This is a genomic window from Ewingella sp. AOP8-B2-18 (assembly GCF_052376015.1).
Lineage (GTDB): Bacteria > Pseudomonadota > Gammaproteobacteria > Enterobacterales > Enterobacteriaceae > Ewingella > Ewingella allii.
On the sequence record NZ_JBQSVB010000006.1, the window covers coordinates 115,344 to 173,014 of the forward strand.

The following is a 57,671-nucleotide window of genomic DNA, read 5'->3' on the forward strand; positions in this document are numbered from 1 at the left end:
CTTGAAGTGCTTACGCAGCGGCAATAACGCGCCGCGCTCTGGCTGATCGTTTGGTGGCAGGTGTTCCCATTTCGGGCCACCCACTGAGCCGAACAAGATAGCGTCCGCTTGCTCACAACCGGCAACGGTGGCCGGTGGCAATGGGCTGCCGTGCTTGTCGATAGCTGCGCCGCCAACGTCGTATTCGCTGGTACTGATTTTCAGGCCAAAGCGCTGACGTACCGCGTCCAACACTTTATACGCCTGCTGCATTACTTCCGGGCCAATGCCGTCGCCGGGTAAGACGGCAATATGATGGGTCTTGCTCATGTTCACACCGTTTCCTGATTGTTTTGTTTTTCGGTTTGCAGGCGCTGTTTTTCAATTTCTACCTGCTTGCTGCGCCAAATGCTGTTCAATACGTGGACCATCGCTTTCGCGGAGGATTCAACGATGTCGGTCGCCAGACCTACACCGTGGAAACGGCGTCCATTAAAGGAAACCACTACGTCCACTTGGCCTAAAGCATCACGGCCATGGCCTTTGGCAGTCAGTTGATATTTGACCAGTTCGATCTGGTAGCCGGTAATACGGTTGATTGCCTGATAGACCGCGTCCACCGGGCCGTTACCTGTCGCGGCTTCGGTTTTAATTTCTTCGCCACAGGCCAGATTTACAGAGGCGGCGGCGGTGATGCTGGAACCTGACTGCACGCTGAAGTTGTCCAGACGGTAGAACTCAGGCTCTTCTTGCTGTTTATTGATGAACACCAGCGCTTCTAAGTCGTAGTCAAAAACCTGACCTTTTTTATCCGCCAGCTTCAAGAATGCGGAGTACAGATGATCCAAATTATAGTCGGCTTCTTGATAGCCCATCTCTTCCATACGGTGTTTGACCGCGGCGCGCCCGGAGCGTGAAGTCAGGTTCAACTGAATTTGGTTCAGACCGATAGACTCTGGGGTCATGATTTCGTAGTTTTCGCGGTTTTTCAGCACGCCGTCCTGATGAATACCGGAGGAGTGGGCGAAGGCGTTAGAGCCAACAATCGCTTTGTTGCCTGGGATTGGCATGTTGGTGATTTGGCTGACAATCTGGCTGGTGCGGTAAATTTCTTTGTGATTGATATTGGTATGGACATTCATGTACTCGGAGCGAGTGCGGATAGCCATAATCACTTCTTCCAGCGCGGTGTTACCTGCGCGCTCACCGATACCGTTTAATGTGCCTTCCACCTGACGCGCACCGGCCTGAATTGCCGCGATGGAGTTGCCGACGGCCATGCCCAAGTCATCGTGGCAGTGTACTGAAATAATGGCTTTATCAATGTTTGGCACGCGCTCATACAAATTAGTAATGATGCCGCCGAACTGGGTTGGCGTGGTGTAACCCACGGTGTCAGGAATGTTGATGGTGGTAGCACCGGCCTTGATGGCGGCTTCCACGACGCGGCACAGGTTATCCAGTGGCGTACGGCCCGCATCTTCACAAGAGAATTCAACGTCATCGGTATAGTTACGTGCACGTTTCACCGAGTGAACCGCCATGTCCAACACTTGGTCGAAGGAGCGCTTTAATTTTGATTCGATGTGCAGGGTAGAGGTAGCCAAGAAGACGTGGATACGGAAGGCTTCGGCGACGCGCAACGCTTCAGCGGCGGCATCGATATCCCCATCAACGCAGCGTGCCAGACCACAAACGCGGCTGTTTTTGATTTGGCGAGCAATGGTCTGCACAGATTCGAAGTCGCCCGGAGACGAAACTGGGAAGCCGACTTCCATTACGTCGACGCCCATTCTTTCCAGCGCAATCGCAATCTGCAACTTATCTTTGACGCTCAGGCTGGCTTGTAACGCCTGTTCACCGTCACGCAGCGTGGTATCGAAAATAATGACTTGTTCGCTCATGGTAGATTCCTTGTCTGTTTTACTTTCACGCCGTGGAGGTAAAAAAAAACCCGCGCATCGGCGCGGGTTTAGTGTCTGTGGAAGTTGAAATCAGTTCTGATTTTCGCCCACTGGCATACCGCGCAAGATTTCTGCGTTGAGTAGTAGGCCTAGTAGACGAGTAGTAGTGAACATGGGTTTCAGCTTCTCTTAAATTTCGTGTTGAATCGGAGGTTGTTTTAACCGTTGCCTAAATTGATACGTGAATGTGCGTGGCGTGTCAACCGTTGGAATAGCTTCACTATTTAATTAGCAATGGATGAGATTAACTCTCATTTGGTGAAAAGTTCTGCTAAATACTTATTGGCCGAAGTAATCGATTTTGACACGCTGATTTTCAACCAAATGGCCAATATCCGGCTTTCTTAACTGATTAAGCGCGCGTTTTTAGGCTATTTTAACTGAAAATCATAGGGTTGGGTCTTGTTGCGAATTACTTAATTAATAATTCTATTTTCGTATATTGTGAGGATATCTATTTTGTAGTTTTATATCATTCGATTTAAATAATGAATGATAGAAATTAATTCATTTTTAATATCACTTGAGTCTTCATAAGGTATTGGCATTTTTATAATCATTCCCCTTATAAAGACGCCTGTTTTATTGTCGTTATTCTGGTTAATAAGCAAAGCTTAAAAACAAGTAATTATTGATTTTTTATTTTAAAAGACTTCGGGGGAATTATGGCTGTTAATTTAATCGACGAGCAACAAGATACCACCAATGCCGCAGGAAGTTTGCGTAACGCAGACCTTAATTTACTCACCGTATTTGATGCTGTGATGCAGTTACAGAATATTACCCGCGCCTCTGAGTTGCTGGGGATGTCACAGCCTGCGGTAAGTAACGCGGTGTCGCGTTTAAAGATTATGTTCAATGACGATCTCTTTGTTCGGTACGGAAGAGGTATTCAGCCGACGACGCGAGCGAAACAACTTTTTGGCCCTATTCGCCAGGCATTGCAAATTGTCATGAATGAGCTGCCGGGCGCAGGTTTTGACGTCAGAACCAGTAACCGCCAATTTAACGTCGCGCTCTGTAGCCCTCTGGATATCAGACTTACCGCGAATATTCTCAACAGTCTTGAGGATGTCACCTCCTCCGTGGGGATCAAATTCCAGACGATAGTCCCAGATAATATTGAGCATCAGCTGCGTTATCAAAATATCGAATTTGTTATTAGCTATCGCCGCTTTGAGGGCAGCGATTTTTGTAATCAGGAATTATTCACTGATGAGCTGGTTTTAGTTTGCGCGCAGAACCACCCGCGAATTAGCCCGCACATGCCTGACGAAAGATATCTCCGTGAACAACATGCGGTGGTTATGTTAGATCGCCACTCATTCTATTTACCTTATTATGACTCTTCTGAAATACAGTCTTTAATTGCGTTTCAGGGAACTGACCTTAATAGCGTGATGAATGTTGTTGCCCGCACCCAAATGGTTGCCTTGGTACCAAGTTGGTTAGCTCATGCAAATGCGGGAATTTTAAATCTCAATATTATCCCTGTGCCATGGTTGAAGAATAAACTGCCTTGCTATTTGTCCTGGCACGAATCATCCAGTAAAGACAAAGGGAATATGTGGCTAAAAACTCTTCTAGAAGAGAGCGCCGCCCTATAGCCCCTAAGCCAGTGCGGGTTCAGGGAGGAAACCGACTCACCCTGTTTTATTTCAAAAAACGCGGGTTCCTCCCCCTTCAGCATAGATGCAATCACTGGTTTTGTTTCCCGACATAGTTTTTTACTCTGTGTGGAAAGTGGCGGTTGCTGGCGTCTTTTCACCTGCATAATTGGTAACATTTTCTTTCACCGCTTTTGGTCATTTCTCATTTCCCTGCCATTCTTGAATAATAATTTGTTTGTCTGCTGACCATCCCTCGGTAGACTGCGCGAATTGTTAATAACGGTAAGCAATTTTTATGCCCCACTGGTGGCCACTGCCGCTTACTGTCTCTTCATCTTTCAGGTTTGCGGGTTATGACGACAACTCTTACTGACTTCCATCTGGTTTCACGCTTTCAATACCAACTTTCATCGCAGCCTGACAACATTGCTTTTCGGGAATGGTCGCCGGAAAAAGAGCACTCCCTCACCTGGCGTGAAGCCGGTGAGAAGATAGACCGGCTTTCCGGCATCTTATTGCGTTTGGGCGTCGAGGTGCAGGAGAGGGTGGCGCTTTGCGGCAGTAACGCCATGGCGTGGACGCAGGCTGATTTGGCGCTGTTGCAAATTCGGGCGATCACCGTTCCTCTTTACGCAACCAACACCCCGGCGCAGTCGGCCTATGTGGTTAATGATGCCGGCATTCGCATTTTGTTTGTGCTCGAGCAAAGTCAGTTCGACGCCGCGCTGGCTTTACAGGCGCTTTGCCCGCAGCTGGAGCATATTCTGGTGCTGGATGAGTCAGTGAATCTGCGCGACGCGCCCATTGCTCGCCACGTTAGCTGGCTTGAAACGCCCGACCCGAGTTCGCGCGCAAGCCTTGAACAGCGCCTGGCGCAGCGCAGACTTGAAGATCTGTTTACCCTGATTTATACGTCGGGTACCACCGGCGAGCCAAAAGGGGTGATGCTCGACTACCTCAGCATCGCCACCCAGCTGCAGCAGCATGACCACCGCCTCAGCCTTACTCGGGACGATATCTCGCTCTGTTTCCTGCCGCTGGCCCACGTTTTCGAACGCGCGTGGAGCTTCTTTGTGATGCACAGCGGCGCGCAGAATGTTTATCTGCGCCAGACGGATTTAGTTCGCGAGGCGCTGTCTGCTGTCAAACCTACCGTGATGTGCGCCGTTCCGCGCTTCTACGAAAAGGTTTTTAGCGCCATTAATCAGAGCGTGTCGCACTCCGGGCTGGTGAAGAAAAAGCTGTTTCACTGGGCGATGGCCCAAGGGCGAGAGAAGTTTTTGGCTGCCAGAAAGCACGAATCGCAGTCATGGTGGCAAAAAAGCCAGTTCGCGCTGGCGGACAAACTGGTGCTGAGCAAGCTACGCGGCCTGCTCGGCGGCAATGTGCGTTTCCTGCCCGCCGCCGGAGCAAGCTTAGATGACAATGTGATCCTGTTTTTCGAGTCCATTGGTCTGAAGATCAAATATGGCTACGGCCTGACCGAGACCTGCGCCACGGTCAGTTGCTGGGAGGAGAACGATTTCCAGTTTGGCTCAGTAGGCACGGCGCTGCCCAAGGTGGAAATTCGCATTGGCGAAGAGAATGAGATTCAGGTTCGCGGGCCGACTCTGCTGCGCGGCTACTTTAATAAGCCGGGAGAGACGGCGGCGAGCTTTACAGCCGACGGCTGGTTTAAAACCGGCGACGCGGGGAAAATGGATGAGCAGGGCAACCTGTTTGTTACAGAACGCCTAAAAGATCTGATGAAAACCTCGGGCGGCAAATACATTGCTCCACAGCGCATTGAGGGAACTTTGGTGCAGGACCGTTATATTGAGCAGGCGGCGGTGATTGCCGATGCCAAGCATTTTGTCTCGGCGCTGATTGTTCCCGACTTCAACGCGCTGAGTGAATATGCTCAGGCGCACCACATTGATTACTTCAACCGCGAAGGGCTGTTGAAAAATGAGCAGATCCTGTCGCTCTTCACTTATCGCGTTCGACAGATCCAGCACGAGTTGGCAAGTTATGAGCAGGTGAAGAAGTTCGCGCTGCTGACCACGCCCTTCACCATGGAGGCGGGTGAGCTGACCCCTACGCTGAAAATTCGCCGCAAGATTATCGCCGAGCGCTATAAAAAAGAGATTGATGCCTTCTATTGTGACTAGGGTCACACTTCTGGCCCGCAGCGCACTTTGCTTCGCGCCGCTTAATTTTTGTATCTGTTCAAATCGACCGTTTTTAGGTCAATTCCCACCCAGTGGAACAAGAATATTGTCATAATTTAATGCTGTAATTTATTCCCCCTTCCTGATATTCCTGAGTAGTAGTCTGCTTTGTGTAGTGTTTTGTCTCGCTCTAGATAAGGCCAGCAGCGCGACACAAAATAGTGGCCCCGGCAGCGGTATTTTGCCGTTTGCTTGACCGAAATTCAGACGCTAAGGTATTGAGTTACATTTACGTCATAAGATAAGAACAGCAGGGCTAAGCCCTCTTACCCGGACGATGGAAATGAATTCCATTTTCCTTTGAGTTGTTTATTCACCGGGCAGCTCTCTTATAAAAAGACTCTTATTAAAATAAGTCATCCTATAGAAACAAAAAGCCTGGAGGCAAAACCATGGAGATGTTGTCAGGAGCCGAGATGGTCGTCCGATCGTTGATCGACCAGGGCGTTAAACACGTATTCGGTTATCCCGGCGGAGCGGTGTTGGATATCTATGATGCCCTGCACACGGTCGGCGGGATTGATCATGTGCTAGTTAGACACGAGCAGGGCGCTGTTCATATGGCTGACGGTTATGCACGCGCAACGGGCGACGTTGGTGTGGTGCTAGTGACCTCCGGCCCGGGCGCGACCAATGCCATTACCGGCATTGCGACGGCCTATATGGATTCCATTCCGCTGGTGGTGTTATCAGGCCAGGTTCACAGTTCGCTGATTGGCTATGACGCTTTTCAGGAATGCGACATGGTGGGGATCTCCCGCCCGATAGTGAAACATAGCTTCCTGGTGAAGCACGCGGAAGATATTCCGACGGTATTGAAGAAGGCGTTTTACCTCGCTTCTACTGGCCGTCCCGGCCCGGTAGTGGTTGATTTGCCGAAAGATGTGGTCAATCCGCAGGTTAAATTGCCCTATTCCTACCCTGAGCAAATCACCATGCGCTCCTATAACCCGACGGTGCAAGGCCACCGTGGGCAGATTAAACGCGCGCTGCAAACCCTGTTGGCGGCGAAGAAGCCGGTGCTGTATGTCGGTGGCGGTGCGATTAACTCTGCATGTAGCGCCGAGCTGTTACAGCTGGCCGAAAAGCTTAATCTGCCGGTGACCAGCTCGCTGATGGGCCTTGGCGCTTTCCCAGGCACTCACCGTCAAAGCGTGGGTATGCTGGGGATGCACGGCACCTACGAAGCCAATATGACTATGCACAATGCCGACCTTATCTTCGGCGTGGGCGTGCGTTTTGATGACCGCACCACCAACAATCTGGCCAAGTACTGCCCGAACGCCACCATCATGCATATCGATATCGACCCGACCTCTATCTCGAAGACGGTGAGCGCGGATATCCCTATCGTGGGTGATGCCAAGCAGACGTTGGAGCAGATGCTGGAATTGCTGGCGCAAAGCGATGAGAAACAAGAGTACGACGCGCTGCGCGACTGGTGGCAGAGCATCGAGCAGTGGCGCGCGAAAGATTGCCTCGGCTACGATAAAAACAGCGGCACGATTAAGCCTCAGGCGGTTATCGAAACTCTGCATCGTTTGACCAAGGGCGATGCCTACGTGACGTCAGACGTCGGCCAGCATCAGATGTTTGCCGCGCTCTATTATCAGTTTGATAAGCCGCGCCGCTGGATTAACTCCGGTGGTCTGGGGACCATGGGCTTCGGCCTGCCTGCGGCCTTGGGCGTGAAGCTCGGCCTGCCGGAAGAAACCGTTATCTGTGTGACCGGCGACGGCAGTATCCAAATGAACATTCAGGAGCTGTCTACCGCGCTGCAATACGACCTGCCAGTGATTGTGGTTAACCTGAACAACGGTTATCTCGGCATGGTTAAACAGTGGCAAGACATGATCTACTCCGGCCGCCATTCGCAGTCGTACATGCAGTCTCTGCCTGACTTCGTCAAACTCGCAGAGGCCTATGGCCACGTGGGTATTGCGATTCGCTCCGCCGATGAGCTGGAAAGCAAATTGCAGCAGGCATTGGATCAGAAAAACCGTCTGGTATTCGTGGATATCAGCGTGGATGAAACAGAACACGTTTACCCGATGCACATCCGTGGCGGTGCGATGGACGAAATGTGGTTAAGCAAAACGGAGAGGACCTAATCATGCGCCGGATTTTATCAGTATTGCTCGAAAACGAATCAGGCGCTTTGTCACGCGTCGTCGGCCTGTTCTCCCAACGCGGCTACAACATTGAAAGTCTGACCGTAGCGCCGACCGACGATCCAACGCTGTCGCGCATGACCATCCAAACCGTGGGCGACGCCAAGGTGCTGGAGCAGATTGAAAAGCAGCTGCATAAGCTGGTGGACGTTCTGCGCGTCAACGAGCTGGTGCAGGGCGCGCACGTTGAGCGCGAAATCATGCTGGTTAAGCTGCAAGCCTCGGGCTACGGGCGTGAAGAGGTGAAACGTTCCACTGAGATTTTCCGTGGTCAAATTGTTGACGTCACGGCGACCCTCTATACCGTGCAGTTGGCGGGAACCAGCGACAAGCTGGACGCCTTCCTGGCAACCGTGCGTGAAGTGGCGGAAATCGTTGAAGTCGCGCGTTCTGGCGTGGTTGGCGTCTCTCGCGGTGACAAAGTCATGCGTTAATCCTTGATATCATGGGGGCTGTTCTGGCCCGATGAATCATGTGCTGCTCAGAAGCCCAACTCCGGTTGGGCTTTTATTTTGTCTTTCGTCTCACGGCGAAGGTCCTGCCTTCTGTAATCCTTCAGGTGAAGCGATTCGGTAAAACACCTTGCTCAACAGGGTCTTCTGCGGTTAGATAAAGACAAGTTTATTTAATCATTTCGTCATTCACGTCGCTTTTCGCACGGCGGCTGAATTGCCAACGGACAGCAGTCATTGCCTCGCCAGTCGTTAAAATCGGCCATTTCAAGGCGTGCTGCACTTCACTTAATGAGTTATGTAAGGGGTTTTCTCGGTGAAACTGGATGAAATCGCGCGGTTAGCGGGCGTTTCGCGTACCACTGCCAGTTATGTTATTAACGGCAAAGCGAAACAGTATCGTGTCAGCGATAAGACAGTTGAAAAAGTCATGGCTGTCGTGAAGGAACATAACTACCACCCTAACGCCGTCGCCGCCGGGCTACGCGCGGGCCGAACCCGTTCCATTGGTTTGGTGATCCCCGATCTGGAAAATACCAGCTACACCAAAATTGCTAACTACCTCGAGCGTCAGGCGCGCCAGCGTGGCTATCAGTTGCTGATCGCCTGTTCCGAAGACCAGCCAGACAACGAAATGCGCTGCGTGGAGCATCTGTTGCAGCGTCAGGTCGATGCCATCATTATTTCCACCTCCTTGCCGCCGGAGCACCCGTTCTATCAGCGCTGGGCCAATGATGACTTCCCCATTATTGCCCTCGACCGCGCCCTCGACCCTGAACATTTCATCAGCGTGGTGGGGGCCGATCAGGAAGACGCCTTTACGCTGGCGCAGGAGCTGCGCGCGTTTCCGGCTGAATCGGTTCTCTATCTCGGCGCGCTGCCAGAGCTTTCCGTCAGCTTCCTGCGCGAGCAAGGTTTCCGTCAGGCCTGGGCCGATGATGCCCGTGAGCCGCAGTACCTCTATGCCAATGCTTACGACCGTGAATCAGCAGCGCTGGCGTTTGCCGAGTGGCTGAAAACCCATCCTATGCCGCAGGCGCTGTTCACCACCTCGTTCCAGCTGTTGCAGGGCGTAATGGATGTCACCCTAAAGCGGGAAGGGCGTTTGCCGATGGATTTAGCCATCGCCACCTTTGGTGATAATGAGCTGCTCGACTTCTTAGATTGCCCGGTACTGGCCGTGGCGCAGCGCCACCGCGACGTGGCCGAGCGCGTGCTTGAGCTGGTGCTGGCCTGTCTCGATGAGCCAAAAAAACCAAAAGCCGGTTTGACTCGAATTCGCCGCAACCTGTTCCGCCGTGGGCGTTTGAGCAGAAAATAATCTTCAACGCGGGTTTGGATTCGCTAAACCCGCGACTTACTTATCTTTATCATTCTCCTCGCAAAAATATGCCGCAAAACTAGCCCATAACGTTTAAATGGGTATTTTGGGACATTTCCTACGCATTGAATTATTAGCAAATGTTTTGCTGCCTTTTCTGGCTGATATAAACCGCTAAATCAATTTTTAAATACGTTAATACTGGCGCTAAAAGTGCTGTAGAATTCACGCCTCAATTTTTATCGGCCGATTTTCTGTTTAATTTGTAAAGGCCGTAAAAAGGGACAAAAGCTTGCTGCATGCGGGCTGGCAACAAGAGTAATCGTGTTTTAGCAGTAATCATCTTAAAACGAATCAAGATTCTGTTTTTGATGATGGAGAGGTTAAGAACTGAGAGATCGTTAGCAGAAGAATATAAATAGTTAAATAATGTTCAATTTGATTTTTTTTTAATCATAATTATTTTCACTACGAAATTTCCTCAACTAATCATGACGTTATTTTCTATTCCGCTACTAAAAATCCTTACTCCCTTGCGATAAGGCTCCTCGACGCCCGCGAAATAATGCCAAACCGCCTCTGCTCTGGCTTGACAAGGTTTTAATACCATCCGTAAACTCTTTTATGTGGGAATTTGTGGAGGAAAGTGGTGAAAAGGGTCATAGAGGGGTAGATCGGTCATGTTTCGTGGCGCGACGATGGTTAACCTCGACAGCAAAGGGCGACTTGCCGTACCCACCCGATATCGGGATTTGCTGAGCGAAGAATCGCAAGGTCAAATGGTTTGCACCATAGACCTCCATCACCCATGCCTCCTCCTTTACACCCTGCCCGAATGGGAAGTTATCGAACAAAAATTGTCCCGTCTGTCGAGTATGAACCCCGTTGAGCGCCGTATTCAGCGCCTGCTGTTGGGCCATGCAAGTGAATGTCAGATGGATAACGCTGGGCGACTGTTGATTGCAACTACATTGCGCCAACACGCCGGGCTTGCCAAAGAAGTGATGCTGGTTGGGCAGTTCAACAAGTTTGAACTGTGGGATGAACAGACCTGGTATCAACAAGTTAAGGAAGACATTGACGCTGAACAGTCGTCTCAGGAACCACTTTCTGACCGATTACAGGACTTGTCACTATAAGCATGGTTGAAAATTTTAAGCACACATCCGTTTTGCTGGATGAGGCCGTAAACGGCCTGAACATTCGTGAAAACGGAATTTACATTGATGGAACTTTTGGCCGTGGTGGCCATTCGCGTCTGATTCTGTCCCAACTTGGGCCGGACGGGCGCCTGCTCGCTATCGATAGAGACCCTCAGGCGATTAAAGCCGCCGAATCCATTCAAGACCCGCGTTTCTCAATTATTCATGGCCCGTTTTCCGACTTAGCGACTTACGTCAAAGACCTTGGTCTTGAAGGCAAGATCGACGGCGTGCTGTTGGATTTAGGCGTTTCCTCTCCGCAGTTGGACGACGCCGAGCGCGGTTTTTCCTTCATGCGTGACGGGCCGCTGGACATGCGTATGGACCCAACGCGTGGCTATTCCGCCGCAGAATGGCTGATGAAGGCCGAAGAAGAAGACATTACCTGGGTGCTGAAAACCTTTGGTGAAGAGCGTTTTGCTAAGCGTATTGCCCGTGCCATTGTTGAGCGCAACCGCGAGCAGCCGATGACGCGCACCAAAGAGCTGGCGGATTTGATCGCTAACGCTTCGCCATTCCGCGAGAAGCACAAGCATCCGGCAACCCGCAGCTTCCAGGCGATCCGTATTTACATCAACAGTGAGTTGGAAGAGATCGAACGCGCACTCGACGGCGCGCTGGAGATCCTGGCAACCGACGGTCGTTTATCGGTGATCAGTTTCCACTCGCTGGAAGATCGCATCGTGAAACGCTTTATTCGCCAGCATAGCCGTGGTGCGCAGGTTCCAGCGGGCATCCCGATGACCGAAGCGCAAATCTCCGAGCTGGGCGGCCGTTCGCTGAAGTCCATCGGCAAGATGATGCCATCGGACGCTGAAGTGTCAGAAAACCCACGTGCCCGTAGCTCTGTGCTGCGTTTTGCCGCGAGAACGGCCTCGTGATTGGTAATGAGCGTCATGGTCTGGTTGGCGTTATTGCGGGTGACATTCTGCGCAATGGCAAGCTTCCGCTGCTTTTGCTCATTGCCGTGTTGGTCAGCGCCATATTTGTGGTCACTACCTCTCACAAAACGCGCTTATTGACGGCACAGAGAGAGCAGCTGGTGTTGGAACGAGATGCGCTGGACATTGAGTGGCGCAACCTGATTTTGGAAGAAAATGCCCTCGGCGATCATAGCCGGGTGGAACGCATCGCAACGGAGAAATTGCAGATGCAGCACGTTGATCCATCACAAGAAAACATTGTGGTTCAACCTTAAAACGCTTATGGAGAAGACTCGTAAAAGATGAAAGCAGCGCGCAAAACGAAGTTAAAACGTCCTGAAGATCAAGCCAGCTTTATCAGCTGGCGTTTTGCGTTGCTGTGCGGATGTATTCTTCTGGCCTTAGTGGGCCTGATGCTGCGAGTGGCTTTCTTGCAGGTCATCAGCCCCGACAAGCTGGTTAAAGAAGGCGATCTGCGCTCTTTGCGGGTGCAAACCATCGAAACTTCTCGCGGCATGATCACTGACCGCGCCGGACGCCCTCTGGCGGTCAGCGTGCCGGTCAATGCTATCTGGGCCGATCCTAAAGAGATTAACGATCACGGCGGGATCACCGTCGATACGCGCTGGAAAGCGCTGGCCGACGCCCTGAATATCCCCCTCGATCAACTCTCTACCCGAATCAACGCCAACCCTAAAGGCCGCTTTGTCTATCTGGCACGTCAGGTGAATCCCTCGATTGGCGAGTATATCCACAAGCTAAAACTGCCCGGCATCTCGCTGCGTCAGGAATCCCGCCGCTACTATCCGGCAGGGCAGGTGACGGCTCACGTGATTGGCGTGACCAATATCGACAGTCAGGGTATTGAAGGCGTTGAGAAAAGCTTCGACCGCTGGTTAACCGGCAAGCCGGGCGAACGGACTATCCGTAAAGACCGTTTTGGCCGCGTGATTGAAGATATTTCATCCGTTGACAGTCAGGCGGCACACAACCTCGCACTGAGCATTGACGAACGTTTGCAGGCGCTGGTTTATCGCGAATTGACTAACGCCGTGGCGTTCAACAAAGCGGAATCAGGCACCGCCGTGCTGGTGGATGTGCAGACCGGCGAAGTGCTGGCGATGGCTAACAGCCCGTCTTACAACCCGAATAATCTGCCGGATACGCCAAAAGAAGCCATGCGTAACCGTGCGATCACGGACATCTTCGAGCCGGGTTCTACCGTCAAACCGATGGTGGTGATGACCGCGCTCAAAAACGGTGTGGTGAAAGAGAACAGCGTTCTTAACACCCTGCCGTACTACGTTAATGGTCACGAAATCAAAGACGTGGCCCGATACCCGGAGCTTTCAGTGACGGGTGTCTTGCAGAAGTCGAGTAACGTCGGTGTATCAAAAATGGCGTTAGCGATGCCGTCCGCAGAGCTGGTAGATACTTACTCGCGATTCGGATTGGGAAAACCGACCAATTTGGGGCTGGTTGGAGAAAGCAGTGGCTTATACCCTAAAAAACAACGGTGGTCTGACATAGAGAGGGCCACCTTCTCTTTCGGCTACGGGCTAATGGTGACTCCACTTCAATTAGCGCGTGTCTATGCAACGATTGGCAGCCTGGGCGTTTATCGCCCTTTGTCGATCACTAAGGTTGATCCTCCTGTATCGGGTGAACGCGTTTTCCCTGAACCTCTGGTGCGTAAAGTGGTTCACATGATGGAAAGCGTTGCACTGCCGGGCGGTGGTGGCGTTAAAGCTGCTATCAAGGGCTACCGTATCGCGATTAAAACCGGTACGGCGAAGAAGGTTGGCCCGGACGGCAAATACGTTAACCGCTATATCGCTTACACCGCCGGCGTTGCGCCAGCGAGTAATCCGCGTTTTGCATTGGTCGTGGTTATTAACGACCCGCAGGGCGGTAAATACTATGGCGGTGCGATTTCAGCACCGGTCTTTGGGGCGATTATGGGGGGCGTATTGCGCACCATGAACATTGAGCCTGACGCGCTAACCGTCAGCGAAAATGACGACATAGTTAACAATCAAAAAGAGGCTTCAGGTGGCAGATCGTAATTTGCGCGACCTACTAGCGCCCTGGGTGAGTGATGCCCCAGACGTAGCGCTGAAAGAACTGGTTTTAGACAGCCGCGTGGCGGCTGCCGGAGACTTGTTCGTCGCGATTTCAGGCCATAGCAACGACGGGCGTCGTTTTATCCCACAGGCAATCGCGCAAGGCGTGGCTGCCGTGGTGGCCGAAGCTAAAGGTGAACAGGAGCATGGCGCGGTATCCCAGATGCATGGCGTACCGGTTATCTATCTGAATGACCTGAATTTATTGCTGTCCGAGATGGCCGGGCGTTTCTACGCCGAGCCGGGCAAATCCCTGCGATTAGTCGGCGTGACCGGCACCAACGGTAAAACCACCACCACCCAGTTGCTGGCGCAGTGGGCGCAGCTGTTGGGCGAAACCAGTGCCGTGATGGGCACCGTGGGTAACGGTTTACTTAATAATGTGGTTCCGGCGGAAAATACCACCGGTTCCGCGGTACAGGTTCAGCATGTTCTGGCTGACTTAGTGAAGCAAGGCGCGAGCTTCGCCGCGATGGAAGTCTCTTCCCACGGTCTGGTTCAGCATCGCGTTGCCGCGCTGCCTTTCGCCGCCGCCGCCTTTACTAACCTGAGCCGTGACCATCTGGATTACCACGGCGATATGCAAACTTATGAAGAAGCCAAATGGCTGCTGTTTGCGTCGCATCAGGTGGGGCAGAAAATCATTAATGCTGACGACGAAGTGGGTCTGCGCTGGCTGCAAAAGTCACCGGACGCCATCGCCGTCACGATGGAAGATAAGATCCCGGCTGATTGGAAAGGGCGCTGGTTGGCAGCTCGCAGCGTGAATTACCACGACGGCGGCGCCAGCGTCAACATTGATTCCAGCTGGGGTGAAGGCCTGATTGAAAGCCGCCTGATGGGCGCGTTCAACGTCAGCAACCTGCTGGTGGCCTTGGCGACTCTGCTCTCCCTCGATTATCCGCTGAAAGACCTGCTGGCAACCTCCGCCCAGTTGCAGCCGGTTTGTGGCCGTATGGAAGTGTTTAATGCGCCGGGCAAGCCGACGGTGGTGGTGGATTATGCCCACACGCCGGATGCTCTGGAGAAAGCGTTAGCCGCGGCGCGCCTGCACTGCAAAGGCCAGCTGTGGTGCGTCTTCGGCTGTGGCGGCGACCGCGACAAAGGTAAGCGCCCACTTATGGGCGGCATTGCCGAGCAGTACGCCGACCGCGTGATCGTGACTGACGATAACCCGCGTAGCGAAGAGCCGCGCGCTATCGTGGCCGATATCCTTGCCGGGCTGCTCGACGCGGGCCGCGCCTTAGAGATCCATGGCCGCGCCGAAGCTGTCACTAGCGCCATCATGCAAGCCGCAGAAGATGACGTGGTGCTGATTGCCGGTAAAGGTCACGAGGATTACCAGTTGGTGGGGAATCAGCGTCTGGACTACTCGGACCGCACCACCGCAGCCCGCTTACTGGGGGTAGTCGCATGATCTGCGTTTCCCTTCAGGCTCTGGCTAACGAACTCAATGCCGAGTTGATCGGCGCAGACGCGCAGATTGACGCCGTGGTGACCGATACCCGCAAAATTGAGTCGGGTTGCCTGTTTGTCGCGCTCAAAGGCGAAAAATTTGATGCTCACGACTTTGCTGCTGATGCCATTGCAGCCGGAGCGGGGGCATTGCTGGTAAGTAAGCGCTTACCGGTGGACGTTCCGCAACTGGTGGTTGCCGACACTCGCATCGCGCTCGGCCGTCTCGGCGGGTGGGTTCGCCAGCAGGTTCCAGCCCGGGTGGTTGGCCTGACCGGCTCCTCTGGAAAGACCTCGGTGAAAGAGATGACCGCGGCGATTTTGCGCCAGTGCGGCAACGTGCTCTATACCGCAGGCAACTTCAACAACGACATCGGCGTGCCATTAACCCTGTTGCGCCTGACTGCGGAACACGATTTCGCCGTGATCGAGATGGGCGCTAACCACGGCGGCGAAATTGCTTACACCACCGATTTAGTGCGTCCTGAGACTGCACTGGTCAATAACCTCGCCGCTGCCCACCTCGAAGGTTTTGGTTCACTGGCGGGCGTTGCTCAGGCCAAGGGTGAAATCTTTGAAGGTTTACCGGCCAATGGCGTCGCCATTCTCAATGCTGACAGCAGCGACTGGCCGCACTGGCAGCGCCATCTGCATAACAAAACCGTCTGGCGCTTCTCGCCGGAAGCTGGCGAAGACATTGATTTTTATGCCTCAGACGTAGAGATAAGCCCGCTGAAAACGGCGTTTACTCTGCATGCACCGCAAGGCGTGGTGGACGTTTCTCTGCCGCTGCCGGGGCGTCATAACATTGCAAATGCGCTGGCCGCTGCGGCCTTGGCGCTCTCCGTTGGCGCGACGTTAGACAATGTTCGCCAAGGCTTATCCACTTTACAAGCCGTGCCGGGGCGTCTGTTCCCCATCGCTCTGAGTGAAGGCAAAACGCTGCTTGATGACAGCTACAACGCCAATGTGGGTTCCATGACGGCTGCCGCGCAGACGCTGGCTGAAATGCCGGGTTATCGCGTGATGGCGGTGGGCGACATGGGCGAGCTAGGCGCAGAAAGCGAGAATTGCCACCGCGAAGTGGGCGAGGCTATTCGCGAAGCGGGCATCGATAAAGTTTTCAGCGTGGGTAACGCCAGTAAAACCATCAGTGACGCCAGTGGCTGTGGCGAACATCTGCAAGATAAGTCAGCCCTGACGGCCCGTTTAACAAGCTTGCTGTCAGAACATGCGGTCATCACCGTTTTAATTAAGGGTTCACGTAGTGCCGCCATGGAGCAGGTAGTACGGGCGTTACAGGAGAATGCAACATGCTAGTTTGGCTGGCCGAACATTTGGTCAAATATTATTCCGGCTTCAACGTCTTTTCATACCTGACGTTTCGCGCCATCGTCAGCCTGCTGACCGCATTATTCCTCTCTTTGTGGATGGGGCCTCGCGTGATTGCCCGTCTGCAAAAAATGTCTTTCGGGCAGGTCGTGCGTAACGACGGCCCTGAGTCGCACTTCAGTAAGCGCGGCACGCCAACCATGGGCGGATTGATGATCCTGACCTCCATCACCATTTCGGTGCTGATGTGGGCCTATCCGTCTAACCCTTACGTCTGGTGCGTGCTGTTCGTGCTGGTCGGCTACGGCATCGTCGGCTTTGTCGATGACTATCGCAAAGTGGTGCGCAAAGACACCAAGGGCTTGATTGCTCGCTGGAAATACTTCTGGCAGTCAGTGATCGCACTGGCCGTGGCTTTCACCATGTACGCGATTGGCAAAGACACACCGGCCACCGAGCTGGTTGTACCGTTCTTTAAAGACATCATGCCGCAGCTCGGCCTGCTGTACATCTTGCTGAGCTACTTCGTGATTGTCGGCACCAGTAACGCCGTCAACCTGACCGACGGCCTTGATGGTTTAGCCATCATGCCAACCGTGTTTGTTGCCGCAGGCTTTGCGCTGGTGGCATGGGCGACGGGCAACATGAACTTCGCAAACTATCTGCACATTCCTTATCTGCGTCATGCGGGTGAGCTGGTGATCGTCTGTACCGCCATTGTCGGCGCGGGCTTGGGCTTCTTGTGGTTCAACACCTATCCGGCGCAGGTCTTCATGGGCGACGTGGGTTCACTGGCACTGGGTGGCGCGCTCGGCACCATCGCTGTGCTGCTGCGCCAAGAGTTCTTACTGGTGATCATGGGCGGGGTGTTTGTGGTTGAAACTCTGTCGGTCATCTTGCAGGTAGGTTCCTTTAAGTTACGTGGGCAGCGCATCTTCCGCATGGCGCCAATTCACCACCATTACGAACTTAAAGGCTGGCCAGAACCACGCGTCATCGTGCGCTTCTGGATTATTTCGCTGATGCTGGTGCTGATTGGCCTGGCGACGCTGAAGGTACGGTAATTATGGCTGACTATCAGGGTAAAAAAGTCGTCATTATCGGGCTGGGCCTTACGGGGCTCTCCTGTGTTGATTTCTTTATGGCGCGCGGCGTAACGCCTCGCGTTATTGATACCCGCGTCAGCCCGCCGGGCTTGGATAAGCTGGCGGACAGCGTAGAGCGTCACCTCGGTTCGCTTAATGAAGATTGGCTGTTGGATGCCGATTTGATCGTGGCAAGCCCGGGCATGGCATTGGCAACCCCGGCGCTTAGCGCGGCGATTGACGCCGGTGTCGAAGTCGTTGGCGATATCGAGTTGTTCTGCCGCGAAGTGCAGGCCCCGATTGTGGCTATCACGGGTTCCAACGGTAAAAGCACGGTGACGACGCTGGTCGGCGAAATGGCCAAGGCGGCGGGCTGGAAAGTTGGCGTCGGCGGCAATATCGGTTTACCGGCTCTGAGCATGCTGGGGCAGGACTACCAGCTGTTCGTGCTGGAACTTTCCAGCTTCCAGCTTGAAACCACCCATAGCTTGCAGGCGGCGGCTGCCACCATCCTCAACGTGACGGAAGATCATATGGATCGCTATCCGTTTGGTTTGCAGCAGTATCGCGGCGCGAAGCTGAAAGTGTATGAGAACGCCAAGCTGTGCGTGGTGAATGCAGATGACGCGCTGACCATGCCTATTCGCGGCGCAGACAGCCGCTGTGTGAGCTTCGGCGTTGATGTCGGTGATTACCACCTCACGCGCCAGCAGAATGACATCTGGCTGCGCGTGCGCGGCGAGCGGGTGTTGAACACCAAAGAGATGCCGCTGACTGGGCGTCATAACTATACCAATGCGCTGGCCGCGCTGGCTTTGGCGGATGCCGTCGGCGTGCCGCAATCCTCAAGTTTGCAAGCACTAACCCACTTCACCGGCCTTGCCCATCGCTTCCAGGTGGCATGGCAGCATAACGGCGTGCGCTGGATTAACGATTCCAAAGCGACCAACGTTGGCAGCACTGAAGCGGCCTTAAATGGCCTTGAAGTAGAAGGCACTTTGCACCTGCTGTTGGGCGGTGACGGCAAGTCAGCCGACTTCTCGCCGCTGGCCCGCTATCTGCAAGGCGACAACATCCGCGTCTACTGCTTTGGCCGTGACGGCGCAGAGCTGGCTGAACTGCGCCCCGAAGTGTCCAGCACCTTCGACACTATGGAGCAGGCGATGCGTCACATTAGCGGACAGCTTTCTGCTGGCGATATGGTATTGCTGTCGCCAGCTTGCGCCAGCCTCGACCAGTTCCGCAACTTTGAACAGCGCGGCGACCTGTTTGCTGCTCTCGCGAAGGAGCTTGGCTGATGCGTATTCCAGGGTTGAGCCTCGCGGGCAAATTTAATGACTGGGTGATGGGGTCGAAAGAGAACGAGTCCACCACGCTGGTGCTGTATGACCGAACTCTGCTGTGGCTGACCTTTGGTCTGGCGATTATCGGCTTTGTGATGGTGACTTCGGCCTCCATGCCGATTGGCCAGCGTCTGGCCGATGACCCGTTCCTGTTTGCCAAGCGTGATGCGATTTACCTCGGTCTGGCTTTCGGCCTGTCTTTGGTGACGCTGCGCGTGCCGATGATTGTCTGGCAGAAGTACAGCAACGTTTTACTGCTGATCTCCATCGTCATGCTGCTGGTGGTGTTGGTGGTAGGTAGCTCGGTCAACGGGGCATCGCGCTGGATCTCATTCGGTCCGCTGCGTATCCAGCCTGCGGAGTTCTCCAAGCTGTCGCTGTTCTGCTATCTCGCCAGCTATCTGGTGCGCAAGGTTGATGAGGTGCGAAGCAACTTCTGGGGCTTCTGTAAGCCAATGGGCGTGATGGTGATTCTTGCCGTCCTGCTGCTGGCTCAGCCTGACTTGGGTACCGTGGTTGTACTGTTTATCACTACCCTTGCCATGCTGTTCTTGGCCGGGGCGAAGATGTGGCAGTTCCTGGCGATTATCGGCTCCGGCGCCTTCGCGGTGGTGCTGCTTATCGTGGCAGAACCTTACCGTATGAGACGCGTGACTTCCTTCTGGAATCCGTGGGCCGATCCGTTCGGCAGTGGCTACCAATTAACCCAGTCACTGATGGCATTTGGTCGCGGTGAATTCTGGGGGCAGGGTTTAGGTAACTCCGTACAAAAGCTGGAGTATTTGCCAGAAGCACATACCGACTTCATCTTCTCCATTTTAGGGGAAGAGTTAGGGTATTTCGGTGTGGTTTTAGCGTTGTTAATGGTATTCTTCGTCGCTTTTCGTGCGATGTCGATTGGCCGTCGCGCTTTAGAGATCGATCAGCGTTTTTCAGGCTTTTTATCTTGCTCCATCGGCGTGTGGTTTAGCTTCCAGGCGCTGGTAAACGTCGGGGCCGCGGCGGGTATGCTGCCGACCAAAGGTTTGACCTTGCCGCTGATCAGTTACGGTGGTTCGAGCTTGCTGATTATGTCCACGGCAATCGTATTGTTGCTGCGTGTAGATTTTGAAACGCGTCTGGCTAAAGCCCAGGCGTTTGTAAGGAGTGCCCGATGAGTGGCAAGACCAAGCGTTTAATGGTGATGGCAGGCGGTACCGGCGGACACGTTTTCCCGGGACTGGCGGTTGCACATCATTTGATGGCGCAGGGCTGGGAAGTGCGCTGGTTAGGCACTGCCGACCGCATGGAAGCCGATTTAGTGCCTAAAAACGGCATCGAGATTGATTTCATTCAGATCTCCGGATTACGTGGGAAAGGTCTGAAAGCGCAACTCACCGCGCCACTTCGCATATATCATGCGTGGCGTCAGGCGAAAGTCATCATGCGTCGTTTTCAGCCAGACGTGGTTCTGGGCATGGGCGGATACGTCTCTGGCCCCGGCGGTTTGGCGGCGTGGTCTTGCGGCATCCCCGTGGTGCTGCACGAGCAAAATGGTATCGCCGGGCTGACGAATCGCTGGTTGTCGCGCATTGCGAAGAAAGTATTACAGGCATTCCCGGGTGCATTCCCGAATGCCGACGTGGTGGGTAACCCGGTGCGCACTGACGTGCTGGCGCTGCCACTGCCGGATGTGCGTCTGGCGGATCGTCAAGGCCCGATTCGCGTGTTGGTGGTGGGTGGCAGTCAGGGCGCGCGCGTGCTGAACCAAACCATGCCGGAACTGGCCGCGCTGCTGGGGGATAAAATCACCCTGTGGCATCAGGTGGGCAAAGGCGCGCTGGGGACTGTCGAGCAGGCGTATGAAAAAGTCGGCCAGACCCAGCATAAAATCACCGAGTTTATCGATGATATGGCCGAGGCCTACGCGTGGGCGGACGTGGTGGTGTGTCGCTCCGGCGCATTGACCGTCAGCGAAATCGCTGCGGCAGGCTTGCCCGCGATTTTCGTGCCGTTCCAGCACAAAGACCGTCAGCAATATTGGAACGCGCTGCCACTGGAGAAAGCCGGTGCAGCCAAAATTATCGAACAGGCGAATTTCAGCGCCGCTGCGGTGGCTGATGCGATGTCTGGCTGGGACAGAACCCACTTGCTGGAAATGGCGCGGGCCGCGCGTGCGGTAGCCATTCCCGACGCCACCGAGCGCGTTGCCGCAGAAGTGGTTGCCGCCAGCGAAAAATGAATATGAACGGGCCGCTTTTTATGCGGTCCGAGCCGTAAGTAACGGATTAATCAGTAACCGGAAATAGTGAAGAAAAACGTGAATACACAACAATTGGCGAAACTACGTACCTTCGTGCCCGAGATGCATCGCGTTCGGCACATTCACTTTGTTGGCATCGGTGGTGCTGGCATGGGTGGTATCGCCGAAGTGTTGGCAAATGAAGGCTATCAGATTAGCGGTTCCGACTTGGCACCCAATGCCGTGACTCAACAGCTGACCGAGCTGGGCGCGCAGATTTACTTTAATCACCGTCCAGAAAACGTGTTGGACGCCAGCGTCGTCGTGGTATCGACGGCTATTTCCGCCGACAACCCGGAGATTGTTGCCGCGCGCGAAGCCCGTATTCCGGTGATTCGCCGTGCTGAAATGCTGGCCGAACTGATGCGTTTCCGCCACGGCATCGCCGTCGCCGGAACCCACGGTAAAACCACGACCACCGCGATGGTCACCAGTATTTATGCCGAAGCCGGGCTGGACCCGACTTTCGTAAACGGCGGTTTGGTGAAAGCCGCAGGGACTCACGCAAGACTGGGTTCCAGCCGTTTTCTGATTGCAGAAGCCGATGAAAGCGACGCGTCTTTCCTGCATTTGCAGCCGATGGTGGCGATTGTGACCAACATCGAAGCAGACCACATGGACACCTATCAGGGTGATTTTGAGAACCTGAAACAGACGTTCATCAACTTCCTGCACAACCTGCCGTTCTACGGGCGCGCGGTAATGTGCATTGATGACCCGGTGATCCGCGAGCTGCTGCCACGCGTTGGCCGCCATATTACGACTTACGGTTTTAGCGAAGACGCCGACGTCTTTATCGAAAGCTATCACCAGGAAGGCGCCCAAGGGCACTTCACCATTCGTCGCCAGGATAAGCCATTGATTAGCGTCACGCTCAATGCGCCGGGCCGCCACAATGCGCTGAACGCCGCAGCGGCCGTTGCCGTGGCGACAGAAGAGGGTATTGAAGACGAAGCCATTCTGCGCGCGTTAGCCGGTTTCCAAGGCACGGGTCGCCGCTTCGACTTCCTCGGCGAATATTCGCTGGAGAACGTGAATGCGAAAAGCGGCAGCGCGATGCTGGTGGACGACTACGGTCACCACCCAACGGAAGTGGATGCCACCATTAAAGCAGCGCGTGCGGGTTGGCCAAACAAGCGTCTGGTGATGATTTTCCAGCCGCACCGTTATACCCGTACTCGCGACCTGTATGACGATTTCGCTAACGTGCTGTCGCAGGTCGACGTGCTGATCATGCTCGACGTTTACCCGGCTGGCGAAGCGCCAATTCCGGGAGCAGACAGCCGCTCGCTGTGTCGCACCATCCGCGCTCGCGGCAAGCTGGACCCGATTTTGGTGTCTGATATTGATGCCGTACCAGAAAATCTGTCGCAAATCCTTGAAGGCGGCGATCTGGTTATGGTGCAGGGCGCCGGTAACATCGGCAAAGTGGCCCGCAAATTGGCTGATCAAAAATTACAGCCGGTGAAAAAAGGGGATGAACATCATGGCTAATAAAGTTGCGGTTTTATTTGGTGGTACTTCCGCAGAGCGCGATGTGTCCCTTAACTCTGGCGCAGCCGTACTGGCTGGGCTGAAAGAAGCCGGCATTGATGCCCACGGCGTCGATACCAAAACGTTTTCTGTTACTCGCCTGAAAGACGAAGGTTTTGACCGCGTCTTTATCGCGCTGCACGGCCGTGGCGGTGAAGATGGCACGCTGCAAGGCCTGTTGGAGCAAGTTGGCCTGCCTTATACGGGCAGCGGCGTGATGGCTTCGGCCTTAACCATGGACAAGTTCCGCACCAAGCTGGTGTGGCAAGCCTTGGGCTTACCGGTGGCTCCTTTCGTCGCGCTGAATAAAAAACAGCTGGGCGAAGTAGGGCAGGGCGCTTTGGCCGACAAAATCGCGAGTTTAGGTCTGCCGCTGATTGTTAAGCCAAGCCGCGAAGGTTCAAGCGTTGGCATGAGCAAAGTCACTTCCGCCGAGCAGTTACTGCCTGCGTTAGAAGAGGGCTTCCGCCATGACGACGACGTGCTGGTGGAGAAGTGGCTGAGTGGCCCTGAGTACACGGTGGCGATTCTGGGTGACCAAGTGATGCCTTCGATTCGCATTCAGCCAGCCGGTATTTTCTATGACTATCAGGCCAAATATCTGTCTGACGAAACACAATATTTTTGCCCGAGCGGTTTGAGCAGCGAGCAAGAAGAGCAGCTTTCAGCACTGGCGTTACAGGCTTACCGCGCGCTCGATTGCAGCGGCTGGGGCCGGGTTGACGTGATGCAAGACGCCGACGGCAGCTTCAACCTGTTGGAAGTGAACACTTCTCCGGGCATGACCAGCCATAGTCTGGTGCCGATGGCGGCGAAACAGTTCGGCTTGAGCTTCTCGCAGCTGGTGGTCCGTATTCTGGAGCTGGCCGACTGATATGTCTCAAGCGGCCCTGAATGCACGAGAGCGCGCGACAGCTGAAAACAAAGGCGGTCGTCGCAGTAATGGCGGGCAATTAGCAGGAATCATCTTCCTGCTGATGGTGCTAGGTACAGTTTTATGGAGCGCATGGGCAGTTATTGGCTGGATGCAGGACGCAAATCGTTTGCCTCTGTCCCAGTTAGTGGTCACTGGCGAACGCCACTACACCACTAACGATGATATTCGTCAGGCAATTCTGGCCTTAGGTGCGCCAGGAACGTTCATGACGCAGGATGTGAACGTCATTCAGCAGCAGATAGAGCGTTTACCCTGGATAAAACAGGTCAGCGTACGCAAGCAATGGCCGAATGAGTTGAAGATTCATCTGGTGGAGTATGTGCCGGTCGCACATTGGAATGATTTGCATATGGTCGATGCCGACGGCAAACCATTCAGCATACCCGCCGAGCGAGTAGTCAAACAGAAGATGCCGTTGCTTTATGGTCCGGAAGGCAGCGAACAGGATGTTTTGCAAGGTTATCAATCGATGAGCCAGACGCTTTCAGCGGCCAAGTTCACCGTGAAATCAGTGGCAATGAGTGCTCGTCACTCGTGGCAAGTGACTCTGGATAGCGACATCCGGCTGGAGCTGGGAAGAGATGATCGCATGGGGCGCCTACAGCGTTTCATCGACCTTTATCCAAAGCTTCAGCAACAGGCCGAAACCGATAAGAAACGCATCAGTTATGTCGATTTACGTTACGACACCGGTGCATCGGTCGGCTGGGCTCCAGAGTTTATCGATCAGCAAAACAGTAATCAGCAACAGAATCAGGCACAGGCTAAACAACAATGATCAAGTCGACGGACAGAAAACTGGTAGTTGGGCTGGAGATCGGTACGGCGAAAGTCGCCGCATTGGTAGGGGAAGTTCTGCCCGATGGCATGGTCAATATTATCGGTGTGGGAAGCTGCCCGTCACGCGGCATGGATAAGGGCGGCGTGAACGACCTCGAATCAGTGGTGAAATGCGTACAGCGCGCCATTGATCAGGCCGAATTAATGGCGGATTGCCAAATTTCTTCGGTTTACCTTGCTTTGTCTGGTAAACATATCAGTTGTCAGAATGAAATAGGGATGGTTCCTATTTCAGAAGAAGAAGTAACGCAGGAAGATGTAGAGAACGTGGTACATACCGCTAAGTCGGTCCGCGTTCGCGATGAGCATCGCGTGTTGCACGTGATCCCGCAAGAATATGCCATCGACTATCAGGAAGGGATTAAGAATCCGGTGGGGCTTTCAGGTGTGAGAATGCAAGCAAAAGTGCATTTAATAACCTGCCACAATGATATGGCTAAGAATATTGTTAAAGCCGTCGAACGTTGTGGCCTGAAAGTTGACCAACTGATCTTCGCCGGTTTGGCGGCAAGCTATGCCGTGCTGACCGAAGATGAGCGTGAATTAGGTGTTTGCGTCGTGGATATCGGCGGTGGCACCATGGATATCGCGGTTTATACCGGCGGCGCGCTGCGTCATACTAAGGTTATTCCTTATGCGGGTAACGTGGTCACCAGCGATATCGCCTACGCCTTCGGTACACCACCGACTGACGCAGAAGCTATTAAAGTACGCCACGGATGCGCGTTAGGTTCGATTGTTGGCAAAGACGAGAATGTCGAAGTGCCAAGCGTAGGCGGACGCCCGCCACGCAGCCTGCAGCGTCAGACGCTGGCAGAAGTGATTGAACCGCGTTACACGGAATTGCTGAATTTAGTAAATGATGAAATTTTACAATTGCAGGAGCAATTACGTCAGCAAGGCGTAAAACATCATCTGGCCGCTGGCATAGTTCTTACAGGCGGCGCAGCACAAATTGATGGTCTGGCAGCCTGTGCGCAGCGGGTATTCCATACCCAGGTGCGTATTGGACAACCGCTGAACATCACCGGGCTGACAGATTATGCGCAGGAACCTTACTACTCAACGGCTGTAGGGCTACTGCACTACGGGAAAGAGTCTCACCTAAGTGGTGAGGCTGAAGTGGAAAAACGCGCCTCAGTGGGCAGCTGGTTCAAGAGAATCAGTAGCTGGTTGAGAAAAGAGTTTTAATGTTTTAAAAACGGGATCATGCTGTTAGCAATTGCGATCTCGAAGCGACAGGCACAAAACGGAGAGAAACTATGTTTGAACCTATGGAACTGACCAACGACGCGGTGATTAAAGTCATCGGCGTCGGCGGTGGCGGCGGTAACGCCGTAGAACACATGGTGCGCGAGCGCATCGAAGGTGTTGAATTCTTTGCCGTTAACACCGACGCACAGGCGTTGCGTAAAACGGCTGTAGGCCAGACTATCCAAATCGGTAGCGGTATTACCAAAGGTTTGGGTGCTGGTGCGAACCCTGAAGTGGGTCGTAATTCTGCTGAAGAAGACCGTGAAGCTTTGCGTGCTGCACTCGAAGGCGCGGATATGGTCTTCATCGCGGCAGGCATGGGCGGCGGTACCGGTACCGGTGCAGCTCCTGTGGTCGCTGAAGTAGCGAAAGATTTAGGTATTCTGACTGTGGCCGTCGTGACTAAGCCTTTCAACTTCGAAGGCAAGAAACGTATGGCGTTTGCAGAGCAGGGTATCGCCGAGCTGTCCAAACACGTGGACTCCCTGATCACCATTCCTAACGACAAGCTGTTGAAAGTCTTGGGTCGTGGTATCTCCCTGTTGGATGCATTCGGTGCAGCCAACGACGTACTGAAAGGTGCAGTTCAAGGTATCGCCGAACTGATCACCCGTCCGGGTCTGATGAACGTCGACTTTGCTGACGTGCGTACCGTGATGTCCGAAATGGGTTATGCCATGATGGGCTCTGGTGTGGCATGTGGCGAAGACCGTGCGGAAGAAGCTGCCGAAATGGCAATTTCCAGCCCACTGTTGGAAGACATCGACCTGTCCGGCGCTCGCGGCGTACTGGTCAACATCACCGCTGGCTTCGACCTGCGCTTAGATGAGTTCGAAACCGTGGGTAACACTATCCGTGCTTTCGCTTCTGACAATGCGACCGTGGTTATCGGTACGTCACTTGACCCAGAAATGAATGACGAATTGCGTGTCACCGTGGTGGCAACAGGTATTGGCATGGATAAGCGCCCAGAAATCACTCTGGTCACTAACAAGCCAGCCAGCCAGCCAGTTATGGATCACCGTTATCAGCAGCACGGGCTGTCGCCTCTGCCGCAGGAAACTAAGCCAGCAGCGAAGGTGGTTAATGATCCGAACACGCAATCTAATAAAGAGCCTGACTATTTGGACATCCCAGCCTTCCTGCGTAAGCAGGCAGACTAGTCCTAATTGTAGGATCTCCGCTCTTTGTGCTAAACTGTCCCGCCGAGCTTAATGTATTATAGGTTCGGTTGGATGGACAACATTGCGAGATAAAAACGATGATCAAACAACGTACATTAAAACGTATCGTTCAGGCGACGGGCGTCGGTTTGCATACCGGCAAGAAAGTCACCCTGACTCTGCGTCCTGCACCGGCCAATACCGGGGTCATCTATCGTCGCACTGACTTGAATCCACCGGTCGATTTCCCGGCAGATGCCAAATCCGTGCGTGATACCATGCTCTGTACTTGCCTGGTTAATGAGCATGACGTACGTATTTCTACGGTTGAGCACCTTAATGCGGCGCTGGCAGGCTTAGGCATCGATAACATCGTTATCGAAGTTGATGCTCCAGAAGTGCCGATTATGGACGGTAGTGCAGCACCTTTCGTCTATCTGTTGATGGATGCAGGTATTGAAGAACTGAACTGCGCCAAGAAATTCTTGCGCATTAAAGACACTGTCCGTGTTGAAGACGGCGACAAGTGGGCTGAATTTAAACCATTCAATGGTTTCTCTTTGGACTTCACTATCGACTTCAATCATCCGGCCATTGATGCGAGTTCTCAGCGCTACAAAATGAACTTCTCCGCAGAAGCATTTGTTCGCCAAATCAGCCGCGCTCGCACCTTTGGATTTATGCGTGATATCGAGTACCTGCAGTCACGTGGTTTGTGCCTGGGTGGCAGCTTTGATTGCGCAATTGTTGTGGATGATTACCGCGTGCTTAACGAAGATGGTCTGCGTTTTGAAGATGAATTCGTTCGTCACAAAATGCTCGATGCTATCGGCGATTTGTTCATGTGTGGACATAATATTATTGGTGCGTTTACCGCATACAAGTCTGGTCATGCACTGAACAACAAGTTACTGCAAGCGGTACTGGCTAAGCAGGAAGCCTGGGAATACGTTACCTTCCAGGATGAAGCTGAAGTGCCATTGGCCTTCAAAGCCCCTTCCACAGTATTGGCGTAATCGGTACTGATATTATTTATTACGACTGGTTGTTTTGGCACCCTCTCCGGCCAATCCAGCCAGTCGTTCTAATGCCTTTCTAAGTTTCTCTGGGCTTCTGCTCGCCAAACCTCGTAATTCCTCAGCACTTTGTGCACTCAGCTGTCTAAATGGTTTTTCCTCAGAATTCACCGCGCTTTCTTTCGCGCTAATCTGCGACGCATTTTCCATTTTCACCATTAACGATGGATTAATCCTGATGTCGATTGACGACAATGATGGTAGAATTTGCGCTCGAAGTGCAGAGAGCAATGCCGGTTGTTCATAGCGTAAGCGCATCATCCAGCTAGCATTTGCTATCTCAAGCACTAATATACCTTGTCGATAATTACCGACACGGCACCATGGTCGCATGGGCGTGGGTAATAAACTCTTCACGGCGCGGTTTAGTTTTAATAACGCCGCTGCCCGCTGCTGAACAAGCCGCAACGGACTTTTATCCGCTGAAGACGCATCGTCAAACAGAACATCTAATAATTGTGGGCGACTATCGCGCATGACTGGCTCCGGCGGATTGTAAACTTGTGATTGGCATTCTAAATCGTTGGCGACAATTTGGCAGAAGGTATTTTTGGCCGCATCTCCTATTGGGGATGGTCGCGGCTAGCCTCGGCGTGTCGACAAATCTATCACAAACGGAATTAGCGTCAGTCCCGAATGCATCGTCCAGTGTAAACCGCCTTAACATCGGGAGTACAGGGCTGACGAATCTGGCCCTGCTTCAGGCGCATCGCCGCCCGGCGTTTGGGGTAGATTACTGGCAACAGCACGCGCTGCGCACGGTTATTCGCCATCTCTCTTTTGCTTTAGCGCCTCAGGTGGTTTATACCGTTACGCCTGAAGTGGTGGCTGACCAAGCCGAACCTCTGCATATTCAGCAGCTTGCACTGCTGGTTACGCTTAATTCTTTACTGACGCATGAGCCGAAACCTCCGGTTATTATTCGTCAGACCAAACAACCCCTCATTCTCTCCACGCACCAGCATCAGCCCGGCTTGTGGCTTGCTCAGGTGCAAGGTATCCGCGCCGGTCCAATTTCATTGAGTTAATTACTCTCTGATTTCAGAAGTCTTATTTGCTATTTCTTTCTATAAATCAACAAAATAGTGGCTGCTATTAGCAGTCTCAAAGAGACATTAAGCATTATGTTAATCAAATTATTGACCAAAGTTTTTGGTAGCCGTAACGATCGTACTCTGCGCCGCATGCGCAAAGTTGTTGATCTCATTAACCGCATGGAACCTGAGATCCAGAAGCTGACCGACGACCAGTTAAAAGCCAAGACGGATGAATTCCGCGCACGTTTAGCAAAAGGTGAAGTTCTGGAAAACCTCATTCCCGAGGCTTTCGCCGTCGTTCGTGAATCAAGTAAGCGCGTCTTCGGTATGCGTCACTTTGACGTCCAGCTACTGGGCGGTATGGTGCTGAACGAGCGCTGCATCGCGGAAATGCGTACTGGTGAAGGTAAAACCTTGACCGCGACGCTGCCGGCATACCTTAACGCTCTTAGCGGCAAAGGTGTCCATGTTGTTACCGTCAACGACTACTTGGCCCAGCGTGACGCCGAAAATAACCGTGCACTGTTTGAATTCCTCGGCCTGACCATCGGCATCAACTTGCCGAACATGCCAGCGCCGGCCAAGCGTGCTGCTTATGCCGCGGACATCACTTACGGCACAAACAACGAATACGGCTTTGACTACCTGCGCGACAACATGGCTTTCAGCCCTGAAGAGCGCGTTCAGCGTAAACTGCACTACGCGCTGGTCGATGAAGTTGACTCAATCTTGATTGACGAAGCCCGTACCCCGCTGATCATTTCCGGCCCGGCTGAAGACAGCTCCGAAATGTATATCCGCGTGAACAAGCTGATCCCTAAGCTGATTCGTCAGGAAAAAGAAGACTCAGACAGCTTCCAGGGTGAAGGTCACTTCTCCGTGGACGAGAAAGCGCGTCAGGTTCACCTGACCGAGCGCGGTCTGGTTCTGATTGAAGAAATGCTGATGGAAGCGGGCATCATGGACGACGGCGAGTCACTCTACTCCCCGTCTAACATCATGCTGATGCACCACGTGACGGCGGCACTGCGCGCCCACGTGCTGTTCACCCGTGACGTTGACTACATCGTTAAAGATGGCGAAGTTATCATCGTTGACGAACATACCGGCCGTACCATGCAAGGTCGCCGCTGGTCTGACGGTCTGCATCAGGCTGTTGAAGCCAAAGAAGGCGTCGACATTCAAAATGAAAACCAGACGCTGGCTTCCATCACCTTCCAGAACTACTTCCGTCTTTACGAGAAGCTGGCGGGTATGACCGGTACTGCGGACACCGAAGCTTTCGAATTTAGCTCCATCTACAAACTCGACACCATCGTGGTGCCAACCAACCGCCCAATGGTACGTAAGGATTTACCGGATCTGGTCTACATGACGGAAATGGAAAAAATTGGCGCAATTATTGAAGACATCCGCGAGCGCACAGCCAACGGCCAGCCGGTTCTGGTCGGTACTATCTCAATTGAGAAGTCAGAAGTGGTTTCGCGTGAGCTGGATAAAGCAGGCATTGCGCACAGCGTTCTAAACGCCAAATTCCACGCCAAAGAAGCGGATATCGTTGCTCAGGCGGGCCAACCAAGCGCGGTAACCATCGCCACTAACATGGCCGGTCGTGGTACTGACATCGTGCTGGGTGGTAGCTGGCAGGTTGAGATTGAAAACCTGGGCGAAGACGTGACTGACGAGCAAAAAGCGCAGATCAAAGCAGCATGGCAGATTCGCCATGACGCGGTTCTGGCTTCTGGTGGTCTGCACATCATCGGTACAGAACGTCATGAATCTCGCCGTATCGATAACCAGCTGCGTGGTCGTGCGGGGCGTCAGGGTGACGCCGGTTCATCTCGTTTCTACCTGTCGATGGAAGATGCGCTAATGCGTATCTTCGCGTCAGACCGCGTTTCCAACATGATGCGTAAGCTGGGTATGAAGCCGGGCGAAGCGATTGAACACCCTTGGGTGACCAAAGCGATCGCTAACGCACAGCGTAAAGTTGAAAGCCGTAACTTTGATATTCGTAAGCAACTGCTTGAATATGATGATGTTGCCAGCGATCAGCGTCGTGCAATCTACAGCCAGCGTAACGAGCTGTTGGACGTGTCTGACGTGAGCGAAACCATTCGCAGCATCCGCGAAGACGTGTTCAAAAGCACCATCGACAGCTATATTCCACCTCAGTCTCTGGAAGAAATGTGGGATGTTGAAGGTCTGGAACAGCGCCTGAAAAACGACTTCGAGCTGGAAATGCCGATTGCAGAGTGGCTGGACAAAGAGCCAGAACTGCATGAAGAGACGCTGCGCGAGCGCATTCTGGCCAACGCGATGGAGTCTTACGCACGTAAAGAAGAAGTGGTTGGCGTTGAGATGATGCGCAACTTTGAGAAAGGCGTGATGTTGCAAACGCTGGACTCACTGTGGAAAGAGCACTTGGCGGCGATGGATTACCTGCGTCAAGGTATCCACTTACGTGGCTACGCGCAGAAAGATCCAAAGCAAGAGTACAAGCGCGAATCCTTCGCGATGTTCGCTTCTATGCTGGAATCACTGAAATATGAAGTGGTTAGCGTACTGAGTAAAGTTCAGGTTCGCATGCCGGAAGAAGTCGAAGCGATGGAAGAGCAGCGCCGAGAAGAAGCGGAGCGTCTGGCACGCCAGCAGCATCTTAGCCATCAGGACCAGACTTCTTTGGAAATCGAAGAAGCCGAGCGTCTGGCATCTGGCTCTCAGGGCGACCGTAAAGTGGGCCGTAACGACCCATGCCCATGTGGTTCTGGTAAGAAATACAAACAGTGCCACGGCCGTTTACAGAAGTAAGCTATTAGCTCCGTGAGTCTATAAAGTCAAAGGGCGGTTAATCACCGCCCTTTGCTTATGGTCAGCACCTTAAGATGAATAAGGATGGAAACATGTCGCTGAAAAGAATCACTATTTCGGTGGGAATTATTCGTAACGCGCAGAAAGAGATCTTCATTACTCAGCGCGATGCTTCCTCACATATGGCTGGGTTCTGGGAGTTTCCGGGCGGTAAAGTCGAGCAGGGCGAAACGCCTGTGCAGGCGGTGATTCGCGAGTTGCAGGAAGAGGCGGGTATTGTGGCTGAAAAGCCGGTGCTGATTAAAAGCCTTGAGCATATCTTCCCGGATCGCGTGATTAACCTGCATTTCCACCTGGTGGAGCAGTGGCAGGGTGAGCCTTATGGCAAAGAGGGGCAGCCAATGCGCTGGGTACCCCAGACTGAGCTAAAAGTAGAAGATTTCCCTCCGGCCAATGAGTCTATCGTCAAGGCTTTATATAATGGTGAGATTTAACTCGCGCCAAAGTAAAAAAGGAGCCTAAGGCTCCTTTTTTATTGACTGGCTGAAACGCCGGATTAATGAATTTCCTCTTCACTCCAGTCATCCAGATCATTGATATCGCCTTTGCTTGGAATGCGCTTCTCTTCGTCAGCCCATTCGCCAAGGTCGATAAGCTGGCAACGCTTGCAGCAGAAAGGTCGATAAGGGCTCTGTTCGCCCCAGACTACGGCTTTGCCGCAGGTCGGGCAGTTTACCATGGTAATTTCAGGGTCCATCTTTACTCCTAACAACAGGCAAGTTCAAAAGTCAGTCTGGCAGGCACTTGACCACGTTCGCTATCGAGTGGCAAGAACCGAATGGCGTAACGGGTTTTATGGCCAGACACTTGCGGATACAGCTGATTTTCCAAAGAGATACGCAATCTTAAAAGATCGGCGCCTTCGGCATTCTCTTGGAAGAATCCATTGAGGCTGATTTGGTTTTTAAATGCACCAGATTGGCGAATTAAATCTAATACCTGCGTCAGCGCATTATTCAGCGGATTAAGGGTTGCGAGCCACTCCTGCACGTCGCCGTCACGCTGAGACTGTGGCAGATGCAGCCAGATATGCAGGGTTGGCAAGTCGAAACTACAGCAGCCGCCGGGAATACTGAGGCGTTGACGAACCAGCGCCATTAGCCGGTCTTCGCGCAGCGCCTGGCCGATTCGCGGGGCTTTCATCAATATGGCCGCAGTGTGCTTGAGTTCTGCACGCAGGGAATCTATGCGTGAAAGATCAACGCCGGGAACATCTTGCCACTGCGATAACTTCTGCTGTTGGCGCTCTAGCTCTTTGAGTAAATCAGTCCTTACTTCTCCACGCTCCAGAACGTCCAATAAATCAGACGCAGTGCGGAAAAAAAGTAACGCGGTAGAAATGGACGTGATTTGAGTATTAGCATGCATCTGCTGCAATAAAAACTCAATGCGCAGCCATGTCCGCATTTTTTCATTTAAAGGATGTTCAAAGAGAACGGTAGTTACTACATCACTCATTCTTGTCAATATCCTGTCGGGTCGCTGAAGCCGCCAATTCCAGATAACGGCTATGTAATGAAGCAACACGCGGTTCGAGCGTCTCGGCACCACCGTTGTTATCAATAATGTCATCCGCGCAGGCTAATCGCTGTTGGCGAGTCGCTTGCGCAGACAGAATACTTTGAGCCTGCTGTAGGCTGATACCATCGCGCTGCATGGTTCTGGCTAGCTGCGTCTGTTCGCTGACATCCACCACCAACACGCGATCCGCCACGCTATGCAATCCGTTCTCTACCAGCAAAGGAACAACCCACAGGAGATAGGGGGTTGTCGCCGCCGCGAAAAGTTCGCGCGTTCTGGCATGAATTAAAGGGTGAAGAAGCTGATTAACCCACTGTTTTTCTTCTGGATGAGTGAAGATTTTTTGTCGCAATGCGCCGCGATTCAGCGAGCCGTCATCATGAGCAATCTCTTTGCCAAAGTGATCAATTAAAGCCTGTAATGCCGGTTGCTCAGGTTCTACTACCTGGCGAGCAATGACGTCAGCATCAACGATACTCACGCCGTGGAGGGCGAAGCTGTCGGCAACCGTGCTTTTGCCGCTGCCGATACCCCCGGTCAATGCAACGATATAACTCATGCGTTCACTCTAAAAAGACTGTTGGCTTAAATGATAAAGAGATTATGAGTAAGTGCAAGCCGGGCTGGTCTCGCTTTTGACTCGAGGTTTGGCTTAATTGCAGATTCAAAGTCTGTGATTAAAGTTGTGAAAGCAGTCTTGCCGTTACGGTTTTCCTGCGTATGATAAAACCACTGGAAAGGGTGGCAAACAACCCCGTTTGTACCTTAGCGATCCGTCGCCACGATTTATCGCAACAAACCAGGACATGACCTCATGCGTATTGAAGAAGATTTGAAGTTAGGTTTCAAAGACGTTTTAATCCGGCCAAAACGTTCTACCCTCAAAAGCCGTTCAGAAGTAGAGCTAGAGCGCACTTTCACCTTCAAACACCCCGGTTTCAGCTGGTCTGGCACCCCGATTATTGCGGCCAATATGGATACCGTGGGGACTTTCCGTATGGCGCAGGCTCTCGCTTCATTCGACGTTCTTACCGCGGTGCATAAGCACTACAGCGTTGAACAATGGAAGGCGTTCGTCGATGCGTCCAATGAATCTGTCCTGCGTCACGTTATGGTTTCTACCGGCACTTCAGAGTCTGATTTCACCAAGCTGAAGCAGATTTTGGCGCTTTCTCCGCTGCTTAAATTTGTGTGTCTTGATGTTGCCAACGGCTATTCAGAGCATTTTGTCTCTTTCTTGCAGCGCGTGCGTGAAGCATGCCCAGACAAAGTGATTTGCGCCGGTAACGTCGTGACGGGCGAAATGGTTGAAGAACTGATCCTCTCTGGCGCAGATATCGTCAAAGTTGGGATTGGACCTGGCTCAGTCTGCACCACGCGTGTAAAAACCGGCGTGGGCTACCCGCAGCTCTCTGCCGTAATTGAATGTGCTGACGCGGCACACGGCCTAGGCGGCCAAATCGTCAGTGATGGTGGATGTGCCGTGCCGGGCGATGTCGCCAAAGCCTTTGGCGGCGGTGCTGACTTCGTGATGCTCGGCGGTATGCTGGCTGCCCATGACGAGTGCGAAGGTACCGTGGTTGAGGAAGATGGCGAGAAGTTCATGCTGTTCTACGGCATGAGCTCTGAATCTGCCATGAAGCGCCACGTTGGTGGCGTTGCAGAATATCGCGCTGCTGAAGGTAAAACGGTAAAACTGCCTTTACGCGGGCCGGTGGAAAATACCGTTCGCGACATCCTCGGGGGATTACGTTCTGCCTGCACCTATGTCGGCGCAGAGCGTCTAAAAGAGCTGACTAAGCGAACCACGTTTATTCGCGTAGCTGAGCAAGAAAACCGTCTTTTCGGCTCTAAATAACTCGCTCGGGCACGGTGGCTTTTGCCTATGGCCGCCGTGCTCTCTGCCTCACCTGCTTCACCCCATAGCCGCACCCAGCTGGAATATCGGCAAGTACATCGCTATCACTAAACCCCCCACTAAGACCCCCATGACCACCATCATCAGTGGCTCGATGGACTGCGCCATGGTGTCGGCCAACTGGTTTGCCTGCTGGTTATGCCACTGAGCGAGTTTCAATAAGATTTCATCCAGTGACCCTGACTCTTCGCCAATATGAATCAACTGCTGGCAGAGGGAAGGGAATAGGGGCGAATGGCCAAAGGCTTGGTGTAAGGGCGTACCAAGAGCGATTTGATGCTTAATGTCTAAAATAGCCTGCTCAAATAGCAGATTGGTTGAAGCCGTTGCCACAGCCTCTAGGCTAGCAATGAGTGTCAAACCCGCCTGCTGCGTCATGGCCAGCGTTTGGAAAATCTGCCCTAAGCAGCTGTCTGCTATGAGATTTCGGATCAGCGGTACGCGCATCAGTAACCTCTGTTCTCGACTACGCCACAGGGCCTGGGGATGATATTTTTTGAAATAAAAGACGGCGGCAATAATGATAAGAAAGGTTGTTGCCGGACCAAAACGTATCAATCCCTGCGAGGCAATGATCAGTAGGGTAGTAAACCAAGGGAGCTGGGCGTCAAATGATGCATAGATTTTAGCGAATTCCGGCAAAACCATGGTTAGCATTAAAATGGTCACCGTGCTGGCAATCGCCAATACGATCAGCGGATATCTCAGCGCTTTTTTTACCTTCTGGCTCAATTCCGCCTGTTTTTCCTGCTGTAGAGCCAACTGTAAGCAACAGTGGTCTAGCTGCCCGGTCATTTCCCCAATAGCAATAATACGGCGAAAGATAACGGGAAAAACCTGCGGAAACTGCCCCACCATGGCGGAAAGCGGAGTGCCCTCGCGCACTCCGGTGAAAATATTTTGCAGAATGCATCGCCATGGCGCTTTCGGATGCTCCTTCGCCAGCAGCGTCAAGCTGTTCACCAGAGGTAGCCCCGTTTGTAGCAGCGTCGCCAATTGCCGGATAAAGGCAATCAGGTCGGCACCTTTCCAATAGGACGCGCGTACCCTCTGGTGGCGTTTCACTCTGATCGGCTGAAGAGCCATGGTGAAAAGTTGTTGATGCACGGCAAGCTCATCCGTCGCTAGCAGTTCTCCTGACTGGAAGTGGCCAAGCGCGTCGACACCCTCCCAGCGATACAAATTCAGGCGATGTGTTGGCGGATGAGCTTCAGTCATGCAGCTTCTCCTTCACCTGAAACACGATAGAGCTCCTCCAGCGAGGTAGTACCTTGCTGGACCAGCAACATCCCCGCTTCCATCAGCGTTTTATATCCCTGCGAGCGCGCAATTTTATTCAAATCTGTCACGCTTGCGCCATTAACCAGTGCCTGTTGTAGCGCAGGAGTAATGGTTAAAATCTCATAAATCCCCGTCCTGCCATAATAGCCTTGATAGCAGCGCTCACAGCCTACTGCAATCCATAACGGCATCGGGCCGGGGCGGCCTTTCTCACTATGATTGACGAAAGAAGCATGAGGTTTTCGACAGTGTGGACAGAGCTTGCGTACCAGCCGTTGGGCAATCACCAGCTTTAAACTGGCGGCAATGTGATAGCCCTCAATACCCATCTGCCCCAATCGATTAAGGGTTTCGCAAGTTGAATTGGTGTGCAGAGTCGACAGCACCAGATGGCCCGTTTGTGCCGCCTTGATGGCGATTTCAGCCGTTTCCTGATCGCGTATTTCGCCAACCATGATGATGTCGGGATCTTGCCGCAGTAGGGCGCGCAGCACGGTTGCGAAGCTTAAATCCGTTTTGGTATTAATCTGGGTTTGATTAATACCCGTCACGGGGATCTCGACCGGGTCCTCGACGCTACAGATATTACGCTGTACAGCATTCAGGTGCCGCAAACCGCCATACAGCGTGACGGTTTTGCCACTGCCTGTTGGGCCAGTGACCAGAATCAGCCCCTGCGGGCATTTCAAGGCGTTGATGTAATGGCATAAATCTCGCGGAGTGAAACCCAGCTGGTCCAACCCTAAATCTTGCTCAGTGATCTTCAGCACCCGCAAGACGATTTTTTCACCATAAAGCGTGGGCAGCGAAGAGATACGCAGTGAAAAGCGTTGGTTTTGTAGTGTCACCATCAGTTGCCCGTCCTGCGGCAATCTTCGTTCTGCCACATTGAGCTGGCCCATGATTTTGATTCGAGCGCACAGGCTGGCGGTCATTGAAGCCTCTGGCCCTGGGATCTCCTGCAACACCCCATCAATGCGTAAACGGATACGCAGGGCATTTTCGTTAGGCTCGAAATGGATATCTGAAGCGCGGCGAAGTATGGCAGTGCGCAGAACCTGATTTAAGAAATTCACCACCGGCGCTTCACTGTCATCATCCAGCTCGTTACTGCTGGTGGAGAGCACTGACGCCATAGCCGTCGGTTCTTCTAACGCCACTTCTTGTTGAGAAGCCGTAGATTTTTCGATGGCCTGGGTGAAACGTTCCGCAGTCCACAATTCAATTTCAATTTTTAGGGCACAGGCAAATTCAAGCGCCTTTTTAAGTGCATCGGTATCGCTTTCAATTTCATGACAGGCGACCCGTATGATTGAATCATCCTTGTGTAAAACAATGGCTTTATAGCGCTGGCAAAGCTTATCAAGCGCTTCGTCAGTCGGGTGAGTATGGCTTGCTGATATGTTCATTCCGCAGCCTTAGGCGGTGTGGCAAAGCGGAAGACGCTTTCACAAGCCTGTTTCATTACTGCGTTTTGGGTATTGGTGCAGGTTCTGCTCCAGCTGATTGTTCCTGAGGTGGCATTGAGGGAAGGGGCCATCACCACGCTTAAACCATTTAGCGCCTGTTGGCCTGTCAGGGTGATCACGCCCGCTGCCACGGCAACCTGACTGACATAGCGCGTTGCGGCCGTCGCCGGAATGCCTTGAGTGGCGATATTGCAGGGGGTGAGGGTGCCCTGATCAATAGCGCAAAGCTCAACGCCGGTTTTATAGGGCACCATGGTTTGCAGCATATCGGTGAGCGCGGCTTTTTGAATGTAACTTTGGTAGGCCGGAATACCAATGGCGCTGAGTATGGCAATAATGGCAATCACCACCATCAGTTCGATAAGTGTAAATCCTTGTTGTCTAAGCTGATTGTTTCTCGTCATGTGCATTTCTCCTTAATATTAATGGCTTGAAATCGGGCCTCCATCGCCCTTGGCCAGCAACTTAGCGATTAATATTTTCAGGTGCTACTCCCGTTGAACGGCTCTCCGCGACACCTCCAGAAATTAAAATGAGCGCATGCAAAAGCCCGCAAAGATTGCGGCATGTCTCGCAATGTTGAAGGTTGCGGTCAGAAGAATTCCGTATGACAAGTAATAAGGTGATAGAAGGTAAGGCAGGGAGAGAAATGCCCTCTGATGACAGAGGGCGAGGTAACAATGAGAAGCTAAAAGGATTAGCTAAAGCGCATGGAGAGGTCCATGGCGCGGATATGCTTGGTTAAAGCGCCGACGGAGATGTAATCGACACCCGTCTCGGCAAATTCGCGCAGGGTTTTGTCAGTGACGTTGCCAGACACTTCGAGCTGCGCACGCTGATTGGTGAGAGCAACGGCATCGCGCATCATCGGCACGGTGAAGTTATCGAGCATGATGATATCTGCTCCGGCATCCAGGGCCTGTTGCAGCTCATCGAGGGTTTCGACTTCAACCTCAACGGGCACGCTGGCGTGGATCTGCTGCGCCTTGGCAACGGCGGCTTTGATCGAGCCGCTGGCAATGATGTGATTCTCTTTTATCAGGAATGCATCGGCCAGACCTAAACGGTGGTTGCTGCCACCGCCGCAAAGCACGGCATATTTCAGCGCGGTGCGCAGGCCTGGCAGGGTTTTACGGGTATCCAGCAGGCGGGTTTGGGTGCCTTCCAGCAGCTTCACGTAATGGCTCACTTCGGTGGCGACGCCCGATAAGGTTTGTACGAAGTTCAATGCAGTACGTTCGCCGGTCAGCAGCACGCGCGCAGACCCAGAAAGCTCACAAAGGGTTTGATTCTCAACCACTTTGTCGCCGTCCTGTACCTTCCATGAGATTGTGACACTGCCGTTGCTCAGCTGGTTGAACACTTCATCAAGCCATTTCTGGCCACAAAAAATGCCGGCTTCTCGGGTAATAATTGTCGCCTTTGCGAGCGTGTTTTCATCGAGAAGTTGGGCAGTCAGATCGTTATCGGCGTTGGCCTCACCACCGAGGTCTTCGCCCAGTGCCTGAGTCACTGATGCAGGGATATCATTTTGAATACGTTCGAGTAACAGCGCCCGGCGACTTTCAAGGCTGTAGCTGCGGGTAGACATACAAATACTCCGAAATGGCGGCTAAGGGAGAGAAAAAAACATGCTACCCTGTTGCCGTAATAAGTACCACCAAAGCCCACCGTTGAGGTCCTTGATGCAGTTAGAAAATGGCTGGATTACCGAAGCCCGAAAGGTAATTTCCCCGCACTTTGATCTTCGCCCTGAAGATGAAATTCCTTCGTTGCTGGTTATTCATAACATCAGCCTGCCGCCCGGTCAGTTTGGCGGTCCTTATATTGATCAACTGTTTACCGGAACGCTGGACCCCAACGAGCACCCTTATTTTGCTGATATCCATCATTTACGCGTGGCGGCGCACTGTCTGATTCGTCGTGATGGGGAGATTGTGCAGTATGTGCCTTTCGACAAACGTGCATGGCATGCTGGCGTTTCGGTGTGGCAGGGAAGGGAGCGCTGTAACGACTTTTCAATTGGTATTGAGCTGGAAGGGACGGATTCCGACCCCTTTACCGAGGCGCAATATCAAAGCCTGATTTCAGTTAGTGAGTTGTTAATTAAGCACTATCCTATTAGTGTTGATAGCATCACTGGTCACAGTGACATCGCCCCCGGCCGCAAAACGGACCCCGGCCCTGAGTTTCAGTGGGAGCACTATTTGTCATCATTAGGGCAACATCAGGTTAACGAGAGCGACAGGGACTGACGTAAACTACGGCGTAATGGATGGGCTATTTTCCGCCCTTGACGTGCAACAGAGAGAGTAATTACCGATGACGTTATTTACCTTATTGTTGGTGCTGGCTTGGGAGCGCCTGTTCAAATTGGGCGAGCACTGGCAGTTAGATCATCGTTTCGAAGTGATTTTCCGTCGCGGGCATAATGCCAGCCTGACGAAAACTCTGGCGATTGCCATTGTCTGGATGGCCCTGCTGTGGGTGGTATTACGAGCCTTTCACGGCTTCTTCTTCGGCGTACCTTCTTTAATTCTTTGGGTAGTGATTTGCCTGTTCTGCATCGGCGCGGGTATTAAGCGCAAGCATTACCGTGCCTATCTCAAGGCAGCGCGTCAGGGAGATGCTAACGCTTGTTCGGCTATGGCCGAGGAGCTAGCCCTGATCCATGGTTTACCGGTTGATTGTACTGAAGAAGTTCGGCTAAGAGAGTTACAAAACGCGCTGCTGTGGATTAACTTCCGCTACTATCTGGCACCGCTGTTTTGGTTTGTGGTTTTCGGTCCTTACGGCCCAATTGCGCTGGGCGGGTATGCCGTCTTGCGTGGTTATCAAACTTGGCTGGCGCGCCATACCACGCCGATGAAACGTTCGCAGTCTGGTGTAGATGCCTTATTGCATATTCTGGATTGGATCCCTGTTCGGCTGGCGGGTGTGGCTTACGCGCTGCTAGGACATGGCGAAAAAGCACTGCCAGCATGGTTTGCCTCGCTGGGGGATATCCACACATCGCAATATCAGGTTTTGACTAATCTGGCGCAGTTCTCTCTGGCCCGTGACCCGCATACCGACCCGGTGCAAACGCCGCGCTCTGCTGTCTCTCTGGCGCGAAAAGTCACCATGATTATTCTGGTGGTGGTTGCTATTCTGACCATTTACGGCACTCTGGTTTAAGCTCGAGCAAACCTCCCGCCCATAAAAAAAAGCCCGGTTATTCACCGGGCTTTTTACTTTTAACATTTATAAGCCAGAACGCTTGTAAGTGAAAAACCTTACTTTGCCGCTGCGTTCAACGCTTTACTATTTTTGCTTTTCAGCAGGTAACCCACGGCCAGAATGGCGATCCACACAGGGATCAGCCATACGGAGATGGCCATGCCCGGGGTGATAGCCATAATCACCAGAATTGCCGCCATAAAGAGCAGGCAGATGTAGTTACCGACTGGATAGAGCAGCGCTTTGAACTTAGGCTCCACGCCTTCTTTACGTTTAGCCTGGCGGAACTTGATGTGTGCCAGGCTGATCATCGCCCAGTTGATCACCAATGCTGAAACCACCAACGCCATCAGCAGTCCAAAGGCTTCGCCCGGCATCAGGTAGTTAATCAATACGCAAAGCGCGGTAGTCGCAGCTGACACCAGAATTGAGCTTACCGGCACGCCGCGTTTATCCACATTGAGCAAGGCTTTTGGCGCATTGCCCTGTTGAGCAAGGCCGAACAGCATACGGCTGTTGCAGTATACGCAGCTGTTATAGACCGACAGCGCCGCCGTCAGGATAACCACGTTCAGGGCGTTAGCCACCAGCGCGTCTCCAAGCTCATGGAAAATCAGTACGAACGGGCTGGTGTCTGGCCCTACGCGCGTCCAAGGCATCAGTGAAAGCAGCACTGCCAGCGAACCCACATAGAAAATCAGGATGCGGTAGATAACCTGATTGGTCGCTTTTGGAATGCTGACCTCTGGATTATCGGCTTCTGCGGCAGTAATACCAACCAGCTCAAGGCCGCCAAACGAGAACATAATGATCGCCATCATCATGACTAGCCCGGTCATGCCGTGAGGCAGGAATCCGCCTTGTTCCCACAGGTTTCGCACGGTTGCCTGCGGGCCAGCGGTGTCGCTGAACAGCAACCAGCCGCCGAACAGGATCATGGCAACAACGGCCACAACCTTAATGATTGCAAACCAGAATTCCATCTCACCAAACACTTTGACGTTGGTGAGGTTGATGGCGTTAATCAGCACGAAGAAAGCTGCTGCAGAGGCCCATGTTGGGATCTCCGGCCACCAGAATTGAATGTATTTACCGACGGCGGTCAGTTCTGCCATGGCAACCAGGATGTAAAGCACCCAGTAGTTCCAGCCCGACGCGAAGCCAGCAAAACCACCCCAATATTTATAGGCAAAATGGCTAAATGAGCCTGCTACAGGCTCTTCCACGACCATCTCACCCAGCTGACGCATAATCAAAAAAGCTATAAATCCAGCAATAATGTAGCCAAGGATAATTCCCGGGCCCGCGGACTGGATAACGGAGGCGCTGCCCAGAAACAGGCCTGTCCCGACAGCCCCGCCCAGCGCAATCAACTGAATGTGGCGGTTTTTTAACCCGCGCTTCAGCTCATCGCCATGTTGTCGATCATCCATCTACTGATCCTCTGTGTTTGGGTAAACCCCATACAAATCTGCAAGTTAAGCAAGTTGTAAGGCGATGATTACAGTTATTGTATCTATTTATTTACGGCTGTCATGAAGCAAAAAATCAGCATGAACTACCGTTGGGGCAAGAATAGTGGTATGCGCGAAAGTTTGCACCTGCTTTATGCAGCATTTGAATAACTCATAAGCAAATAGTGTGGAAATTTGTCCCAGATCTAAAAAATGTGATCACGACCCGAGCAAAAAATAGGAATGCTAAATATTTGTTAAAATGTGCGAGCCTTGCTCATTTGCGGGGCAACCATATGGACACAAGGTGAATACTTTGTTACTTTACGGCCACGTTTTTTAAATTGGTATTACCAATTTACTCCGTGCACTCACAGATGTGCTACTCGCAGATTGCTATTCGTAGAGACCGTCACATGGCTTACAGCAAAATTCGACAACCTAAGTTGTCAGATGTGATCGAGCAGCAACTTGAGTTCCTAATACTTGAAGGGACGCTGCGCCCGGGTGAAAAACTTCTCCCTGAGCGTGAACTGGCAAAGCAGTTTGATGTTTCGCGTCCTTCTCTAAGAGAAGCAATCCAAAGTCTTGAGGCCAAAGGGTTGCTCCTGCGCCGTCAGGGTGGTGGCACTTTCGTGCAGAGTAATCTCTGGCAAAGCGTGAGTGACCCACTGGCAGAATTACTCGCCGACCATCCTGAGTCACAATTTGATCTCCTTGAAACTCGTCATGCTCTAGAAGGCATTGGGGCTTATTACGCCGCACTCCGAGGCACTGACGATGATTTGCAACGCATCCGCGACTGTCACGTGTTGATTCAGGTCGCGCAGGATAGCGGAGATCTTGACGCCGAAGCGGACGCCGTTATGCAGTATCAAGTGGCTGTCACAGAAGCCGCGCATAATGTGGTGCTGCTGCATTTGCTTCGCTGTATGGGGCCAATGCTGGAGAAAAACGTTCGACAGAATTTTGAATTGCTCTATGCGCGCCGGGAAATGCTGGCGGTGGTGAGCAAGCATCGCGCTGGGATTTTCGAGGCGATTGTGGCACGCGAACCGGAAAAAGCGCGTGAAGCATCACACCGTCACCTGGCGTTTATTGAGGAAGTCATGCTGGATGTCAGCCGGGAGCGCAGTCGTCGCGACCGGTCTTTACGTCGACTACAGCAACGCAAGGAAGAAAACTAGTCCACCAGGACCAACGTTGACGTTCTTATTTTGAGAACTGCGGCAACTAAACTGACGGGCCTGTCTTCGTGTGCTTTGAGTGGCACGCACTTTCTGCAACAGCAACATCAGAGCGCAGGAAGACAGGCTCCAGATAAACCAACGTATTAGATACAGATAAGGAAAAGCACCATGTCAGAACGTGTAAATAATGACGTGGATCCGATCGAAACTCGCGACTGGCTACAAGCGATCGAATCGGTCATCCGTGAAGAGGGTGTTGAGCGTGCACAGTTCCTGCTTGATCAGGTTCTGAATGAAGCACGTAAGGGCGGCGTAAGCGTCGCAGCTGGCGCTGCCAGCCGTAACTATGTCAACACCATCGCTGTTGAAGACGAACCTGAGTATCCGGGTAACCTGGAGCTGGAACGCAACATTCGTACTGCTATCCGCTGGAACGCGATCATGACCGTTCTGCGTGCCTCTAAAAAAGACTTGGATCTCGGCGGCCACATGTCGTCCTTCCAGTCTTCAGCAGCTATTTACGAAGTGTGCTTCAACCATTTCTTCCGTGCTCGCAATGAGAACGATGGCGGCGACTTGGTGTACTTCCAAGGCCACATCTCTCCAGGCGTGTACGCGCGTGCTTTCCTTGAAGGCCGCCTGACCGAAGACCAGATGAACAATTTCCGTCAGGAAGTTCACGGTAAAGGTCTTTCTTCTTACCCGCACCCTAAACTGATGCCTGAATTCTGGCAGTTCCCGACCGTTTCTATGGGTTTGGGTCCAATCGGTGCTATCTATCAGGCTAAGTTCCTGAAATATCTTGAACACCGTGGTCTGAAAGACACCTCCGCGCAGCGCGTTTACGCGTTCCTCGGCGACGGTGAGATGGATGAGCCAGAATCTAAAGGTGCGATCACTATCGCGACCCGTGAGAAGCTGGACAACCTGTGCTTCATCATTAACTGTAACTTGCAGCGCCTTGATGGCCCGGTTACCGGTAATGGCAAAATCATCAACGAACTGGAAGGCATCTTCGCGGGCGCTGGCTGGAACGTGATCAAAGTGATTTGGGGCAACCGTTGGGATGCGCTGCTGCGTAAAGACACCTCCGGTAAACTGATCCAACTGATGAACGAAACCGTTGACGGCGACTACCAGACCTTTAAGTCTCGTGACGGTAAATATGTTCGTGAGCACTTCTTCGGTCGTTATCCAGAAACTGCTGAGTTGGTTAAAGATATGACCGACGACGAGATCTGGGCACTTAACCGTGGTGGTCATGATCCGAAGAAAGTCTTTGCTGCACTGAACAAAGCGCAGAACACCAAAGGCCAGCCAACTGTGATCCTTGCTCACACCATCAAAGGTTACGGCATGGGTGAATCAGCAGAAGGCAAAAACATCGCTCACCAGGTTAAGAAAATGAACATGGACGGTGTGCGTTATATCCGCGACCGTTTCAGCGTGCCAGTGACCGATGAAAACCTGGAAAAACTGCCATACATTCAGCTGGAAAAAGACTCTGCAGAGTACAAGTACCTGCATGAACGTCGTCAGGCGCTGAAAGGCTACCTGCCAACGCGTCTGCCAAACTTCACTCAGAAGCTTGAATTGCCGAAACTGGAAGACTTCTCTCAGCTGCTGGAAGAGCAGAAGAAAGAGATCTCTACCACTATCGCTTTCGTGCGTGCTCTGAACGTGATGCTGAAAAACGACTCTATCAAAGACCGTCTGGTACCGATCATCGCCGATGAAGCGCGTACTTTCGGTATGGAAGGTCTGTTCCGTCAGATTGGTATTTACAGCCCGAACGGTCAGCAATACACCCCGCAAGACCGTGAGCAGGTTGCTTACTATAAAGAAGACGAGAAAGGTCAGATCCTGCAGGAAGGTATCAACGAACTGGGCGCCGCATCTTCATGGCTGGCCGCAGCGACTTCTTACAGCACCAACGATCTGCCAATGATCCCGTTCTACATCTACTACTCCATGTTCGGTTTCCAACGTATCGGCGACCTGTGTTGGGCAGCGGGTGACCAACAGGCTCGTGGCTTCCTGGTCGGTGGTACTTCTGGTCGTACAACGCTTAACGGCGAAGGCTTGCAGCACGAAGATGGTCACAGCCACATTCAGTCTCTGACTATCCCTAACTGTATTTCTTACGACCCGGCTTATGCGTACGAAGTGGCAGTCATCATGCATGACGGCCTGACCCGTATGTACGGCGAAGCGCAAGAGAACATCTACTACTACATCACTACTCTGAACGAAAACTACCACATGCCAGCCATGCCAGAAGGCGCGGAAGAAGGCATCCGTAAAGGTATCTACAAGTTAGAAACCGTGGAAGGTAGCAAAGGCAAAGTGCAGCTGATGAGCTCCGGTTCTATCCTGCGTCACGTACGTGAAGCAGCGCAGATCCTGGCGAAAGACTACGGCGTAGGTTCTGACGTTTATAGCGTAACTTCCTTCACCGAGCTGGCTCGTGATGGTCAAGACTGTGAGCGCTGGAACATGCTGCACCCAACTGAGGCACCACGTGTTCCTTATGTTGCTCAGGTGATGAACGATGCACCGGTAGTAGCTTCTACTGACTACATGAAGCTGTTCGCCGAGCAGATCCGTAACTTCGTTCCTGCCAGCGATTTCCGCGTACTGGGCACCGACGGCTTCGGTCGTTCTGACAGCCGCGAAAACCTGCGTCACCACTTCGAAATTGATGCTTCCTACGTTGTGGTTGCTGCGCTGGGCGAACTGGCCAAACGTGGCGAGATCGATGTGAAGGTTGTGGCTGAGGCCATTACCAAGTTCGGCATCGATGCTGACAAAGTTAACCCGCGTCTGGCATAAGAGGTAAAGACAGATGGCTATTGAAATTAACGTACCTGATATCGGTGCAGATGCAGTTGAAGTCACCGAAATTATGGTGAAGGTCGGCGATAAAGTTGAAGCTGAACAGTCGCTGATCACCGTTGAAGGCGACAAGGCTTCAATGGAAGTTCCTTCACCACAAGCGGGTGTTGTGAAAGAGATTAAAGTGGCAGTGGGCGACTCGGTTGAAACCGGCAAACTGATCATGATCTTCGATTCCGCTGAAGGTGCTGCTGATGCAGCACCTGCTAAAGCCGAAGAGAAAGCAGCACCGAAAGCAGAAGAGAAACCTGCTGCTGCGGCTTCAAGCGAAAGCAAAGAAGTCAGCGTACCGGACATCGGTGGTGACGAAGTTGAAGTTACCGAGATCATGGTTAAAGTTGGCGACAAAGTTGAAGCAGAACAGTCCCTGATCACTGTTGAAGGCGACAAAGCCTCAATGGAAGTTCCGGCTCCGTTCGCGGGTACCGTAAAAGAGATCAAAATCGCTGCGGGCGACAAAGTCAGCACCGGCTCTCTGATCATGGTGTTCGAGGTTGCAGGTTCTGGTTCAGCGGCTCCGGCTAAAGAAGAAGCTAAATCTGAAGCCGCACCGGCAGCCCCAGCGGCGTCGGGCAGCAAAGAAGTCAACGTACCGGATATCGGCGGCGACGAAGTAGAAGTCACTGAAATCATGGTTAAAGTGGGCGACAAAGTCACCGCTGAGCAGTCTCTGATCACCGTTGAAGGCGACAAAGCTTCAATGGAAGTTCCGGCTCCGTTCGCGGGTACCGTGAAAGAGATCAAAATCGCTGCGGGCGACAAAGTTAGCACCGGCTCCCTGATCATGGTCTTCGAAGTAGAAGGCGCTGCTCCAGCTCCTGCTGCTAAGAAAGAAGAAGCGGCTGCACCTGCTAAGCAAGAACAGAAAGCCGCTGCACCTGCTGCTAAAGCAGAAAGCAAAGGCGAGTTCGCTGAGAACGATGCCTACGTTCACGCGACTCCGGTTATTCGTCGCCTGGCGCGCGAATTCGGTGTGAACCTGGCGAAAGTGAAGGGCACGGGTCGTAAAGGCCGTATCCTGCGCGAAGACGTGCAGACCTACGTGAAAGACGCTGTTAAACGCGCTGAAGCTGCGCCTGCTGCGGCAACTGGCGGCGGTCTGCCAGGCATGCTGCCATGGCCGAAAGTCGACTTCAGCAAGTTTGGTGAAATCGAAGAAGTTGAATTGGGTCGTATCCAGAAAATCTCTGGTGCTAACCTGAGCCGTAACTGGGTGATGATCCCGCACGTTACGCACTTCGACAAAACCGATATCACCGAACTGGAAGCTTTCCGTAAGCAGCAGAATGACGAAGCGGCGAAACGCAAACTGGATGTGAAATTCACCCCAGTCGTCTTCATCATGAAAGCCGTTGCAGCTGCTCTTGAGCAAATGCCTCGCTTCAACAGCTCTCTGTCCGAAGATGGTCAGAAGCTGACGCTGAAAAAATACATCAATATCGGTGTTGCGGTTGATACGCCTAACGGCCTGGTTGTTCCAGTCTTTAAAGACGTGAACAAGAAAGGTATCGCTGAGCTGTCCCGCGAACTGATGGCTATCTCCAAGAAAGCGCGTGACGGTAAGCTGACTGCTGGCGAAATGCAGGGCGGTTGCTTCACTATCTCTAGCCTTGGTGGTATCGGGACGACCCACTTCGCGCCAATCGTCAATGCGCCAGAAGTGGCGATCCTCGGTGTCTCCAAGTCCGCAATGGAGCCAGTCTGGAACGGTAAAGAGTTCACACCGCGCCTGATGATGCCAATGTCGCTCTCCTTCGACCACCGTGTTATCGACGGTGCGGATGGTGCGCGCTTCATTACCATCATTAACAACGTGTTGTCTGACATTCGCCGCTTGGTGATGTAAGCCAAAAAAGCCGGCCAAGCGGCCGGCTTTTTTCTGCTAATCTCGGCATGCTGTTGGGGATTATCAGTAGCAAAGCACAAATCGTATGCCGTTTGTTGTTTCAAATTTGTTAACAATTTTGTAAACTGCGGGCGATAGAACGACCCGGTGGACGATGGGCGTTACGACATAAATAAAGACGTCTGACCCGCCGGACAAACAATTAAGAGGTCATGATGAGTACTGAAATTAAAACTCAGGTCGTGGTACTTGGGGCGGGCCCTGCGGGCTATTCTGCTGCTTTCCGTTGCGCTGATTTAGGTCTTGAGACAGTTCTGGTTGAACGTTATTCCACCCTCGGTGGCGTGTGTCTGAACGTTGGCTGTATCCCTTCCAAAGCCCTGTTGCACGTGGCGAAAGTCATCTCCGAAGCTAAAGCTTTGGAAGAGCACGGCATTATTTTCGGCGAGCCGAAAACCGACATCGACAAAGTGCGTGTCTGGAAAGAAAAAGTCATCAACCAACTGACCGGTGGTCTGGCTGGTATGGCGAAAGGCCGTAAAGTCAAAGTCGTGAACGGCTTGGGCAAATTTACTGGCGCGAATACTCTGGTTGTTGAAGGCGAAAACGGTGCGACCACCATCAACTTCGATAATGCGATCATTGCGGCGGGTTCCCGTCCAATCAAACTGCCATTTATTCCACATGATGACCCACGCGTTTGGGACTCAACGGATGCGCTTGAGCTGAAAACCGTCCCAGAGCGTCTGCTGGTCATGGGCGGTGGTATCATCGGTCTGGAAATGGGTACCGTTTACCACGCGCTGGGTTCAAAAATCGACGTAGTGGAAATGTTCGATCAGGTTATCCCTGCGGCTGACAAAGACGTTGTTAAAGTCTTTACCAAGAAAATCAGCAAGCAATTCAACCTGATGCTGGAAACCAAAGTTACCGCTGTTGAAGCCAAAGAAGACGGCATCTACGTAACAATGGAAGGCAAGAAAGCCCCTGCAGAACCACAGCGTTATGACGCAGTGCTGGTGGCAATCGGCCGCGTGCCAAATGGCAAATCGCTGGAAGCTGGCGCAGCAGGCATTGAAGTTGACGACCGCGGTTTCATCCACGTCGACAAACAAATGCGCACCAACGTGCCACACATCTTTGCTATCGGCGACATCGTCGGTCAGCCAATGCTGGCACACAAAGGCGTGCACGAAGGCCACGTGGCTGCCGAAGTTATCTCTGGCAAGAAACACTACTTCGATCCGAAAGTGATTCCATCCATCGCTTACACTGAGCCAGAAGTTGCTTGGGTCGGTCTGACTGAGAAAGAAGCGAAAGAGAAAGGCATCAGCTACGAAACCGCCACCTTCCCGTGGGCTGCTTCTGGCCGTGCTATCGCTTCCGACTGCGCAGACGGCATGACCAAACTGATCTTCGACAAAGAATCTCACCGCGTAATTGGTGGTGCTATTGTCGGTACTAACGGCGGCGAGCTGTTGGGCGAAATCGGTCTGGCGATTGAAATGGGTTGTGATGCAGAAGATATCGCGCTGACCATCCATGCTCACCCGACTCTGCACGAGTCCGTGGGTCTGGCAGCAGAAATCTACGAAGGCAGCATCACTGACCTGCCGAACCCTAAAGCGAAAAAGAAATAATTTAAGCTTTAGAGTTTGAACAAACGGCGCTGAAAGGCGCCGTTTTTTTATGTCCGCTATTTGCCAAAACCCGCCTTTAATCCCTTGTTAATCTAAGCCTATTATGCTGTTCTAATGCGCGGCGAGAGGGCGCGCAGTCGATCCGTCTGCGCTCAACGATTCAGCAAAGATTTAATGTTGCTTTTATGTGAACGAATTAACAAGCGAGATAAATCCTGCTATGCTGCCTCGGCGCAAAGGGCCACTGTGCTTAGGTTCAAGGACTTGTTATGACGACAAAGAAATCAACATACCCGCAGTGTCCCGATTCATCAGAAAGATTGAAAAACCCTGCCCCTACAGGCATGACGCCGTTCTGATGATGGAAGCCAGGCATAATAAATGACAATGAGAGCGAGGAGAAAGTCGTGCTAGAAGAATACCGTAAGCACGTAGCCGAGCGTGCTGCAGAGGGCATCGTCCCTAAGCCACTTGATGCTTCACAGATGGCAGCGTTGGTTGAGTCACTGAAAAATCCGCCGAAAGGCGAAGAAGACACTCTGTTAGACCTGCTGATTAATCGTGTACCGCCAGGCGTTGATGAAGCCGCCTATGTTAAAGCCGGATTCCTGGCTGCCGTCGCCAAAGGCGAAACAACCTCCCCGTTGGTTACCCCTGAAAAAGCCATTGAACTGCTGGGCACCATGCAGGGCGGCTACAACATTCACCCGCTGATCGACGCACTGGAAGATGCCAAACTGGCACCTATCGCGGCTAAAGCGCTGTCCCATACTCTGCTGATGTTCGACAACTTCTACGATGTGGAAGAGAAAGCGCAGGCAGGCAATGAGCACGCGAAAAAGATTCTTCAGTCCTGGGCTGATGCGGAGTGGTACCTGTCTCGTCCAAAGCTGGCCGAGAAAATCACCGTTACCGTTTTCAAAGTCACGGGCGAAACCAATACCGACGATTTGTCGCCTGCTCCGGATGCCTGGTCCCGTCCAGATATCCCTCTGCACGCGCTGGCTATGCTGAAAAACGAACGCGAAGGCATCGTGCCTGACGCGCCGGGCAGCGTAGGTCCAATTAAACAGATCGAAGAACTGAACAAAAAAGGCTTCCCGCTGGCTTACGTGGGTGACGTAGTCGGTACCGGCTCTTCCCGTAAATCTGCAACCAACTCCGTGTTGTGGTTCATGGGCGACGACATCCCATTCGTGCCGAACAAGCGCGGCGGCGGTGTGGTGCTGGGCGGCAAAATCGCACCTATCTTCTTCAACACTATGGAAGATGCGGGCGCGCTGCCAATCGAAGTGGACGTTTCTGACCTGAACATGGGCGATGTTATCGACATCTTCCCGTACCTCGGCGAAGTGCGTAACCACGACACTGGCGAAGTGATTGCTAAGTTTGAGCTGAAAACTGACGTCTTGCTGGACGAAGTTCGCGCCGGTGGCCGTATTCCATTGATCATCGGCCGTGGCTTAACCACCAAAGCCCGTGAGTCTCTGAAACTGCCAACTAGCGACGTGTTCCGTATCGCTAAGCCAGTTGCTAAGAGCGACAAAGGCTTCTCACTGGCACAGAAAATGGTTGGTCGCGCCTGTGGCGTTGCCGGGATTCGCCCAGGTGAATACTGCGAACCTAAGATGACCTCCGTAGGCTCTCAGGACACCACAGGTCCAATGACCCGTGATGAGCTGAAAGACCTGGCCTGCTTGGGCTTCTCGGCTGATTTAGTGATGCAGTCTTTCTGTCATACCGCCGCTTATCCTAAGCCGGTTGACGTCACGACTCACCACACTCTGCCTGACTTCATCATGAACCGCGGCGGTGTTTCACTGCGCCCGGGTGACGGTATCATCCACTCATGGCTGAACCGCATGCTGTTGCCAGACACCGTCGGCACCGGCGGCGACTCACACACTCGCTTCCCAATCGGCATCTCCTTCCCGGCGGGTTCCGGGCTGGTGGCCTTTGCGGCAGCAACCGGCGTGATGCCTCTTGATATGCCAGAATCCGTTCTGGTGCGTTTCAAAGGTAAGATGCAACCGGGTATCACCCTGCGTGATCTTGTCCATGCGATCCCTTACTACGCAATTCAAGAAGGTCACCTGACCGTTGAGAAGAAAGGTAAGAAGAACCTGTTCTCCGGCCGTATTCTGGAAATCGAAGGTCTGCCAGAGCTGAAAGTCGAACAAGCCTTTGAACTGGCGGATGCGTCCGCAGAGCGTTCGGCGGCGGGTTGTACGATCAAACTGGATCAGGCGCCAATCAAAGAGTACCTCAGCTCCAACATCGTGCTGTTGAAGTGGATGATCTCTGAAGGTTACGGCGATCGTCGTACCATCGAGCGCCGCATCAAAGGCATGGAAGAGTGGCTGGCGAATCCAAACCTGCTCGAAGCCGATGCTGACGCGGAATACGCGGCAGTGATTGAAATCGATCTGGCTGAGATCAAAGAGCCAATCCTTTGTGCGCCAAACGACCCGGACGACGCTCGTCTGCTTTCTTCTGTGCAGAACAGCAAAATTGATGAAGTGTTCATCGGTTCTTGCATGACCAACATCGGTCACTTCCGCGCAGCAGGTAAACTTCTCGACAGCCATAAAGGCGCGTTGCCGACTCGTCTGTGGGTTGCTCCACCGACCAAAATGGATGCGGCTCAGTTGACAGAAGAGGGCTATTACAGCGTCTTCGGTAAGAGCGGTGCGCGTGTTGAAATCCCTGGCTGTTCACTGTGCATGGGTAACCAGGCACGCGTGGCCGACGGCTCGACCGTGGTTTCAACCTCTACCCGTAACTTCCCGAACCGTCTAGGCAATGGCGCAAACGTCTATCTGGCCTCGGCAGAGCTGGCCGCGGTGGCTTCCCTGCTGGGTCGCTTGCCAACGCCGGAAGAGTATCTGGGCTATATGGCCGAAGTGGACAAGACAGCGGTAGACACCTACCGTTATCTGAACTTCGACAAGCTGAGCGAATATACTGACAAAGCTGACGGCGTTATCTTCCAAACCGCAGTCTAAATCGTTATATTCTGACCATTGTTGAAAGGGGAGCCTCGGCTCCCCTTTTTGTTATGAATTTTCAGAGGACTCAACCATGGACTACGATTTTTTGCGTGATATCACCGGTGAGGTCAAAGTTCGTTTTTCAATGGGTCATGAGGTTCTGGGGCACTGGCTGAATGAAGAGGTCAAAGGCGACTTGAGCGTGTTGGATAAAGTCGAAGCGGCCCTCGCCGAGTTGAAAGGCAGCGAGCGCCAGTGCCAGATTGAAGGCCACGAATACACGCTACTGCTGGCCGATGATGAAGTGATGATCCGCGCCAACCAGCTCGGTTTTGAAGGCGACGAAATGGAAGAGGGCATGAGCTACTACGATGAAGAGAGTTTGGCGTTTTGCGGCGTAGAGGACTTTCTGCAAGTCCTCGAGAAGTACCGTTCTTTCGTCACCACCTATCGGTAAGCCCTTACTTGCCGCGCGACGCGCTCCAGCATAGCAGCGACCCCGCCACCACCATGCCGACGCCCGGCCAGAAACTGGCTCCCGGCAGGGTATGTAGCCACAGCCCCGCGATGAAAATAGCCGATAACGGCGTGAAATAGGAGAGGGCCGCCACCAGCGTGGCATTACCTTTTTTCATCGCGATGTCCCAGCACTGATAGGAAATCGCGGTGATCGCGCCCATCACCAGTAACTCAGTGACGGCCGGCCAGGTCATTCTGATTCGGGTAGAAGAGTAGTTGAAGTAGAGCGCCCACAGCACCGCGCCGGTTGCCAGCAAGAACAGCGGCAACACCCCAGCCCCTTTACTAAATATCCGCACCAGATTGGAATAGAGCGCCCAAGACACTGCTGCGCCAAGCGCCAGCGCATAAGCCACCGGGTTGCTGCGCACATTGCGCATCAGCTGGTGGATATCCAAACCGTGCCCGCCGCTAATAGCCCATAGCACGCCAACAAAGGCTAACACCGCGCCCGGCCACATCCACCAACGCACCTTTAATTTCAGCAACGGCACGGCGAACAGCAGGGTCAGGCTGGGCCACAAGTAGTTAATCAGGCCAAGTTCTAAGGTTTGCTGGCGGCTATGTGCCAGACCAATCGCCAGCGAAAACGACACCATATAGAAAACGAACAGCAGGCCGCAAATAATCAGATAAGCCGCAGATTGCCCGCGCAGCGTCGGCCGGCCGCTGGCCATCCACACCATAATTCCACTCACGGTATAAATAGAGGCTGCCGCGCCAAATGGCCCAAGGGCTTCGGCCAGACTGCGGGTCAGAGCAACGCTCATGCTCCACAATACAATGGCAATAACACCAAACAGCGTCGCAAAACGATCCATGGATTCGGTCTGAGTCAGAGAAAGGGATACCCAAGATAAGCGATTGCCGCGGCTAAGCAAACCTGAAGAATCTCAATCCCCTTCATCAACAGCAATTCATGATGAAGGGGAGTGAAAGGCGGGGATCAGAAGTAGTAACCGACCTCTAAGCCCAGCGTCGAGGTGGTGGTGGCTGGCTGATAGTAGCCGACATTCTGACCGTCGAGCTGGCCCTGTTTATCGTCCGATTTACCGTATTTCTGGTGAATATAGGACGCCTTCACAAACAGGTCTTTGTTGATATTCCACGTCAGGCTGGTGAACGGTGACAGGCGCGATTTCGGCTCAAGCCAGACACCGCCCTGATTGCTGTGGGTCCAGGTCTTAATCGGATACAGCGCGCCGCCTTCCAAACTGAGGCGCGACTCGCTGGTCATCTGCCAGTTTGCGCCAAGAGAAGCTTTGGCATAAGGCTGGAGCGTGACTTCCAGCGCGCTAAATTGGCGGGTGCGATTCTCTGAGGCAATATAAACATCGTCGGAACGAATATTGCGCAGCCAGAATTGCCCGCCCAACGCCCCTTTAGCATCAAAAGAGACGCTGTCCGAGGCGCGATAACGGTAACCGCGCGTGATATCCGCGCTGTAGCCGGTATAGGTTGTTTTGCCTTTTAATGAGCCATCGGGCACGTCGGCTTTATCATCCAGCGTGCTGCCCTGATAATTAACGATGCCAAACATCAGGCTCATGTCCCAGGCTTTTAATAACCCACTTGGGGCATCGAGATAGTTATTGGCGCCAAAGTTTACTCGCAGGCGAGGACCATGTTCTGCAACGTATTTGCCGTCTTGGTTAGCGACGGTTTCATCCCATTTATAATATTCCGCCCCATAACTGACATAGTGGCGTGTTCCATCGGTATTGCTGCTGAACAAACTTTCCCCGGCCCGGGAAACCCCGGAAACCAATAAAGAGCTCGATACCAATAAGGTGGCAACGGTCTTTAATTTACAGATTGTCATTTTATTATTTCTTTGTGTCGGTGAAGGAGAGCGGTGATTTTAAAAACAGCGGGGGGATGCTAACGCAGGATAAGGTGGGTAAAACAGCCTCTATTCATTTTTGGTCAAAATAAGATCAATACAGAGGTATTAAGTTAAATTTAAAGACTTGATGGTTAACTATTTGAGTTAGTTAGTTTTTTATATTCTTTAAATTTGACTTAATACGTAGATCATTTTCTGATCAATTTGACTTAAGGTAATGTAAAAAACAGCTTTAGTGAATTTTTTAGGTAGAAGCGGGGATTTCTATAAGAATTAAATGTAGCTGAGCGTGGAGTTAAGTCAAATTAAAATGGCGGACATGTGATGCCCGCCATTTATTAACTTCTTATTAACCTCTGTTCGGCTGAAAAATCTTACAGCGAAGGGATATTGCGACCGTAATAAATTTCCTGCATCTCTTTATACAGCAGGTCGGTAATTTCTTTATGCTCTGCCGCGCTTAATTGGTCGGGCTTGGCATTGAAAAGATAATGTTTAAGGTCGAACTCTTTCAGCATCATTTTGGTGTGGAATATATTTTCCTGATACACGTTCACATCCATCATGTCATACAGCGCCTTCATATCCTTCGACATGAAGTTCTGAATCGAGTTGATCGAGTGGTCGATGTAATGTTTGACGCCATTAATGTCGCGAGTGAAGCCACGCACGCGATAATCAATGGTGACAATGTCAGATTCCAGCTGGTGAATAAGGTAGTTCAGCGCCTTGAGTGGCGAGATAACGCCACAGGTGGAGACTTCAATATCGGCGCGGAAAGTGCAAAGGCCGCCTTCAGGGTGGCTTTCTGGATAGGTATGCACGCAGATATGGCTTTTATCGAGATGCGCCACCACGGAGTTTGGCAGCGGGCCAGGGTGCTCGGTGGTATCCACGTCGCGTGGGTCCATTGGCTCTTCGCTCACTAAAATCGTGACGCTGGCGCCCTGTGGCTCATAGTCCTGCCGCGCGACGTTGAGGATATTGGCACCGATGATGGAGCAAGTTTCGGTGAGAATTTCCGTCAAACGGTTCGCGTTATATTCTTTGTCGATGTAGGCAATATAGCCGTCACGATCGTCAGCCGTTTTGGCATAACAGATATCGTAGATACAAAAACTCAGGCTTTTTGTCAGGTTATTGAAACCATGCAGTTTCAGTTTTTGCAATTTAGTTCACCCCCTCATGGATGCCGGATCAGCGCGAGGCTGACAGGGCATTCAGTAGATATTGCGGCAGGGCAAAGCTGCCATAATGGATTGCCGGATTGTAATAACGGCAGGCAATGTCTGCGGCGTCGAAGCGCGCTTGCAGAGTCTTAGCGTCGAGCTGGCGATGCTCCGGGCTGTTGGTGGCCCAGGCGAAAGTCATGATGCCACCGTAATAGGTCGGGATCGCCGCTTGGTAAAAACTGACGTCGCTAAAGTAGTGACTCAGCTTCTGGTGGCTATTAACGGCTTCATCCTGCTGTAAGAAGCAGACGCCGTTTTGCGCCACGAAAATGCCGCCCGGATTCAGACAGCGCTCGCAGCCTTGGTAAAACTCTGAGGTAAACAGGCTTTCTCCGGGACCAATAGGATCGGTGCAATCTGAGATGATCACATCAAAGGTTTCGCTGGTCTGATTGACGAACTTCACCCCGTCGTCGATCACCAAGTTAAAGCGCGGATCGTCATAGGCACCGGCATTGTGGTTCGGCAGATACTGGCGGCAGAACTCCA

The 57,671-nt window shown here is 52.6% G+C and carries 48 protein-coding genes (2 of these 48 cut by a window edge); 33 read left to right on the top strand and 15 right to left on the bottom strand.

Features of this window, described 5'->3' with window-relative positions:
- Both leuB and leuA read right to left on the bottom strand, forming a co-directional pair.
- Window positions 1-309: the 5' portion of a 3-isopropylmalate dehydrogenase gene (leuB, locus tag ACT3RR_RS13715; protein WP_353500985.1), read on the bottom strand. Its footprint begins 783 nt before the window's first position; only the first 309 of its 1,092 coding nucleotides appear in the window; its start codon is at window positions 307-309; its stop codon lies beyond the left edge, outside the window.
- Between the two features lie 2 nt (window positions 310-311).
- The gene (leuA, locus tag ACT3RR_RS13720) at window positions 312-1,883 is read right to left on the bottom strand and encodes a 2-isopropylmalate synthase (protein ID WP_353500986.1); all 1,572 of its coding nucleotides are present in this window, start codon (window positions 1,881-1,883) and stop codon (window positions 312-314) included.
- 722 nt (window positions 1,884-2,605) lie between these two features.
- Here leuA and leuO point away from each other — a divergent pair.
- The 21 genes from leuO to lpxC all read left to right on the top strand — a co-directional run bounded on the left by leuO (window position 2,606) and on the right by lpxC (window position 28,194).
- Window positions 2,606-3,550 carry a transcriptional regulator LeuO gene (leuO, locus tag ACT3RR_RS13725; protein ID WP_496200558.1) on the top strand — a complete coding sequence of 315 codons (945 nt, stop codon included), beginning with the start codon at window positions 2,606-2,608 and terminating at the stop codon, window positions 3,548-3,550.
- Window positions 3,551-3,906: 356 nt separating this feature from the next.
- A complete protein-coding gene (locus tag ACT3RR_RS13730; protein WP_496200520.1) occupies window positions 3,907-5,703 on the top strand; it encodes an AMP-dependent synthetase/ligase in 1,797 nt (598 codons plus the stop codon).
- A gap of 452 nt (window positions 5,704-6,155) precedes the next feature.
- Window positions 6,156-7,874, top strand: coding sequence for an acetolactate synthase 3 large subunit (ilvI, locus tag ACT3RR_RS13735; protein ID WP_353500989.1), 1,719 nt, complete (start codon window positions 6,156-6,158; stop codon window positions 7,872-7,874).
- 2 nt (window positions 7,875-7,876) lie between these two features.
- Entirely contained in the window at window positions 7,877-8,368 is a 492-nt protein-coding gene (gene ilvN / locus ACT3RR_RS13740; protein ID WP_034787147.1) for an acetolactate synthase small subunit, read from the top strand.
- Between the two features lie 334 nt (window positions 8,369-8,702).
- Window positions 8,703-9,707, top strand: coding sequence for a catabolite repressor/activator (cra, locus tag ACT3RR_RS13745; RefSeq protein ID WP_034787149.1), 1,005 nt, complete (start codon window positions 8,703-8,705; stop codon window positions 9,705-9,707).
- A gap of 680 nt (window positions 9,708-10,387) precedes the next feature.
- The gene (mraZ, locus tag ACT3RR_RS13750) at window positions 10,388-10,846 is read left to right on the top strand and encodes a division/cell wall cluster transcriptional repressor MraZ (protein ID WP_034787151.1); all 459 of its coding nucleotides are present in this window, start codon (window positions 10,388-10,390) and stop codon (window positions 10,844-10,846) included.
- Window positions 10,847-10,848: 2 nt separating this feature from the next.
- Entirely contained in the window at window positions 10,849-11,790 is a 942-nt protein-coding gene (rsmH, locus tag ACT3RR_RS13755; RefSeq protein WP_353500990.1) for a 16S rRNA (cytosine(1402)-N(4))-methyltransferase RsmH, read from the top strand.
- The gene (ftsL, locus tag ACT3RR_RS13760; RefSeq protein WP_353500991.1) at window positions 11,787-12,107 is read left to right on the top strand and encodes a cell division protein FtsL; all 321 of its coding nucleotides are present in this window, start codon (window positions 11,787-11,789) and stop codon (window positions 12,105-12,107) included. The genes rsmH and ftsL overlap by 4 nt, the downstream gene beginning before the upstream one ends.
- Window positions 12,108-12,134: 27 nt before the next feature.
- Entirely contained in the window at window positions 12,135-13,898 is a 1,764-nt protein-coding gene (locus ACT3RR_RS13765; protein WP_100938078.1) for a peptidoglycan glycosyltransferase FtsI, read from the top strand.
- A complete protein-coding gene (gene murE / locus ACT3RR_RS13770; protein WP_185688576.1) occupies window positions 13,885-15,372 on the top strand; it encodes a UDP-N-acetylmuramoyl-L-alanyl-D-glutamate--2,6-diaminopimelate ligase in 1,488 nt (495 codons plus the stop codon). Before ACT3RR_RS13765 ends, murE begins: the two co-directional genes overlap by 14 nt.
- On the top strand, window positions 15,369-16,730 hold the full coding sequence (gene murF, locus ACT3RR_RS13775) for a UDP-N-acetylmuramoyl-tripeptide--D-alanyl-D-alanine ligase (RefSeq protein WP_496200521.1): 1,362 nt from the start codon (window positions 15,369-15,371) through the stop codon (window positions 16,728-16,730). Before murE ends, murF begins: the two co-directional genes overlap by 4 nt.
- Complete coding sequence (gene mraY / locus ACT3RR_RS13780) at window positions 16,724-17,806, top strand: phospho-N-acetylmuramoyl-pentapeptide-transferase (protein WP_034787164.1); 1,083 nt, start codon at window positions 16,724-16,726, stop codon at window positions 17,804-17,806. Before murF ends, mraY begins: the two co-directional genes overlap by 7 nt.
- Before the next feature lie 2 nt (window positions 17,807-17,808).
- Window positions 17,809-19,125, top strand: coding sequence for a UDP-N-acetylmuramoyl-L-alanine--D-glutamate ligase (gene murD / locus ACT3RR_RS13785; protein ID WP_496200522.1), 1,317 nt, complete (start codon window positions 17,809-17,811; stop codon window positions 19,123-19,125).
- Entirely contained in the window at window positions 19,125-20,327 is a 1,203-nt protein-coding gene (gene ftsW, locus ACT3RR_RS13790; RefSeq protein WP_185688573.1) for a cell division protein FtsW, read from the top strand. The genes murD and ftsW overlap by 1 nt, the downstream gene beginning before the upstream one ends.
- Complete coding sequence (murG, locus tag ACT3RR_RS13795) at window positions 20,324-21,391, top strand: undecaprenyldiphospho-muramoylpentapeptide beta-N-acetylglucosaminyltransferase (protein WP_353500994.1); 1,068 nt, start codon at window positions 20,324-20,326, stop codon at window positions 21,389-21,391. Before ftsW ends, murG begins: the two co-directional genes overlap by 4 nt.
- A gap of 78 nt (window positions 21,392-21,469) precedes the next feature.
- Window positions 21,470-22,945, top strand: coding sequence for a UDP-N-acetylmuramate--L-alanine ligase (gene murC, locus ACT3RR_RS13800; RefSeq protein WP_353500995.1), 1,476 nt, complete (start codon window positions 21,470-21,472; stop codon window positions 22,943-22,945).
- A complete protein-coding gene (locus tag ACT3RR_RS13805) occupies window positions 22,938-23,858 on the top strand; it encodes a D-alanine--D-alanine ligase (protein WP_496200523.1) in 921 nt (306 codons plus the stop codon). Before murC ends, ACT3RR_RS13805 begins: the two co-directional genes overlap by 8 nt.
- A gap of 1 nt (window position 23,859) precedes the next feature.
- Window positions 23,860-24,699 carry a cell division protein FtsQ gene (gene ftsQ, locus ACT3RR_RS13810; RefSeq protein WP_034787176.1) on the top strand — a complete coding sequence of 280 codons (840 nt, stop codon included), beginning with the start codon at window positions 23,860-23,862 and terminating at the stop codon, window positions 24,697-24,699.
- On the top strand, window positions 24,696-25,952 hold the full coding sequence (gene ftsA, locus ACT3RR_RS13815; protein ID WP_034787178.1) for a cell division protein FtsA: 1,257 nt from the start codon (window positions 24,696-24,698) through the stop codon (window positions 25,950-25,952). Before ftsQ ends, ftsA begins: the two co-directional genes overlap by 4 nt.
- A 71-nt stretch (window positions 25,953-26,023) precedes the next feature.
- Window positions 26,024-27,178, top strand: a complete 1,155-nt coding sequence (gene ftsZ, locus ACT3RR_RS13820; protein ID WP_034787181.1) for a cell division protein FtsZ — start codon at window positions 26,024-26,026, stop codon at window positions 27,176-27,178.
- A gap of 98 nt (window positions 27,179-27,276) precedes the next feature.
- Window positions 27,277-28,194, top strand: coding sequence for a UDP-3-O-acyl-N-acetylglucosamine deacetylase (gene lpxC / locus ACT3RR_RS13825; RefSeq protein ID WP_185688570.1), 918 nt, complete (start codon window positions 27,277-27,279; stop codon window positions 28,192-28,194).
- A 12-nt stretch (window positions 28,195-28,206) separates the two neighbouring features.
- On the opposite strand, the gene ACT3RR_RS13830 is transcribed toward lpxC, so the two are convergent.
- Window positions 28,207-28,731 carry a DUF721 domain-containing protein gene (locus ACT3RR_RS13830; RefSeq protein ID WP_496200524.1) on the bottom strand — a complete coding sequence of 175 codons (525 nt, stop codon included), beginning with the start codon at window positions 28,729-28,731 and terminating at the stop codon, window positions 28,207-28,209.
- A gap of 26 nt (window positions 28,732-28,757) precedes the next feature.
- Between ACT3RR_RS13830 and secM the strand changes: the two genes are divergently transcribed.
- The 3 genes from secM to mutT all read left to right on the top strand — a co-directional run bounded on the left by secM (window position 28,758) and on the right by mutT (window position 32,596).
- Window positions 28,758-29,282 (top strand): secA translation cis-regulator SecM, encoded by a 525-nt coding sequence (secM, locus tag ACT3RR_RS13835; RefSeq protein ID WP_353500998.1) that lies wholly within the window; start codon window positions 28,758-28,760, stop codon window positions 29,280-29,282.
- Window positions 29,283-29,378: 96 nt separating this feature from the next.
- On the top strand, window positions 29,379-32,102 hold the full coding sequence (gene secA, locus ACT3RR_RS13840; RefSeq protein WP_353500999.1) for a preprotein translocase subunit SecA: 2,724 nt from the start codon (window positions 29,379-29,381) through the stop codon (window positions 32,100-32,102).
- A gap of 92 nt (window positions 32,103-32,194) precedes the next feature.
- Entirely contained in the window at window positions 32,195-32,596 is a 402-nt protein-coding gene (mutT, locus tag ACT3RR_RS13845; protein ID WP_496200525.1) for an 8-oxo-dGTP diphosphatase MutT, read from the top strand.
- A 62-nt stretch (window positions 32,597-32,658) separates the two neighbouring features.
- On the opposite strand, the gene yacG is transcribed toward mutT, so the two are convergent.
- Genes yacG through coaE form a run of 3 tightly spaced genes read right to left on the bottom strand, consistent with a single transcriptional unit; the run spans window position 32,659 to window position 34,242 of the window.
- Window positions 32,659-32,859, bottom strand: a complete 201-nt coding sequence (yacG, locus tag ACT3RR_RS13850; protein WP_485903095.1) for a DNA gyrase inhibitor YacG — start codon at window positions 32,857-32,859, stop codon at window positions 32,659-32,661.
- 8 nt (window positions 32,860-32,867) lie between these two features.
- Complete coding sequence (zapD, locus tag ACT3RR_RS13855) at window positions 32,868-33,620, bottom strand: cell division protein ZapD (protein ID WP_496200526.1); 753 nt, start codon at window positions 33,618-33,620, stop codon at window positions 32,868-32,870.
- Window positions 33,613-34,242, bottom strand: coding sequence for a dephospho-CoA kinase (coaE, locus tag ACT3RR_RS13860; protein WP_496200527.1), 630 nt, complete (start codon window positions 34,240-34,242; stop codon window positions 33,613-33,615). Before coaE ends, zapD begins: the two co-directional genes overlap by 8 nt.
- A gap of 255 nt (window positions 34,243-34,497) precedes the next feature.
- Between coaE and ACT3RR_RS13865 the strand changes: the two genes are divergently transcribed.
- Entirely contained in the window at window positions 34,498-35,541 is a 1,044-nt protein-coding gene (locus ACT3RR_RS13865) for a GMP reductase (protein ID WP_034787211.1), read from the top strand.
- Window positions 35,542-35,598: 57 nt separating this feature from the next.
- On the opposite strand, the gene hofC is transcribed toward ACT3RR_RS13865, so the two are convergent.
- The 4 genes from hofC to nadC all read right to left on the bottom strand — a co-directional run bounded on the left by hofC (window position 35,599) and on the right by nadC (window position 39,942).
- Window positions 35,599-36,819, bottom strand: coding sequence for a protein transport protein HofC (gene hofC / locus ACT3RR_RS13870; RefSeq protein ID WP_496200528.1), 1,221 nt, complete (start codon window positions 36,817-36,819; stop codon window positions 35,599-35,601).
- Entirely contained in the window at window positions 36,816-38,291 is a 1,476-nt protein-coding gene (gspE, locus tag ACT3RR_RS13875) for a type II secretion system protein GspE (RefSeq protein WP_496200529.1), read from the bottom strand. The genes hofC and gspE overlap by 4 nt, the downstream gene beginning before the upstream one ends.
- Window positions 38,288-38,755, bottom strand: a complete 468-nt coding sequence (ppdD, locus tag ACT3RR_RS13880; protein ID WP_353501006.1) for a prepilin peptidase-dependent pilin — start codon at window positions 38,753-38,755, stop codon at window positions 38,288-38,290. Before ppdD ends, gspE begins: the two co-directional genes overlap by 4 nt.
- A gap of 293 nt (window positions 38,756-39,048) precedes the next feature.
- A complete protein-coding gene (gene nadC / locus ACT3RR_RS13885; RefSeq protein ID WP_353501007.1) occupies window positions 39,049-39,942 on the bottom strand; it encodes a carboxylating nicotinate-nucleotide diphosphorylase in 894 nt (297 codons plus the stop codon).
- Between the two features lie 94 nt (window positions 39,943-40,036).
- Here nadC and ampD point away from each other — a divergent pair, with 94 nt between their 5' ends.
- Complete coding sequence (gene ampD / locus ACT3RR_RS13890; protein ID WP_353501008.1) at window positions 40,037-40,606, top strand: 1,6-anhydro-N-acetylmuramyl-L-alanine amidase AmpD; 570 nt, start codon at window positions 40,037-40,039, stop codon at window positions 40,604-40,606.
- 67 nt (window positions 40,607-40,673) lie between these two features.
- Entirely contained in the window at window positions 40,674-41,528 is an 855-nt protein-coding gene (ampE, locus tag ACT3RR_RS13895) for a beta-lactamase regulator AmpE (protein ID WP_496200530.1), read from the top strand.
- A gap of 98 nt (window positions 41,529-41,626) precedes the next feature.
- Here the strand turns inward: ampE and aroP are convergent, their stop codons facing one another.
- Window positions 41,627-43,003 carry an aromatic amino acid transporter AroP gene (aroP, locus tag ACT3RR_RS13900; protein ID WP_396131638.1) on the bottom strand — a complete coding sequence of 459 codons (1,377 nt, stop codon included), beginning with the start codon at window positions 43,001-43,003 and terminating at the stop codon, window positions 41,627-41,629.
- A 437-nt stretch (window positions 43,004-43,440) separates the two neighbouring features.
- Here aroP and pdhR point away from each other — a divergent pair, with 437 nt between their 5' ends.
- The 6 genes from pdhR (at window position 43,441) to yacL (ending at window position 54,042) form a co-directional block, all read left to right on the top strand.
- Entirely contained in the window at window positions 43,441-44,211 is a 771-nt protein-coding gene (gene pdhR / locus ACT3RR_RS13905; RefSeq protein ID WP_034787223.1) for a pyruvate dehydrogenase complex transcriptional repressor PdhR, read from the top strand.
- Between the two features lie 171 nt (window positions 44,212-44,382).
- Window positions 44,383-47,046: a pyruvate dehydrogenase (acetyl-transferring), homodimeric type gene (gene aceE, locus ACT3RR_RS13910; RefSeq protein ID WP_353501011.1), complete on the top strand. Its 2,664-nt coding sequence runs from the start codon at window positions 44,383-44,385 to the stop codon at window positions 47,044-47,046.
- A gap of 13 nt (window positions 47,047-47,059) precedes the next feature.
- Complete coding sequence (gene aceF / locus ACT3RR_RS13915; protein ID WP_353501012.1) at window positions 47,060-48,955, top strand: pyruvate dehydrogenase complex dihydrolipoyllysine-residue acetyltransferase; 1,896 nt, start codon at window positions 47,060-47,062, stop codon at window positions 48,953-48,955.
- A gap of 215 nt (window positions 48,956-49,170) precedes the next feature.
- Window positions 49,171-50,595, top strand: coding sequence for a dihydrolipoyl dehydrogenase (gene lpdA, locus ACT3RR_RS13920; protein WP_353503897.1), 1,425 nt, complete (start codon window positions 49,171-49,173; stop codon window positions 50,593-50,595).
- A 407-nt stretch (window positions 50,596-51,002) separates the two neighbouring features.
- Entirely contained in the window at window positions 51,003-53,600 is a 2,598-nt protein-coding gene (gene acnB, locus ACT3RR_RS13925; protein ID WP_324254502.1) for a bifunctional aconitate hydratase 2/2-methylisocitrate dehydratase, read from the top strand.
- A 76-nt stretch (window positions 53,601-53,676) separates the two neighbouring features.
- Window positions 53,677-54,042, top strand: coding sequence for a protein YacL (gene yacL, locus ACT3RR_RS13930; protein WP_034787239.1), 366 nt, complete (start codon window positions 53,677-53,679; stop codon window positions 54,040-54,042).
- 4 nt (window positions 54,043-54,046) lie between these two features.
- On the opposite strand, the gene yddG is transcribed toward yacL, so the two are convergent.
- The 4 genes from yddG to speE all read right to left on the bottom strand — a co-directional run.
- Window positions 54,047-54,925: an aromatic amino acid DMT transporter YddG gene (gene yddG, locus ACT3RR_RS13935; protein ID WP_353501014.1), complete on the bottom strand. Its 879-nt coding sequence runs from the start codon at window positions 54,923-54,925 to the stop codon at window positions 54,047-54,049.
- A 125-nt stretch (window positions 54,926-55,050) separates the two neighbouring features.
- Entirely contained in the window at window positions 55,051-55,926 is an 876-nt protein-coding gene (locus tag ACT3RR_RS13940) for a hypothetical protein (RefSeq protein ID WP_353501015.1), read from the bottom strand.
- Between the two features lie 398 nt (window positions 55,927-56,324).
- Window positions 56,325-57,119, bottom strand: a complete 795-nt coding sequence (gene speD, locus ACT3RR_RS13945) for an adenosylmethionine decarboxylase (protein ID WP_353501016.1) — start codon at window positions 57,117-57,119, stop codon at window positions 56,325-56,327.
- A gap of 28 nt (window positions 57,120-57,147) precedes the next feature.
- On the bottom strand, window positions 57,148-57,671 hold the 3' portion of the coding sequence (speE, locus tag ACT3RR_RS13950) for a polyamine aminopropyltransferase (protein WP_396131712.1). Its footprint extends 340 nt past the window's final position; 524 of the gene's 864 nt are visible here — the last part of the coding sequence; the start codon falls outside the window, past its right edge; its stop codon occupies window positions 57,148-57,150.

Coding starts and splice junctions, on each gene's coding strand:
- leuA (WP_353500986.1), bottom strand. CDS start 1,883: ATGAGCGAACAAGTCATTATTTTCGATACCACGCTGCGTGACGGTGAA.
- ACT3RR_RS13730 (WP_496200520.1), top strand. CDS start 3,907: ATGACGACAACTCTTACTGACTTCCATCTGGTTTCACGCTTTCAATAC.
- ilvI (WP_353500989.1), top strand. CDS start 6,156: ATGGAGATGTTGTCAGGAGCCGAGATGGTCGTCCGATCGTTGATCGAC.
- ilvN (WP_034787147.1), top strand. CDS start 7,877: ATGCGCCGGATTTTATCAGTATTGCTCGAAAACGAATCAGGCGCTTTG.
- mraZ (WP_034787151.1), top strand. CDS start 10,388: ATGTTTCGTGGCGCGACGATGGTTAACCTCGACAGCAAAGGGCGACTT.
- rsmH (WP_353500990.1), top strand. CDS start 10,849: ATGGTTGAAAATTTTAAGCACACATCCGTTTTGCTGGATGAGGCCGTA.
- ACT3RR_RS13765 (WP_100938078.1), top strand. CDS start 12,135: ATGAAAGCAGCGCGCAAAACGAAGTTAAAACGTCCTGAAGATCAAGCC.
- murF (WP_496200521.1), top strand. CDS start 15,369: ATGATCTGCGTTTCCCTTCAGGCTCTGGCTAACGAACTCAATGCCGAG.
- mraY (WP_034787164.1), top strand. CDS start 16,724: ATGCTAGTTTGGCTGGCCGAACATTTGGTCAAATATTATTCCGGCTTC.
- murD (WP_496200522.1), top strand. CDS start 17,809: ATGGCTGACTATCAGGGTAAAAAAGTCGTCATTATCGGGCTGGGCCTT.
- ftsW (WP_185688573.1), top strand. CDS start 19,125: ATGCGTATTCCAGGGTTGAGCCTCGCGGGCAAATTTAATGACTGGGTG.
- murG (WP_353500994.1), top strand. CDS start 20,324: ATGAGTGGCAAGACCAAGCGTTTAATGGTGATGGCAGGCGGTACCGGC.
- ACT3RR_RS13805 (WP_496200523.1), top strand. CDS start 22,938: ATGGCTAATAAAGTTGCGGTTTTATTTGGTGGTACTTCCGCAGAGCGC.
- ftsQ (WP_034787176.1), top strand. CDS start 23,860: ATGTCTCAAGCGGCCCTGAATGCACGAGAGCGCGCGACAGCTGAAAAC.
- ftsA (WP_034787178.1), top strand. CDS start 24,696: ATGATCAAGTCGACGGACAGAAAACTGGTAGTTGGGCTGGAGATCGGT.
- ftsZ (WP_034787181.1), top strand. CDS start 26,024: ATGTTTGAACCTATGGAACTGACCAACGACGCGGTGATTAAAGTCATC.
- lpxC (WP_185688570.1), top strand. CDS start 27,277: ATGATCAAACAACGTACATTAAAACGTATCGTTCAGGCGACGGGCGTC.
- ACT3RR_RS13830 (WP_496200524.1), bottom strand. CDS start 28,731: ATGCGCGATAGTCGCCCACAATTATTAGATGTTCTGTTTGACGATGCG.
- secA (WP_353500999.1), top strand. CDS start 29,379: ATGTTAATCAAATTATTGACCAAAGTTTTTGGTAGCCGTAACGATCGT.
- mutT (WP_496200525.1), top strand. CDS start 32,195: ATGTCGCTGAAAAGAATCACTATTTCGGTGGGAATTATTCGTAACGCG.
- yacG (WP_485903095.1), bottom strand. CDS start 32,859: ATGGACCCTGAAATTACCATGGTAAACTGCCCGACCTGCGGCAAAGCC.
- zapD (WP_496200526.1), bottom strand. CDS start 33,620: ATGAGTGATGTAGTAACTACCGTTCTCTTTGAACATCCTTTAAATGAA.
- coaE (WP_496200527.1), bottom strand. CDS start 34,242: ATGAGTTATATCGTTGCATTGACCGGGGGTATCGGCAGCGGCAAAAGC.
- ACT3RR_RS13865 (WP_034787211.1), top strand. CDS start 34,498: ATGCGTATTGAAGAAGATTTGAAGTTAGGTTTCAAAGACGTTTTAATC.
- hofC (WP_496200528.1), bottom strand. CDS start 36,819: ATGACTGAAGCTCATCCGCCAACACATCGCCTGAATTTGTATCGCTGG.
- gspE (WP_496200529.1), bottom strand. CDS start 38,291: ATGAACATATCAGCAAGCCATACTCACCCGACTGACGAAGCGCTTGAT.
- ppdD (WP_353501006.1), bottom strand. CDS start 38,755: ATGACGAGAAACAATCAGCTTAGACAACAAGGATTTACACTTATCGAA.
- nadC (WP_353501007.1), bottom strand. CDS start 39,942: ATGTCTACCCGCAGCTACAGCCTTGAAAGTCGCCGGGCGCTGTTACTC.
- ampD (WP_353501008.1), top strand. CDS start 40,037: ATGCAGTTAGAAAATGGCTGGATTACCGAAGCCCGAAAGGTAATTTCC.
- ampE (WP_496200530.1), top strand. CDS start 40,674: ATGACGTTATTTACCTTATTGTTGGTGCTGGCTTGGGAGCGCCTGTTC.
- aroP (WP_396131638.1), bottom strand. CDS start 43,003: ATGGATGATCGACAACATGGCGATGAGCTGAAGCGCGGGTTAAAAAAC.
- pdhR (WP_034787223.1), top strand. CDS start 43,441: ATGGCTTACAGCAAAATTCGACAACCTAAGTTGTCAGATGTGATCGAG.
- aceE (WP_353501011.1), top strand. CDS start 44,383: ATGTCAGAACGTGTAAATAATGACGTGGATCCGATCGAAACTCGCGAC.
- aceF (WP_353501012.1), top strand. CDS start 47,060: ATGGCTATTGAAATTAACGTACCTGATATCGGTGCAGATGCAGTTGAA.
- lpdA (WP_353503897.1), top strand. CDS start 49,171: ATGAGTACTGAAATTAAAACTCAGGTCGTGGTACTTGGGGCGGGCCCT.
- yacL (WP_034787239.1), top strand. CDS start 53,677: ATGGACTACGATTTTTTGCGTGATATCACCGGTGAGGTCAAAGTTCGT.
- yddG (WP_353501014.1), bottom strand. CDS start 54,925: ATGGATCGTTTTGCGACGCTGTTTGGTGTTATTGCCATTGTATTGTGG.
- ACT3RR_RS13940 (WP_353501015.1), bottom strand. CDS start 55,926: ATGACAATCTGTAAATTAAAGACCGTTGCCACCTTATTGGTATCGAGC.